General features: G+C 42.6%; 46 protein-coding genes (2 of these 46 running past the window's edge). 21 read left to right on the top strand and 25 right to left on the bottom strand.

What is annotated here, in order from left to right; genetic code table 11:
* The 3 genes from NSS76_RS02190 to NSS76_RS02180 form a co-directional block, all read right to left on the bottom strand.
* A protein-coding gene (locus NSS76_RS02190) for a mannitol-1-phosphate 5-dehydrogenase (RefSeq protein WP_341080455.1) crosses the window boundary here: on the bottom strand, nt 1–686 show its 5' portion. 436 nt of this gene lie to the left of the window's left edge; the window shows 686 of its 1,122 coding nt (coding positions 1–686); the start codon lies at nt 684–686; the stop codon falls past the left edge of the window.
* A 1-nt stretch (nt 687) separates the two neighbouring features.
* Nucleotides 688–1,122 (bottom strand): PTS sugar transporter subunit IIA, encoded by a 435-nt coding sequence (locus NSS76_RS02185; protein WP_012008933.1) that lies wholly within the window; start codon nt 1,120–1,122, stop codon nt 688–690.
* A 95-nt stretch (nt 1,123–1,217) separates the two neighbouring features.
* Nucleotides 1,218–2,660 (bottom strand): PTS mannitol transporter subunit IICB, encoded by a 1,443-nt coding sequence (locus tag NSS76_RS02180; protein ID WP_039176553.1) that lies wholly within the window; start codon nt 2,658–2,660, stop codon nt 1,218–1,220.
* A gap of 507 nt (nt 2,661–3,167) precedes the next feature.
* On the opposite strand from NSS76_RS02180, the gene NSS76_RS02175 reads away from it, so the two are divergent.
* The 3 genes from NSS76_RS02175 to NSS76_RS02165 all read left to right on the top strand — a co-directional run bounded on the left by NSS76_RS02175 (nt 3,168) and on the right by NSS76_RS02165 (nt 6,207).
* Nucleotides 3,168–4,802, top strand: a complete 1,635-nt coding sequence (locus NSS76_RS02175; RefSeq protein WP_341080454.1) for a copper resistance CopC/CopD family protein — start codon at nt 3,168–3,170, stop codon at nt 4,800–4,802.
* A 15-nt stretch (nt 4,803–4,817) separates the two neighbouring features.
* Complete coding sequence (locus NSS76_RS02170) at nt 4,818–5,432, top strand: YcnI family copper-binding membrane protein (RefSeq protein WP_341080452.1); 615 nt, start codon at nt 4,818–4,820, stop codon at nt 5,430–5,432.
* 178 nt (nt 5,433–5,610) lie between these two features.
* A complete protein-coding gene (locus tag NSS76_RS02165; RefSeq protein ID WP_341080449.1) occupies nt 5,611–6,207 on the top strand; it encodes an NAD(P)H-dependent oxidoreductase in 597 nt (198 codons plus the stop codon).
* A gap of 43 nt (nt 6,208–6,250) precedes the next feature.
* On the opposite strand, the gene NSS76_RS02160 is transcribed toward NSS76_RS02165, so the two are convergent.
* From NSS76_RS02160 to gabT, 3 genes are read right to left on the bottom strand one after another with little or no spacing between them, the layout of a single operon-like run.
* The gene (locus NSS76_RS02160; RefSeq protein WP_341080446.1) at nt 6,251–7,645 is read right to left on the bottom strand and encodes an NAD-dependent succinate-semialdehyde dehydrogenase; all 1,395 of its coding nucleotides are present in this window, start codon (nt 7,643–7,645) and stop codon (nt 6,251–6,253) included.
* Complete coding sequence (locus NSS76_RS02155; protein ID WP_341080443.1) at nt 7,620–9,008, bottom strand: APC family permease; 1,389 nt, start codon at nt 9,006–9,008, stop codon at nt 7,620–7,622. The genes NSS76_RS02160 and NSS76_RS02155 overlap by 26 nt, the downstream gene beginning before the upstream one ends.
* A gap of 21 nt (nt 9,009–9,029) precedes the next feature.
* The gene (gene gabT, locus NSS76_RS02150) at nt 9,030–10,346 is read right to left on the bottom strand and encodes a 4-aminobutyrate--2-oxoglutarate transaminase (protein ID WP_044335517.1); all 1,317 of its coding nucleotides are present in this window, start codon (nt 10,344–10,346) and stop codon (nt 9,030–9,032) included.
* A gap of 109 nt (nt 10,347–10,455) precedes the next feature.
* Here gabT and gabR point away from each other — a divergent pair, with 109 nt between their 5' ends.
* Nucleotides 10,456–11,880, top strand: a complete 1,425-nt coding sequence (gabR, locus tag NSS76_RS02145; RefSeq protein WP_341080438.1) for a MocR-like transcriptional regulator GabR — start codon at nt 10,456–10,458, stop codon at nt 11,878–11,880.
* Nucleotides 11,881–11,911: 31 nt separating this feature from the next.
* Here gabR and NSS76_RS02140 read toward each other — a convergent pair whose 3' ends face one another.
* The gene (locus NSS76_RS02140) at nt 11,912–12,223 is read right to left on the bottom strand and encodes an ArsR/SmtB family transcription factor (RefSeq protein ID WP_024425536.1); all 312 of its coding nucleotides are present in this window, start codon (nt 12,221–12,223) and stop codon (nt 11,912–11,914) included.
* A gap of 126 nt (nt 12,224–12,349) precedes the next feature.
* Here NSS76_RS02140 and NSS76_RS02135 point away from each other — a divergent pair, with 126 nt between their 5' ends.
* The 5 genes from NSS76_RS02135 to NSS76_RS02115 all read left to right on the top strand — a co-directional run bounded on the left by NSS76_RS02135 (nt 12,350) and on the right by NSS76_RS02115 (nt 17,741).
* Entirely contained in the window at nt 12,350–12,724 is a 375-nt protein-coding gene (locus NSS76_RS02135) for a hypothetical protein (RefSeq protein ID WP_341080434.1), read from the top strand.
* A gap of 139 nt (nt 12,725–12,863) precedes the next feature.
* Nucleotides 12,864–13,730: a TetR/AcrR family transcriptional regulator gene (locus NSS76_RS02130; RefSeq protein ID WP_225315557.1), complete on the top strand. Its 867-nt coding sequence runs from the start codon at nt 12,864–12,866 to the stop codon at nt 13,728–13,730.
* A 16-nt stretch (nt 13,731–13,746) separates the two neighbouring features.
* Nucleotides 13,747–15,180, top strand: coding sequence for an MDR family MFS transporter (locus NSS76_RS02125; protein WP_341080432.1), 1,434 nt, complete (start codon nt 13,747–13,749; stop codon nt 15,178–15,180).
* A gap of 174 nt (nt 15,181–15,354) precedes the next feature.
* A complete protein-coding gene (locus NSS76_RS02120) occupies nt 15,355–16,731 on the top strand; it encodes an aspartate kinase (RefSeq protein WP_073203806.1) in 1,377 nt (458 codons plus the stop codon).
* Nucleotides 16,732–16,895: 164 nt separating this feature from the next.
* A complete protein-coding gene (locus NSS76_RS02115) occupies nt 16,896–17,741 on the top strand; it encodes a GAF domain-containing protein (RefSeq protein ID WP_073203804.1) in 846 nt (281 codons plus the stop codon).
* A gap of 38 nt (nt 17,742–17,779) precedes the next feature.
* Here the strand turns inward: NSS76_RS02115 and NSS76_RS02110 are convergent, their stop codons facing one another.
* The 10 genes from NSS76_RS02110 to NSS76_RS02065 form a co-directional block, all read right to left on the bottom strand.
* The gene (locus NSS76_RS02110) at nt 17,780–19,207 is read right to left on the bottom strand and encodes a sensor histidine kinase (protein WP_041106553.1); all 1,428 of its coding nucleotides are present in this window, start codon (nt 19,205–19,207) and stop codon (nt 17,780–17,782) included.
* Nucleotides 19,197–19,889 carry a response regulator transcription factor gene (locus NSS76_RS02105; protein ID WP_073203801.1) on the bottom strand — a complete coding sequence of 231 codons (693 nt, stop codon included), beginning with the start codon at nt 19,887–19,889 and terminating at the stop codon, nt 19,197–19,199. The genes NSS76_RS02110 and NSS76_RS02105 overlap by 11 nt, the downstream gene beginning before the upstream one ends.
* 312 nt (nt 19,890–20,201) lie before the next feature.
* Nucleotides 20,202–21,536, bottom strand: a complete 1,335-nt coding sequence (locus tag NSS76_RS02100) for an MmgE/PrpD family protein (protein WP_073203800.1) — start codon at nt 21,534–21,536, stop codon at nt 20,202–20,204.
* Nucleotides 21,527–22,684, bottom strand: a complete 1,158-nt coding sequence (locus NSS76_RS02095; protein WP_073203797.1) for an amidohydrolase — start codon at nt 22,682–22,684, stop codon at nt 21,527–21,529. Before NSS76_RS02095 ends, NSS76_RS02100 begins: the two co-directional genes overlap by 10 nt.
* Nucleotides 22,685–22,718: 34 nt before the next feature.
* Entirely contained in the window at nt 22,719–23,465 is a 747-nt protein-coding gene (locus tag NSS76_RS02090; RefSeq protein WP_039176505.1) for an amino acid ABC transporter ATP-binding protein, read from the bottom strand.
* A gap of 12 nt (nt 23,466–23,477) precedes the next feature.
* Complete coding sequence (locus NSS76_RS02085) at nt 23,478–24,152, bottom strand: amino acid ABC transporter permease (protein ID WP_341080415.1); 675 nt, start codon at nt 24,150–24,152, stop codon at nt 23,478–23,480.
* A 24-nt stretch (nt 24,153–24,176) separates the two neighbouring features.
* Nucleotides 24,177–24,971, bottom strand: coding sequence for an amino acid ABC transporter substrate-binding protein (locus tag NSS76_RS02080; RefSeq protein WP_024427304.1), 795 nt, complete (start codon nt 24,969–24,971; stop codon nt 24,177–24,179).
* 21 nt (nt 24,972–24,992) lie between these two features.
* Complete coding sequence (locus NSS76_RS02075; RefSeq protein WP_024425523.1) at nt 24,993–25,496, bottom strand: GNAT family N-acetyltransferase; 504 nt, start codon at nt 25,494–25,496, stop codon at nt 24,993–24,995.
* Between the two features lie 17 nt (nt 25,497–25,513).
* Entirely contained in the window at nt 25,514–26,839 is a 1,326-nt protein-coding gene (locus NSS76_RS02070) for an LLM class flavin-dependent oxidoreductase (RefSeq protein ID WP_341080412.1), read from the bottom strand.
* A gap of 198 nt (nt 26,840–27,037) precedes the next feature.
* Complete coding sequence (locus NSS76_RS02065; RefSeq protein WP_341080410.1) at nt 27,038–28,825, bottom strand: right-handed parallel beta-helix repeat-containing protein; 1,788 nt, start codon at nt 28,823–28,825, stop codon at nt 27,038–27,040.
* Nucleotides 28,826–29,087: 262 nt separating this feature from the next.
* On the opposite strand from NSS76_RS02065, the gene NSS76_RS02060 reads away from it, so the two are divergent.
* On the top strand, nt 29,088–30,581 hold the full coding sequence (locus tag NSS76_RS02060) for a peptide MFS transporter (protein WP_056765124.1): 1,494 nt from the start codon (nt 29,088–29,090) through the stop codon (nt 30,579–30,581).
* Between the two features lie 71 nt (nt 30,582–30,652).
* Here the strand turns inward: NSS76_RS02060 and uxaC are convergent, their stop codons facing one another.
* From uxaC to NSS76_RS02045, 3 genes are all read right to left on the bottom strand, one after another.
* Nucleotides 30,653–32,104 carry a glucuronate isomerase gene (gene uxaC, locus NSS76_RS02055; protein ID WP_341080405.1) on the bottom strand — a complete coding sequence of 484 codons (1,452 nt, stop codon included), beginning with the start codon at nt 32,102–32,104 and terminating at the stop codon, nt 30,653–30,655.
* 80 nt (nt 32,105–32,184) lie between these two features.
* A complete protein-coding gene (locus tag NSS76_RS02050) occupies nt 32,185–33,282 on the bottom strand; it encodes a Gfo/Idh/MocA family protein (RefSeq protein ID WP_122631482.1) in 1,098 nt (365 codons plus the stop codon).
* A gap of 58 nt (nt 33,283–33,340) precedes the next feature.
* On the bottom strand, nt 33,341–34,507 hold the full coding sequence (locus NSS76_RS02045; RefSeq protein WP_122631483.1) for a Gfo/Idh/MocA family protein: 1,167 nt from the start codon (nt 34,505–34,507) through the stop codon (nt 33,341–33,343).
* A 349-nt stretch (nt 34,508–34,856) separates the two neighbouring features.
* On the opposite strand from NSS76_RS02045, the gene NSS76_RS02040 reads away from it, so the two are divergent.
* The 4 genes from NSS76_RS02040 (at nt 34,857) to NSS76_RS02025 (ending at nt 39,132) form a co-directional block, all read left to right on the top strand.
* Nucleotides 34,857–35,534 carry a GntR family transcriptional regulator gene (locus tag NSS76_RS02040; RefSeq protein ID WP_024425516.1) on the top strand — a complete coding sequence of 226 codons (678 nt, stop codon included), beginning with the start codon at nt 34,857–34,859 and terminating at the stop codon, nt 35,532–35,534.
* Nucleotides 35,535–35,552: 18 nt separating this feature from the next.
* Nucleotides 35,553–36,650 (top strand): mannonate dehydratase, encoded by a 1,098-nt coding sequence (gene uxuA, locus NSS76_RS02035; RefSeq protein ID WP_073203775.1) that lies wholly within the window; start codon nt 35,553–35,555, stop codon nt 36,648–36,650.
* Nucleotides 36,644–37,498 (top strand): SDR family oxidoreductase, encoded by an 855-nt coding sequence (locus tag NSS76_RS02030; protein WP_073203772.1) that lies wholly within the window; start codon nt 36,644–36,646, stop codon nt 37,496–37,498. Before uxuA ends, NSS76_RS02030 begins: the two co-directional genes overlap by 7 nt.
* Before the next feature lie 83 nt (nt 37,499–37,581).
* Nucleotides 37,582–39,132: an MFS transporter gene (locus NSS76_RS02025; RefSeq protein ID WP_073203769.1), complete on the top strand. Its 1,551-nt coding sequence runs from the start codon at nt 37,582–37,584 to the stop codon at nt 39,130–39,132.
* 89 nt (nt 39,133–39,221) lie between these two features.
* Here the strand turns inward: NSS76_RS02025 and NSS76_RS02020 are convergent, their stop codons facing one another.
* On the bottom strand, nt 39,222–40,655 hold the full coding sequence (locus tag NSS76_RS02020) for an amino acid permease (protein WP_081372049.1): 1,434 nt from the start codon (nt 40,653–40,655) through the stop codon (nt 39,222–39,224).
* A 545-nt stretch (nt 40,656–41,200) separates the two neighbouring features.
* Here NSS76_RS02020 and tcyA point away from each other — a divergent pair.
* The 6 genes from tcyA to NSS76_RS01990 all read left to right on the top strand — a co-directional run bounded on the left by tcyA (nt 41,201) and on the right by NSS76_RS01990 (nt 45,698).
* Nucleotides 41,201–42,016 carry a cystine ABC transporter substrate-binding lipoprotein TcyA gene (tcyA, locus tag NSS76_RS02015; RefSeq protein ID WP_024424285.1) on the top strand — a complete coding sequence of 272 codons (816 nt, stop codon included), beginning with the start codon at nt 41,201–41,203 and terminating at the stop codon, nt 42,014–42,016.
* Complete coding sequence (locus NSS76_RS02010; protein ID WP_024424286.1) at nt 42,003–42,695, top strand: amino acid ABC transporter permease; 693 nt, start codon at nt 42,003–42,005, stop codon at nt 42,693–42,695. The genes tcyA and NSS76_RS02010 overlap by 14 nt, the downstream gene beginning before the upstream one ends.
* A gap of 12 nt (nt 42,696–42,707) precedes the next feature.
* Entirely contained in the window at nt 42,708–43,451 is a 744-nt protein-coding gene (locus tag NSS76_RS02005) for an amino acid ABC transporter ATP-binding protein (protein ID WP_024424287.1), read from the top strand.
* Between the two features lie 144 nt (nt 43,452–43,595).
* Nucleotides 43,596–44,240 carry a YczE/YyaS/YitT family protein gene (locus tag NSS76_RS02000; RefSeq protein WP_024427289.1) on the top strand — a complete coding sequence of 215 codons (645 nt, stop codon included), beginning with the start codon at nt 43,596–43,598 and terminating at the stop codon, nt 44,238–44,240.
* A gap of 82 nt (nt 44,241–44,322) precedes the next feature.
* On the top strand, nt 44,323–44,913 hold the full coding sequence (locus NSS76_RS01995) for a hypothetical protein (protein WP_341080394.1): 591 nt from the start codon (nt 44,323–44,325) through the stop codon (nt 44,911–44,913).
* A 92-nt stretch (nt 44,914–45,005) separates the two neighbouring features.
* Complete coding sequence (locus tag NSS76_RS01990) at nt 45,006–45,698, top strand: 4'-phosphopantetheinyl transferase family protein (protein WP_073203763.1); 693 nt, start codon at nt 45,006–45,008, stop codon at nt 45,696–45,698.
* On the opposite strand, the gene NSS76_RS01985 is transcribed toward NSS76_RS01990, so the two are convergent.
* Nucleotides 45,695–47,032 carry an aminotransferase-like domain-containing protein gene (locus NSS76_RS01985; protein WP_073203760.1) on the bottom strand — a complete coding sequence of 446 codons (1,338 nt, stop codon included), beginning with the start codon at nt 47,030–47,032 and terminating at the stop codon, nt 45,695–45,697. The genes NSS76_RS01990 and NSS76_RS01985 overlap by 4 nt on opposite strands.
* 130 nt (nt 47,033–47,162) lie before the next feature.
* On the opposite strand from NSS76_RS01985, the gene NSS76_RS01980 reads away from it, so the two are divergent.
* Nucleotides 47,163–48,077, top strand: coding sequence for a DMT family transporter (locus NSS76_RS01980; RefSeq protein WP_044332660.1), 915 nt, complete (start codon nt 47,163–47,165; stop codon nt 48,075–48,077).
* A gap of 37 nt (nt 48,078–48,114) precedes the next feature.
* Here the strand turns inward: NSS76_RS01980 and NSS76_RS01975 are convergent, their stop codons facing one another.
* The 3 genes in view from NSS76_RS01975 to NSS76_RS01965 are tightly spaced (at most 13 nt apart) and all read right to left on the bottom strand, a layout consistent with a single transcriptional unit that may run on beyond the window.
* Nucleotides 48,115–48,855, bottom strand: a complete 741-nt coding sequence (locus NSS76_RS01975; protein WP_257802899.1) for a thioesterase II family protein — start codon at nt 48,853–48,855, stop codon at nt 48,115–48,117.
* 6 nt (nt 48,856–48,861) lie between these two features.
* On the bottom strand, nt 48,862–57,057 hold the full coding sequence (locus NSS76_RS01970; RefSeq protein WP_341080382.1) for an amino acid adenylation domain-containing protein: 8,196 nt from the start codon (nt 57,055–57,057) through the stop codon (nt 48,862–48,864).
* Between the two features lie 13 nt (nt 57,058–57,070).
* Nucleotides 57,071–57,671, bottom strand: partial view of a non-ribosomal peptide synthetase gene (locus NSS76_RS01965; RefSeq protein ID WP_341080380.1) — the final stretch only. The gene runs 9,533 nt beyond the window's last position; the window shows 601 of its 10,134 coding nt (coding positions 9,534–10,134); its start codon lies off the right edge, out of view — the gene reads right to left on this strand; it ends in the stop codon at nt 57,071–57,073.

The following is a 57,671-nucleotide window of genomic DNA, read 5'->3' as shown; positions in this document are numbered from 1 at the left end:
ACGCCTTTCTCGTACCCGACATAAGCAGCTAGTGCATGTCCTGTGTTGACAGTAAAGAGCTTACGCTCAATATAAGGCGTCAAATCTTGTACAAAGGTCGCTCCATCGATCTGAGGAACGTCTCCAATAAAGCCTGTCTCATCAATGACCCACTCGAAAAATGGTTCGACTGATACTTTCAAAATGTCCTCATGGTGCTGAATTGGGACAATGCGGTCAACCGCAGCGTTTGGAAAACCAACTGTGTGTGACAGCGCTTGTTGTTCATCAGCTGTTAAATGAGAGAAAACGGCTTCCTTTAAATGAGAGCTGCCGCCAATCATATTTTCACACGCCACAATGTTGATGATATGATCAGGCTTTTTCTGTTTTAAACCTTCAGCAATCGATGAAGCAATGATGTTCAAAACGGCTGGTCCAACAGCTGTTGTAATGAGGTCAGCTGTTGCTACCGCCTCAGTTAATGCAGCGGGATCTTTTGCGGAATTGATGGCTGACACAGGACCGACTACTTCTTGCTGCTGCCCTGGTGCTGCGAGTTCAACCGTGTATTCTCCTTTTTCATTCAGCTCGTTGATGACCGCTTCATTTACGTCGGTAAAAACGAGCTCAAAGCCTGATGCTTTTAACAAAGATCCGATAAACCCTCTGCCAATATTGCCTGCTCCAAAATGAAGTGCCTTCATGTTAGTTCACCTCGTTAAAGATAGCGATCAGTTCATCCTGATCCTTTGCATGAATGATACGCTCTACGTTTTCTTCCTCTGAACAGACGATCGCAATTTGAGAAAGAATATCGAGATGTTCATTGTTTTTACCAGCGATGCCAAATACGACTTTGGCAATATTTCCTTCACCATATTCAACGCCATCTGGAATTTGGATAATGGAAATTCCTGAATGAAGGACAGCCGCTTTCGCATCCTCTGTTCCATGAGGAATGGCAATTCCGTTGCCCATAAATGTAGAAGAAATATTTTCTCTTTCAAACATTTTGTCAACATAATCACTCGTGACATAGCCGTTTGCCACTAAGACTTCGCCTGCTTTTTTAATGGCTTCTTCTTTAGAGCCTGCTTGTTCGTTTAGAAAAATATTGTCTTTTGAAAGTACTTGTTTCATGAAAGATCACACACCTTTTTTAGAATGGAAAATCAGAAAACAACCAAAACGGGGAGTTCAATTAGGAAAAATTGGACTCAACCCGTTTCGTCATGTTATTTTTTCAATTTCTCAATCAGCTCATCGTATTTCGGGCTGTTTAAGAAATTATCAACTGAGATATGCACAGCTCCTGGCAATTTTGCCTTGGCTCTATCTGTTAAATCTTTATGAGTAAAGACCACATCGGCATCATCTGGGATGTTGCTGATGGATGTATTTGTTACATCAATATCAAGCTCTGCCTTTTTGACTTTATTCTTTAAAACGGATGCGCCCATCGCACTTGAGCCCATTCCTGCATCACAGGCAAAGATGATTTTGTTCACGTCATCTGGATTGATTTCATCTGGAGATGCTGCTTGCTCGCTTGCTTCAGCACCTTCTTTTTGTGCTGTAAGAGCAGCTGCTGCTGCACTTTTCTTGCCTTTCATGTCTTGCATTTTTTCTGTTGCTGCTGTTAAGTCTTCGTCCACTGCTTTAGACGCTTTCAAAATGACAGAAGCGACAAGGAACGATACGACCGCTGCCACGACAACACCTGCTAGAACGGCAAGGTGGCCGCCTTTTGGTGACATGAGCATAAGAGCGATAATACTTCCTGGTGACGGCACTGCTTTTAAGCCTGCATTTAACAGTGTAAAGGTCAGCACGCCGCTTGCTCCCCCAGCAATAACCGCCAAAATGAGCTTTGGCTTCATTAAGATGTATGGGAAGTAAATCTCATGGATTCCCCCTAAGAATTGAATGACAATCGCACCCGGTGCAGACTGCTTTGCAGTCCCTCTCCCAAAGAACATGTAGGCTAGAAGAACACCTAGACCTGGTCCTGGGTTTGTTTCAAGCAAGAACAGAACGGACTGGCCTGTCTTCGCTGCTTGCTCTACTCCTAATGGACCTAAAATCCCTTGGTTAATGGCATTGTTTAAGAACAATACTTTCGCTGGTTCAATGAAGATACTTGCCAGCGGAAGTAAATGTGCATTGACAATGATATCTACACCTGCCGCAAGGGCTTTATTTAAACCTAGTACCACTGGACCGATGGCGTAGAAAGCAATGGCGACTAAAATGGCACCTAGAATACCTGCACTAAAGTTATTAATCAGCATTTCAAAACCTGATCTGATTCGGTCTTTAAACAGCTGGTCGATTTTCTTAATGAGATAACCGCCAAGCGGTCCCATGATCATCGCACCTAAAAACATCGGGATGTCCGAACCGACAATAACCCCAATCGTAGCTGTTGCACCGAGTACCCCGCCTCGATGGTCATATACGAGCTTCCCGCCTGTGTAACCGATTAAGAGCGGCAGCAAGTAGTTGATCATTGGGCCAACTAGTGTATTTAATTGTTCATTCGGAAAATAACCACTTGGAATGAACAATGCTGTGATGAGTCCCCAAGCGATAAACGCTCCAATATTCGGCATGATCATACCGCTTAAATAGCTTCCAAAGCGCTGTACCTTTACGCGAAATCCGCTTTTTTCCTGCATCTATGAAAACTCCTTTCTTCTCTCCCTTTATTTAGGGCTTTATAGGTCAAAAGATATAAGAACAAGATTCAGTGAAGCCCTTATGCCTATCGTAAAACGCTTTCACTTTCTCTTCAATTGAAACTAAATGTCACTTTGTCGCTTAGTGTGTGACAAAATTGAAATATGACATGAACTCTCTGTCAGATCCCAACATATAATGGGTGAAAAGCTTGATCTGCCGTTGTTTTTACGCAAAATTCATTGGAATTTCACAACTTTCAAATGGTCTCTTCTTGTTTCCTCTTCTTAAATCGAATAGGCTTATAATTGATCAAATCTATTCAATCAAGAAATGTCTGCGCAGACATGACACAGAAAAAGTGAACCATCTTGCTGTTTGTTTCGTTTACCTTTTAGAGAGGGCGGTACAATAGGAGGAGCGGTTTTTTCTGTGACTCACAGTTTACTGCCGCTTTCTTTCTGATACATGAGACATTTTCAAAGGTAGAAAGGCGGTTATTCACCTTGTTTAAAAATAGTAAGTGGCTTCTGCTTCTTATGGTCATGTTCACTTTTTTCATTCCAAAGGAAGCATTTGCTCACGCATACGTCGTGAGCTCGAATCCAGAGACAAATGAAGAGCTGGATCAGCAGCCTCCTTCCGTCTCAATCACATTTAGTGAAGGGATTGAAAGCGGATTTCATGCCATTAAGGTGCTAAATGCAAAAGGGGATCGTGTGGATAAAGGAGATACGGTCATTAAAGATCAAAAGATCATGGAAGCGGCTTTAAAAAAGAATTTACCAAAAGGAATTTACACCATTCAGTGGAATGCGGTATCAGCGGACGGACACTCTGTCTCTGGCATGATTCCGTTTAGTATTGGAAAAGCGGATGGCGGTTTTGACCAATTAGAACAAGGTCAAACAGATGAATCCATTGATGTGGCCTCAACTATTGATAAAGCCTTTCTTTATACGTCATTCAGCTTATTCCTTGGGACCATTTTGTTTGGACTGCTTTGGTTTAAGACTGCGATTTCACCTGTATTGGCGAAACGAATGAAGCGGCTTTTGACCGTGTCATTGATTATGATGGGCGGAGCACTTGTGTTCCAGCTGCCGATTCAGACAAAATCAGCGGCAGACGTGTCCTTTTGGGGGGCTTTTCAGCCTTCGCTTTTACAAGAAACGATTGCGTCCACTTCTGGCGGCAGTCTGTGGATGATGCTTATGGCGTCATTTGTTCTTCTCACCATCTGGACGATTGTAGCGGTGAGAAAAGGGGACTTCTCTTCTTTTCGGGTTTGGCTGTTTCCACTGCTCCTATTCACAGTGCTCCTTTGGGTGAAAGCACAAATCGGACATCCAGCCGCAACAGACAATAAAATACTCACAACATCACTTGATTTCATCCATCTCGTCTCTGCTTCAATTTGGGTCGGTGGTTTAACAGCCATTGTCCTTCTATTGATGAAGAAACTGCCGAATGAAGATCAGCCGCTCATGCGGAGTACGCTAGCAGCATTTCATCCTTGGGCACTGCTCTCTGTTGGACTTATTGTGTTCTCAGGATTTGTGAATGCCATCTTTATTTTGCAATCGTTTGACGCTCTTTTCCAATCAGCATACGGACGCACCTTTTTAATCAAGCTTGGTTTATTTATCATCATGGGCCTTCTTGGACTTATGCATTACTTGATGCTGAGATGGGAAAAGACTCAGAAACGCAGTGTTTCCTTACGAGCTGAATGGATGATCGGGATTGCCATTTTGTTATTAACGGCTGTCTTTACCAATATTCCGAGCCCTCCTCCGCCTGCACCTGAGCCCTTCTTTGGCGCAAATCAGGTCGAGCATCGTGACATTGTGTCCTTGAGCATTACCCCGAATGCCCCGGGGAAAAACTCGTTCGAAGTGGCATTTACAAAGAAGAATGGAGAAACGATCACTGATATTCAATCTGTGACAGCCAAGATCCATAAGGTGGCTTTATTCGGTGATGAGACACCAAGTGAATTTCAACTGAAACGATTAAAAAATGGTCATTTCTCTGCTGAAAATCTCTTATTAAATGAAAAAGGCACATGGAAAATTGAAATCCATGCGTTAACTGGTTCTTTTAAGAATATCGATACTACATTTATTAGAAGAAACTAAAAAGGAGTTATCACTATGAAAAAATACGTTAAAGCTTTATTACCAATTCTTCTCGCTTCATTTTTATTGGCGATTCCTGTGAGTGCGCACGTGACAGTCAAGCCTGATACATCTGCGGCAAATGCTTGGGAGACCTATACATTAAAGGTTCCTTCTGAAAGTGACAGCCCGACGACAAAGGTTGTTCTGACAATACCTAAAGGTGTAGAATTCCAGCAATATGAGCCAGTACCTGGCTGGAAAACGTCAACTGAAGAGAAAGATGGCAAGGTGACAAGAGTGACTTGGGAAGCAACTGGTAAAGGTGTGCTTGCTGGACAATTCCAGCAATTCGTTTTTGTAGCGAAAAACCCTGAAAAAGCAGGTGAAGCTGCTTGGGATGCGTATCAATATTATAAGGATGGAACGGTCGTTGAATGGACTGGCGATAAAGATGCTGATAAACCTCATTCCATCACAAACATTGTGGCATCTAATACCGTAACAGATTCACATGGCCAGGAAAAACCAAAAGAAGAAAAGGCCTCTGAAACAGCCTCTGCTTCTTCCTCACCACTTGTCCTTGGCCTGTCCATTGCTGCCCTAGTCGTGGCGCTGATTGCACTTGGGCTTGCTTTTAGAAAGAAATAAAGAGATACATGAGCGATCGCTTTCTAGGAAACGATCGCTTTTTCTTGCACCACAGACTGTTTACTTTTATTAGAAATCAATTTTTTCCATTTTCCCAACTTATTATTTCCAATATAGGATTGAATAGGATAAAGCCGCATGCCATAATGAGACACATGACCACATAGGAGGCTATGAGATGAACCATGTAATCATTTTTGCTCATCCCCAGCAAAGCTTAAATCAAACCTTATTAGATCTTGTTGTGAGCACTCTTTTGAACAATGGTCATGAAGTGACTGTTCGTGATGTCTATACTCTAGGTTTTTCGCCAGAGCTCACCATTACAGAAAAGGCTGCCATCAAATGCGGTGATGTGCCCATTTCCATTCAAAGAGAGCAGAAACTGATTCAGCAGGCGGATGTGCTGACGTTTATTTTTCCAATATGGTGGACAGGCTTGCCAGCTATGCTAAAGGGTTATGTAGAGCGCGTCTTTTCTGAGGGTTTTGCTTATCAGATCAATGAGGATGGAGAGATTGAAAATCTGCTTCGGCACAAAAAAGGTGTCATTATCAACACGCATGATGCCCCGAGGACTTTTCTTGATTCCAATAAAATCTTCACCTCCTCTCATCACATGACAACTGATACTGAAGTCTTCAATTTTATTGGCGTTCAGCCAGTCGAACGGCTTTTGTTCAGCAGCATGGAGCAGGCATCTGCAGATTACATACACGAAATTCTGAAAGAAACGAAAGAAACGGTGGATCAGCTTTTTCCGCCGGCTGTTTAATAAAAAAAGACTGCCGAGATTTCTCGGACAGTCTTTTTCACGTTTATTCGTCTAACCCAATAGATACATATTTTGTTTCTAAATAAGGTTCGATCCCTTCGATGCCGCCTTCTCGGCCAATCCCACTCTCTTTCATACCGCCAAAAGGTGCTTGGACAGCCGATGGACCGCCATCATTCCAGCCAATAATCCCATAATCGAGGTTTTCTGAAATGTAGAGCCCGTTCCGATAATTTTCTGTAAAGAAATAAGCTGCAAGGCCAAAAGGTGTATCGTTGGCTAATTCAATTGCCTCGTCTAACGTTTTGAATGTCGTAATTGGTGCCACTGGACCAAAGGTCTCTTCATGCATGATGTTCATCGAATTATCCACATGTGTAAGGACCGTTGGCTGGACAAAATAATATGATTTGTCCTCGTCGAAATGCGTATCGCCGCCGACAAGAACTTTCGCTCCTTTATCCACTGCATCTTGAATTTGGTCGACAATTTTATCAAAGCCGCGTTTGTTGATAATTGGACCGATGGATGTGCCTTCTTCAAAGCCATTTCCCACTTTCAGCTTCTCTACCTCTTTGCTGAAGCTTTGAGCAAATGCTTCATGAATATCTTCATGCACAATTAAGCGGTTGGCACAGACACAGGTTTGTCCTGCGTTCCGAAACTTAGATGCTACGGCTTGTTTGACAGCTAATTCAAGGTTTGCATCCTTGTCTACGATGAGCGGGGCATGACCGCCAAGCTCCATTGATACGTGTTTGACTGTGCTGGCACTGTTTTTGATTAAATGCTTTCCGACAGGCGTTGAGCCTGTAAACGTGATTTTTCGAATCAATGGACTATCTGTGAAGATTTCACCCACTTCTTTGCCGTCTCCCACAACCCATTGCAGTGCATCCTCTGGAATGCCGGCTTCATGACCTAATTTTACTAGTTCAATGGCTGTCAGCGGTGTGTCTTCAGCAGGTTTTACAATAAACGTACAGCCTGCTGCAAGCGCAGGAGCTGCCTTTCTCGTAATCATCGCCGCAGGGAAATTCCACGGAGTAATGGCAGCAACAGGACCAACTGGCTGTTTTGTGACGAAAAGACGTTTGCTTGTCGTATGTGACGGGATGGTTCTGCCGTAGATTCGCTTTGCTTCTTCTGCGTACCATTCAATATAACCAGCCGCATAGACGATTTCTCCTAATGCTTCTTGATACGGCTTTCCGTTTTCTTCTGTGATGATTTTCGCAAGCCTTTCTTTATGCTCAATCATCAGATCAAACCACTTGCGAATGATATTGGCACGTTCATGCGCTGACGTTTTTGCCCATGATTTGAATGCTTTGTGTGAACGAGAAATTGCGTCTTCGATCTGTTCTTTTGTATGCTGGGCAACTGAAGCAATTTCTTCTCCTGTTGCAGGATTATACACTTTGAGTTCGTTTGTCATGCTCTACCGTCTCCTTCGTTCTTGGATTCATTACATATAGTATATACCCAATGAGTACCCAACCTAAAAGCAATATCCATTCAGCTGGCCACGATAAGGAAGCCGGCATTCCTGGAAAGTAAAATGAAAGGAAAAGAAGACTCAGTCCGATGGCTAAAACACCTGTCGTCCGCCAATATTTAATGCTGTATGGACGCTCCAGCTCAGGTTCTGTTTTGCGAAGTCTCATAAAGGCAATGGACACGATTAAGTACCCGACGATGATTCCGACACCGCCTGCATTGACAATCCATACGAGGGCAGGACGCCCTAATAATGGAGCGAAAAAAGCTAAACCTCCAAGAAATAAAATGGCATTTGTCGGTGTTTTATACTTTGGATGAATATACGCAAACCATTTGGAAATCATACCTCTTTCCGCCATAGCATATAGAATACGGCTTGCACCGATAATAAAAGCATTCCAGCTCGTCACAATTCCTGCTACACCGCCAATAACCAGCACTGTTCCAAACGCTTGATGACCGAGAAGCTGTACCATCGCATCTGCTGTTGCTAATGAAGAAGCTTCGAGCTGTCCTTTTGACAGCCCAGCTGCTACCCCAAAGACAATAAGCAGATAAAAAATGACCGCGCTCACGATGGAGATAATCAAGATTCTCCCAATGATTTTTTTTGGTGCGTTAATCTCCGCCGCTACTTGCGGAATGACATCAAACCCAACGAATAAAAAGGGAATCATGACTAACACCGCCATAAGACCGCCAACCCCGCCTTGAAACATCGGCTCAAGGTTTGCAAAATCTCCATTAAATGTTGCGCCGCCTAAAAGGAGAAAACCTGTCAGAATAATCGCCACTGTGAACACGGACTGAAAAATGGCAGCAGGCTTCGCTCCAATGTAATTCAGCGCAGTTAAAAACAATGCCCCGCCAGATCCAATCAATACCCATGTGAAATAAACGTCCCATCCTCCTATATTCCATAAGAAGCCAGCATGCTGTGTTGGAATCACATAATCAATGACGGTCGGCAAGGCGACAGCTTCAAACGTAATCACAGACACATAACCAAATAATACGCCCCATGCTGAGACGAACGCTGCTTTCATCCCAAATGCCCGCTGGACAAAAACAAGCCCTCCGCCTGTCTCTGGAATCGCAGACGAAAGCTCAGCATACGTAAGTCCAATAAAGATGACGAGAATACCGCCTATAACGAAAGCAATCACACTGCCTAAAAATCCAGCTGTTAAAATCCAATCTCCCGAAAGTACAACCCAGCCCCAGCCAAGCATTGCACCAATGGACAAAAACAGCACGTCAGACTGCGACATCGTTTTTGCCATTTGTTGTTTTTGCATACAACCATCCCCCTTTGTTGTTTAGCGTGCTTTGAAGGCGTCCTCGATAATCCCTAGTCCTTCGTGAAGCAGCTCATCTGTGATGACAAGTGGTGTTAAGAAGCGAATGATATTCCCATTAATCCCTGCCGTTAAAAGAAGCAGCCCGTGCTCATTTGCATATGCTGCAATCGCTGCGGCTGTTTTCTTATCCGGTGTACGCGTTGTTTGATCTTCCACAATTTCAATTGCCGCCATTGCCCCTAACCGGCGGACTTCCCCAATGAATGGATACGCCTGTCTCCATTCATTTGCTTTGTCCTCAATGACTTGCCCAATATGTTCAGATCGTTGATTCAGTTGTTCTGTTTCAATGATATCAAGGACAGCCAGTGCAGCTACACAGCCTAACGGACTTCCTGCATATGTTCCCCCAAGCTCCCCTGGATCTGCCGCATCAAGCAGTTCTTTTCTGCCGACGACTCCGCTCAGCGGTAAGCCCGCAGCAAGAGATTTTGACACAGTAATTAAGTCCGGTACCACATCAAAGTGCTCAATCGCAAAGTATTTCCCTGTTCTCGCAAAACCGGTTTGGATTTCATCTGCAACAAAGACAATCCCGTGCTGCTGACAGAAGGAAGCGACATGCTGAACGAAGCGCTTCGATGGCACAATGAATCCGCCCTCCCCTTGGACTGGTTCCATGACCACACAAGCAACGGTTTCTGGTGCAACGGCTGCGACGAAGAATTGATTGAATTGATCAATGATGTACTCGTCGTAAGCAGCATCGCTTAATCCTTCAGGTTTTTGATAGTAATAAGGGTACGGTGCTTGGTACACCTCAGATGCGAATGGCCCGAAGCCAAATTTATATGGCTTGACCTTGCTCGTCATGCTCATTGTCATATTCGTTCTGCCGTGAAAACCTCTTGTAAACGACACAACAGCCTGTCTTTTCGTATATTTACGTGCAATTTTCACCGCATTTTCAACAGCTTCTGCACCTGAATTAAGAAAAATGGCTTTCTTATCATGATCCCCTGGTGTGAGATGACACAGCTTCTCTGCCAATTCGATATACGATTCGTACATCATCACGTTGAATCCTGGGTGAATCAGGCTATCTGCCTGTGCTTTGACCGCTTCTACGACCTTTGGATGTGAATGTCCTACGTTTAATGTGCCAATGGCGCCTGCAAAATCGATAAATCGTTTCCCATCAATATCGAACAGCTCGGCTCCTTTCCCCTTCGCTGCAAGATGACGGTTGCCATTACTCACGCCTCTTGCGACGTATTGATCTCTTTTCCCCTGCCATTCTTCGGTTGAAAAACGGTTTGTTGTCGTTTGACTCATTGTCATCCATCCCCTTTATATCCTTTTTTATTATTCTGAATATTTTTTGGTATGATAGAAAGTACCAATATCATTTTTTTCATGGTACCAGAAAGGATGGAATGGTGAGATGCTGACAATTCAATTAGATCAAACAGGACAAAACGGATATATTTATCATCAAATTTATATGAAAATCAAAGAAGAAATCTTAAATCGCAACCTACAGCCGCATGATCAATTACCATCTAAACGAGAGTTAGCCGATACATTAAACGTCAGCGTTAATTCAGTGAATGGCGCCTATCAGCAGCTGCTTGCTGAGGGATATTTATATTCGGTTGAACGCAAAGGTTTTTTCGTGGAATCACTAGAAACATTTCATGAATCTGGTCAGCTGAAACCCTCTTCTCTTCCTGTAGATTTAAAGGAAGAACCGATTGCACGAGACGACTGGTATTCCTTTTCACATATCTCCGTCGATACAGCGAACTTTCCATTTAAAAGCTGGCTGAAAAGTGAACAAAAGGCGATCCATCTCCACCAAGAAGCCTTCGGTGAGCTTCCGCATCCACAAGGTGTGTATGAACTGCGGGAAACGATTGCCCGATTGATCGGACTTGCACGAGGGGTCAAATGCTACCCAGAACAGCTCATTTTAAGTGCAGGCACACAGTCACTGATCCATTCGTTATCAAGCATTCTTCCGGCCGATCAAATATATGGGTTAGAAAACCCTGGCTACCGCCGGCTCTATCAAATGCTGAAAAACAATCATCACCAAATTGAAACGATTGGCATTGACCAAAAAGGTGTGCGGATGAGCGACATTCAGAAGAAACAGCCAAATGTGTTGATCATTACCCCTTCACATCAATTTCCAACAGGGGTGATTATGCCGATTTCCCGGCGTATTCAACTTTTAAACTGGGCAGCTGATCAGCCAGACCGTTATATCATTGAGGATGATTATGACAGTGAATTTAAATATGGCACAGACAGCATTCCGGCGCTGCAAAGTCTTGACCGATATGACAAAGTTATTTATATGGGCACCTTTTCAAAATCATTGCTGCCCGGCTTGCGGCTAAGCTATATGGTGCTGCCTCAGCATTTATTGAGACGCTATAAGGAGGAACAGCATTTTTTCATTCAAACAGCTAATCTTTTTACACAATACACCCTTCTTCATTTTATAAAAGATGGGGCGTATCAACGGCATATTAAAAGAATGAATGGTTTATATGAGGAAAAACGGAAGCAGCTTATTGAAGAGCTCAATACGGTTTTTACTGACAATGTGCGGATTATTGGAGAAAATGCCGGTCTTCATTTTATTGCAGAGTTCCGCTCAAATCGAACGCAGCATGAGATTTTACAGCGAGCGAAAGAAAGAAAGCTGAAAATGTACGGAATGGATCGTTTTACCCTTGATGAGCAATTGCCGGGGCATCAGCCAGGCTTTGTTCCGCTCGTCCTCGGCTTCTCACATATGAAGCAAGAGGATATTCAGCCGGCAGTGAAACGGCTGTATGACGCCATTTTCGGGAAATAAAACAGCCAGCTGCTCTTCACAGACAGCTGGCTTACCACCGTTCTTTATCTATAGCTAGAATCGATGACATGAGTCCAGGAAAAGCGGTCTCGATGTCTTCTTTTCTTAAAGAATAGTAACGGTGCTTCCCGTCAATTCTCACTTTCACGACGCCTGCCTCCCTCAGCACTTTGAAGTGATGGGAAAGCGTGGATTTGGCAATATTCATCTCATACGTGCCGCATGTCCTCTCCCCCGCTTCCGCTAAGCAGCGGACAATTTCTAACCGGATTGGATCAGCCAATGCGTGCAGCACAGAAATCAATCTCATATCTTCTTTGTTTGGATGGTTTGGATTCGTCATACAATAAATGTATCGTATTTTGTGCCAACATACAATCTCATTCACCTGGAGCTGACTAGTCAAGTAACGATATGACTTCACAAACGTCTATTATTCATGAGACTGTCTGAAGGGAAAGAACCCATTTTGAAACATAATATATGGATGAGTTTATTGATGATGATTCTCGCGATCTTCCTCTGCGCCTGCCAGTCCGTCCAATATTCTCAGTCAAAACCACCTAGTGCGGAAGAGTTATTAGCTATCGATCAGCAGGCAGATTTATTTCAATGGGAAGGAACGGTCTATGAAACAAATGTAGATTGGACGACACCCTTACACGTCACAAAACATCAGCAAGTAGGTGTCATTCAGAAAACAGCCGCCAAAAATTTTGAACATGGTACAGCTTCTAGGCTGCAAAAAGGGACCGCTATTTACTCTGTGAAGGAGAGAGAAGACATGTTGGTCGTCGAACTTCACGGCAAAACAAAAATATATACCGCACATGCGGAAGGATAAAATACCTGTCATGCAGACGGGTATTTTTTTAAGTTCATTTTCTTGTCATGGGTCATTGGTTTTGTTATCATAGCAAAAGTGACCACTCGGTTTCCATTGTGACCATATGGTTTTGCCGATTCGGAAAGGACTTATGAAGATGAACGAAAAGCAAGAAGAGATTTTGCGGGTTTCAAAGAAATTATTTTCTCAAAAAGGCTATATGAGTGTCTCCATGCAGTCAATTGCCGATGCCTGTAAAATATCAAAAGCGTCTATTTATAAACTGTTTGATTCAAAGGAAGCTCTTCTACTAGAACTGATTAAATACAATCAGCGCAAAATGAGAGAGATTTCCCGCATCATTCATTCAGAAACGACGCTGTCCAAAAAGGAAAAATTCACAAAGAAGATCAAGCTTGAGCTTGAAGAGTTTAAAGAGAATCATAAATTTTTGAACATGCTGTCCTTTGAAGCTTTTTCTCAGCATTCGCCTATTGTCATTAAACACTTACGCGAGACACGCTCCATTATCATGCAGCGGCACAAAGACATTATTTTGAGCACCTATGGTGAATCTGTCGCTCCTTATGTCTGGGATCTCGTGATTGTTCTCAATGGATTAATGAGAGAATTCATCTTAATGCTGGCGATTGAGCACAAGAACATCAAATTAGAAAATGCTGCTGAGATGATTATCGGTGTGATGGACCGTGTATCGAAAAAGCCTTGCTCAATTGAGCCTGTGTTAACAGATCAGCTCATGGACTCTTATTTGTTTTCCTCACAGGACGGATATGATGAAGAAAAACTTGTCATCTCGTACTTAACGAAGATCAAACAAGAGCTTCACGCACTGTCAAACGGAGAAGAAAAAGACGATCTCCTCTCTGCTTATGAGCTGCTCAATCAAGAATTATCAAAGGATGAACCGAGAACCTTTTTAGTCAGCTCACTGCTCGATTATTTAGGCAAAAACAGCGTTTTATCACAAAACGTGTCACAGCTGAAAAACATCATTTTATAGATAAAGAAGGGATAACATGAACCAATCAACTACATCGTATAATCGATCTGTGATTGTTGGGATTTTCCTCGTTGGGGCATTCGTTGCGATTTTAAACCAAACGCTTCTCATTCCAGCGATCCCGCATATCATGGAAGATTTCAATATTGAGGTCAGCAAAGGACAGTGGCTTACAACAGCCTTTATGCTGACAAACGGGATTCTCATCCCCATTACGGCTTTCCTCATTGAGAAATTTTCAAGCCGTTCTTTAGTTTTAACGGCACTTAGCATCTTTACAGCCGGTACAATTCTTGCTTCATTTGCAACGAATTTCCCGGTGTTACTTGCAGCGCGTATCGTACAGGCAGCAGGCGCAGGGATTTTAATGCCGCTGATGCAAACGATCTTTTTAACCATTTTCCCGAAAGAAAAACGCGGGCAGGCAATGGGCATGGTCGGACTTGTCATCTCGTTCGCACCTGCGCTTGGACCAACACTTGGCGGCTGGATTGTTGATTCCTTCAGCTGGAAGTTCTTGTTCTATATTGTTCTGCCAATCGGTATCATTGATCTCATTCTTGCTTTCTTCTTAATGAAAAATGTGACGCAGCAAAGAGAAACACGTATTGATGTTTTATCTGTCATCTTGTCGTCGTTCGGTTTCGGCGGGCTGCTTTACGGATTTTCTAGTGTCGGCACGTATGGATGGACGAGTGCGACTGTTCTCATTTCGCTGATTGTCGGCGCCGTGAGCTTGTTCTTCTTTATCCTGCGCCAGTCGAACTTAACAAGACCGATGCTGGAGTTTGGCGTATTTAAATTTGCGATCTTTAGCTTAACAACCTTCCTCGGCATGCTTGTCTTTGCTTTATTAATTGGGACAGAGACGATTCTGCCGCTTTATACGCAGAATGTCAGAGGACTGTCTGCACTTGATACAGGGCTTATCTTATTGCCAGGTGCTCTCTTCATGGGACTCCTGTCACCGATTATTGGACGAATTTTTGATAAAGTCGGCGGAAAAGGGCTGGCATTAGGCGGATTTACGATACTCACCATTACCACACTGCCATTTATGCTGCTCACCCTTGATTCATCAATCGCCCTTATTACGGTCGCCTACACGCTTCGCTTAATCGGGGTTGGGATGATCATGATGCCGCTGACAACCGCAGGTATTAACTCTTTACCGGCCCATTTGATCCCTCATGGGACAGCAATGAATAACACAATGAGACAAATAGGCGGTTCCATTGGAACGGCTGTGCTTGTCTCCATCATGAGCAGCTCTGCTGCAAATGCAGGATTGGCCAATCCATTAAAATCAGCCGTTCACGGAATGAATACAGCATTCTTCATTTCTGGTCTGATTGCCGTTATTGGTCTCTTCCTCTCATTTTTCTTAAAGGGAAAACGTGAGAATAAAGTGATGAAGCAGGAGCTATCTTCCTCCTCATCTTCTTCATAAGAAAAAGAGCTCGGCATATGGCCGGCTCTTTTTTCATATACTCACACAATACCGTCCTCTCTGTAAACACATTTGTATTTCTAGTGAAGAAAAACCTTGATAATTTAAAGAAAAGAGTTGATAATAGGAACTATTCAATTTGTGAGAAAATTTTTACTATAGGAGATGTATGCATTGAAGGTCGTTAAATTTGGTGGCAGTTCACTTGCATCTGGCAAGCAGCTGCAAAAGGTATTTGACATTGTAACAGCAGATCCAACTCGAAAAGCAGTCGTTGTTTCCGCACCAGGAAAACGGCATTCAACGGATACAAAGGTCACCGATCTATTAATTAGCTGCGGTGAACAATATTTACGTTTAGGCGAAGCACATGATTTAAAGGAAGCAGTCATTGAGAGGTATGCCTCAATAGCGGATGAACTCGGATTAGGTCAAGACATTATCGATACCATCAGGCAAGATCTAGACACATTATTACAGGCTGATTCATCCCGCCCTGAGTGCTATCTTGATGCCATTAAAGCAAGCGGTGAAGACAATAACGCTAAGCTCATTGCCGCCTATTTCCGCCACCAAGGTGTGGAAGCTCATTATGTGAATCCAAAGGAAGCTGGTTTGTTTGTGAGCGATGAGCCTGGCCAAGCGCAAGTTCTGCCAGAGTCTTATGATCATTTGTACAAATTAAGAGAGCGCTCTGGCATTATTATATTCCCTGGCTTTTTTGGCTTTAGTCTCGCGGGAGACATCGTCACCTTTTCGCGAAGCGGCTCCGATATTACCGGCTCCATTTTGGCGAACGGTTTGAAGGCAGATGTATATGAAAACTTTACAGATGTCGATGCTGTTTATGCCGTCAATCCAACGATCGTTCATGAACCAAAAGAGATTACAGAGCTGACATACCGGGAAATGCGCGAGCTGTCCTATGCTGGTTTTTCTGTGTTCCATGATGAAGCACTTATTCCAGCCTTCCGTGCAGGCATTCCGGTTCAGATTAAAAACACCAACAACCCGTCAGCAAAAGGGACAAAAATCGTAAATCAGCGGGACCATACAAATGGACCTGTTGTTGGAATCGCCTCAGACAATGGATTTTGCAGTATTTACATTAGTAAATATTTGATGAACAGAGAAGTCGGTTTTGGACGAAAGGTGCTGCAAACACTAGAAGAGTATGGGCTTACGTATGAGCATGTTCCTTCTGGCATTGATGATATGACCATTATTTTACGTCAGGATCAGCTGGAGGAGCAGCATATTGAAGAGGAGCTGCTAGACCGCTTGAAGGTCGTGCTTGATGCAGATGAGGTCGTTTTAGAGCGAAATCTCTCGCTGATTATGGTTGTGGGAGAAGCGATGCGTCATAATGTTGGCACAACGGCAAGAGCGGCAAAGGCGCTGTCAAAAGCGAAGGTCAATATTGAAATGATCAATCAAGGCTCTTCAGAGGTCAGCATGATGTTTGGCGTTAAAGCGGCGCAAGAAAAAGAAGCTGTTCATGCCTTGTATGAGGAATTTTTCTCTATGTCTACTGTCCCTGTCTCTCTTTAATCAGAAGGCTGCCAGATCTTTGGATCGGCAGTCTTTTTTCATCTCGACGATCAGAGTGTTTTTGCGCATTAAAGTGTATCTATTTCTTGTTTGATTTTGTATGATAGAGACAAATCAACTATCCGTTCCGGCCTAAGTTCGGAGCTACAAGGAGTCCTAAAACAATGCCTCGTCAACAACTATTAAAACAGTTTCGCAATTTTCATGATGCTTCTACTAGTATTTTAAACATGATGAGTCAATTCATTGATGTGAATACACTGTTTATTGCTAAAAATGATCAAAACACCAATCAAATTGTAAAGGTGCTAAATCATGACGAGCAGCTTCTTGAAGAAGGAGAAGAACTTCCTTACGAAAAGACATTTTGCAAGCTTGCGGTCGATCATCGGGATACACTTGTGATTCCTGACATTTCGAAGGATGACCGTTTTAAATACTTAGAGGTTACGAAAAATCTTCAAGGCGGCTCGTTTATTGGAGTTCCCATTGATTTCACAGATGGGACGAACTACGGAACGATTTGCGGACTTGATTTGAGGCCGAAGCAGTTCACAGAAGAGCATGTGTATATGTTTGAAACGATGGCTTCATTATTAAGCTATGTACTCGAACTAGACCGTGCCAACCGGCAAATTCGGCAATTGTCTGTACCGATCGTACCAGTTGTTGACGGTGTCGCTGTGCTTCCTCTGCTTGGTGATATCGAAGAGACACGTGCTCAGCATATTTTGGAAACCATTTTACAGGAAAGCTACAGGCTGTCGCTCTCTCATTTGGTTATTGATGTATCGGGAACAAAAAGCCTGAATGAACAAAGCATTCAATATTTGGTCAGCTACGCACAAACGCTGAGACTTTTAGGAATTTCGGCAGTTTTAACAGGTATTAAGCAAGACCTTGCTTTAAGTGCGATTCAATCCAATATATCGTTTAAAGACATCACCATCCGGAAAGACTTGCCGCAGGCACTTGCTCATATTGGGTTGACGTTTACCAAAAATGAATAAGTAGTGATTCACCAAAAAGGGCTAAAATGAATTTCATTTTAGCCCTTTTCTTCTGGAAACGGCAGTCGTATGGTAAATGTCGTTCCATTGTTTTTTTCACTTTTCATATCAATATGCCCTTCATGCAGGTCCACAAGCTGCTTCACGATAGACAAGCCCAATCCGTATTCTCCATACGGTGTATTCGTTCTTGAGATATCCGCTTTATAAAAACGTTCCCATATGTGTTTGACTTCGTCTGGCGCAATGCCAATGCCTGTGTCTTCCACTTCGATGATCGTCTCTTGATTTTCTTGTTTTCCTCTTAAGTAAATACGGCCGTCTTCTGTGAATTGAATCGCGTTCTTTGTGATATTGACAAGTATTTGAATGAGCCTGTCATAATCTGCATAAACCTTTAGCTCGGGATCAACGTCCACGATCAGCTGATTGTTTTTCTCTTCGGCGATTCGGCTCAGCTGCTCTTTCATCACTTCAAATGTGTCAATGAGTGGATAGTGAAATTTCTGAAGGGTAATTTGATTCGATCTAATTTTCTCATAATCCATATTTTCATTGACGAGTCGCAGCATACGTTTTGTCTCGTCAGTGATTAAGGCATAGCATTTCTCTTTCTCTTCTGCTGACACATCCGCAGTGTTCAGCCATTCCACCAGTCCTCGAATGGTGGTCAGCGGTGTTTTCAATTCGTGAGACACATCTGCGATGAATTGACGTCTGCGCTTTTCGAGCCGGTCAATTTCCTCTCTTGATTGCTGAAGACGCTTGGCCATCATATTAAAATCCTCACCAAGTGTGCCAATTTCATCAAGGTGTTTGTTTTCAAGCTTGATGTTGTAATCACCTTGCGCAATTTTTTCAGTCGCCTCTCTCAGCTTTTTGATGCGGTTCACATGAAATTTAGACAGGAACAGGCTGAGAATAAAGGTGATCGTCAGCGCCACAAATACGATGATATACAGATAACGATTCATTTGGGCGATGAGCTGTTCAGCGCCTTGAATCGGGGCAATAAGGACAACTCCGCCCTTTAGCTTTCCATCCTCCATGACAGGGAGCGCCACAAGTGATGCCTCTTGATCAAGGCGGCGTGAATCACTTCGTTTCACAATGATTTGCTCTCCTTTTGAGAGTTTGGCCCATAAATCCTTTGTCAGTAATACTTCATGCGGCGGCATCTCTTGCTGCTGAGACAGAATATCTCCTTTTTCATCAAACACGAAAAAACGAATTTGCCTTGTCGAAAGAATATCTTCAAATGGACGCAGACGAAAGGTCATCTCGCTTTTAGGGAGTCGTTTATAATCTTGCAAGATTTCATTCCCATAGGAGCTCATTTCATTCACTCTGTTTTGATAGGCAATATCTTTCACAAAATGAGATAAAAGGGTGCTGATAATGACAATGGCAATGAGCAATAACCCAAGGTGGCTGATCAGCAGCTGATAAAAATATTTAATCTTCATCGAACTTATACCCTACGCCCCATACTGTATACAAAAAGGGCTTAGGCCCGTCCCCAATTTTTTGACGCAGCCGTTTAATATGAACATCTACCGTTCGTTCATCTCCATAAAATTGGTATCCCCAAATTTGCTCAAGCAATTGTTCTCGTGAAAATACTTGCCGAGGATGCTGAATAAAAAAGCACAGCAGATCGTATTCTTTCGGTGTGAGGTTCTCTATTCGCTCTCCATCCAGGAAAACTTCCCTCGTTTTTTTATCCAACTGAAAATGTGCTGTCTCCAGCCGATCGCCCTCATTCACCTTTTCTTGAGTCGTTGTATGAGCAAAGCGTCGTTTCACCGCTTTAATTCTTGCCATCAAGGTTAGTGGACTAAAGGGCTTGGTCACATAATCATCTGCTCCAAGATCAAAACCAAGTACCTGATCAGATTCGGTTTCCTTGGCTGTCAGCATGATAATCGGAATGTCACTGATCTGGCGCACTTTTTGACAAATGGTCAGACCATCCATCGAAGGAAGCATGACATCTAAAATGAGCAGATCCCAATCCTCCTCTTGCTTAAAGCGATTCAATCCTTCTAATCCATCATGAACGAATTCCGCTTGAAATCCCTCTCGTTGAAAAAACATATCCGTCATTGTACAAACGCTCTGATTATCTTCAATCATTAATATTTTCATGATCAGCCTCCGCTGCTACCATTGTTTTTCTTTATGTAGCTTTATTTTACCTGTTCCCTTTCAAATCTCAATTGGATTCCACTGTTTTTATGAACTTATCATCGTTTGGTCATCTTTTATTCATACTTTTTGAAAGAACTAATACTGCAGTGAATCACATGAGGTTTTTTTATGATGGCATTGCAGAAGATGATAAAGATATTAGTTGAAATAGGACAGCGTCATTTACATATATTTATAGAAAGAACTTCCTGACAGTTATATGATAGATCTATTTAAAAAAGCTCATCACTATATCGATGAGCTTTTTTATCATGTCAGCAACTTCAAATAAGCAGTGTCGTTTTCCTCTTCAACCGCCTGTAAAATCTGCTGTGCCTGTGATGCGCTTGTGACGCTGCTTAACTTTTGTATGATGTCTTCTTTCGATAACGCACAGCCTGGTGCTCCCTGAGGAATATCAACCCGCTTGCTCATGGTGGTGCCGTCAGTTAAGGTGAGCTTCACAATCGTAAAGCGTCCTTTTGGAACAGCATCGGGATGGGGTACTGTCGTTTGATCATATCCTCTGCTTACCCGCTTCATCCATGTCCGCATGTCTGATGGAATGTTTTTTTTCGTAAAGGCATCCAGCGTAAGCGTTCGTCCAAACACTGAAAGTGCGATGACGTATTCGACACTGAATCGTCCTTCTTCCCCGGTTAAAGGTGTCCGCTCAATAAGCGCTGCATCTCCGCCTGGCGGGAATATGACATCGACCTGTTTTACCTGCTCCGGCAAGAAAGACCGCTCTTTTATTAAGGATTGGATCGCATCTGCTGCATGGTGGGCTGCTGAGCAGAATGGATATACTTTGAACCACAGCCCCGGCGAAACGATACGCCATGTAGAACCATAGCCCTCTAGCAAACGGCTTTTCGCAAGTTCCAGATCTCCATAGAGTGAAAAGAAACCAAGCGCGCCATCAAGAACCGAGTCATTCCCGCCAAAACCTAAACAAGCTAAATCAATAGACCAAACGGCTGTTTTAGCAGCTAAGCCGGCTTGTAATGGTTTCATATCAGAACCAAACTGCTTTCGCATTCCGGCTGATTGTGCTCCGGCAAAGCCGATTGCTTTCGTCAGTTCTTCCTGCGAGACTTGTTTCAAATAGCCAATCGCACACACTGCCGCAATGGCTCCGAGTGTTCCTGTATTATGCCAGCCCCGCTCATAATGCGCCTTGCCGATGGATTCGCCAAGTCTTGCCATCACTTCAACACCTGTGATGTAGGCACCTAAAAACCGCTCGCCATACCCTTTGCCTTCTGTCAGCTGTGATAGCAGCGCTGGAATGATGACCGCGCTCGGATGTCCTCTCACATCTGAGTGCACATCATCATAATCCAGGGCATGGATGAGGTAGCCGTTCAGCATCGCTGCGGATTGGCGGCTCACCTTCTTTCCTTGTCCAATGACAGGAATCTGAGCGGCTCCGCCTTCCTGTTCAATAAGCTGCATCAGCTGCTGAATTCCTTCATCCTCTTTCGCAGCAAACGCTGATGCCGCAGCGTCTAACAGGCCATTTCTAGCCATTTGAATGGCCCGCTCATCCTGCATTGGATCAGCAGAAAGCACTGCTTCTGCCAGATGTTTTGTTAATTCCATGATCGAGACTCCAATGCCCGAACGGCAAGCTCAGCAAAGAAGGCAGCGGAAACTGGAAGTGCGTCTTCATTTAATGTAAACGCAGGGTGATGCCACTCCTTCGTACCACTAGTCCCCATCCATACAAAAAAGCCTGGAATGCGTTCTTGATAAAGAGCAAAATCTTCTCCGCCCGGTGACTGCTCTGCCTGCACGACATGTAAGTCAAGTGAGCCAGCCGTTTCTTCTACTACCTTTGTCAGACGCTCATCATTCATGACAGATGGCAAATAAGGATGCCATCTTACTTCAGTCTCTGCTCCAAATCCTTCTGCAATTCCGCTGACGATTTGTTTCATAAGCTCTGGAATCATCGCTCTTACTTCAGGCTCAAACGTCCGAACGGTTCCTTCCATCTCAACACGGTCGGGAATCACATTCCATGACGTACCGCCTTGAATGCGTGTGATACTGACAACCGCATGATGCAAGGAGCTGATGCGGCGACTGACGATTTGCTGAAGGGCGCTTATGATCTGCCCGCTGATGGCTATGGGGTCTACCGTGTGATTTGGAATACCGGCGTGGCCACCCGTTCCTTTAATATCGATTTCAAACCGGTCCACACTCGCCATCAATGCTTTTTCTCTAATGCCAATCGTGCCAACTGACAGGTCAGGCTTGTTGTGCATACCGAAAATCGCATCGACTCCATCTAAAACGCCTGCCTCTATGACGTGTTTCGCCCCTTGAGCAACTTCCTCAGCCGGCTGGAACAAAATACGGACCGTTCCTTTGATCTCGTGTTTCCGCTCTTTTAATAAAAGAGCCGCACCAAAAATAGAAGCTGTATGGAAATCATGACCGCATGCATGCATTTTACCCGGCACCTTTGAAGAAAATGGTTCACCAGATGCTTCTTCAATCGGAAGTGCATCAATATCGGCTCTCAGAGCAATCGTCGGTCCCTCTTGTTCTCCCTTGATTTCACAAACAACACCTGTTTGAAGGGCCGGGATATCAAGCACAGTGATCCCTTCCTCTTCTAACCAGCGGCGCAGTTTCTTTGTCGTTTCATATTCTTCAAACGCCAGCTCTGGATGCTCATGAAGCGCTCGGCGAATGTTGATCAAACGTTTGTTTAAAGCTTCATTTCCTATTGATTTCACTAGACACTCACCCCTCTAAAGAATAAAAAGCAGCTTATGCTTCTTCAGCCGCTGCTTCTTTTTGGATAAATCGTTTCGTCCGTTCATTCTTTGTTTCATCAAATAACTCAGTTGGCGTCCCCTGCTCGATAATATGACCATCCGCCATGAAAATCACATGGTCTGCCACTTCTCTTGCAAACGCCATTTCATGTGTGACGATGATCATCGTTGTTTCTTGGATCGCAATAGATTTAATGACTTGAAGCACACCTGAGACAAGCTCTGGATCAAGTGCTGACGTTGGTTCATCCAGCAAAATCGCATGTGGATCAACCGCTAACGCGCGGGCAATCCCAATCCGCTGCTGCTGTCCGCCAGATAATGTGACTGGATAGCTGTCAGCCTTTTGCTCTAACCCTACCTGCTTCAGCAGTTTCATACCGATTTCATTCGCCTGCTGCTTCGTCATTTTTTTCGTTACTAGCAATGATTCTGTAATGTTTTGCAGTGCTGTCTTGTTTTTAAACAAATTATAGTTTTGAAACACCATGGCCGTTTGTTGACGCAGGTGATGGGCTTCTTTACGTGAATATTTGGACGCATCGAGCTTCGCATCGCCAATTTCAATCGTGCCTTCATCAGGTGTTTCTAATAAATTTAAACAGCGCAGCAAGGTGGATTTACCGGAGCCAGAAGGTCCGATAATGGCCACAACCTGCCCTTTTTGTACATCAAGATTAATTCCGTCTAAGACGACAAGGTCGCCGAATGATTTCTTCAAATTGGTGAGCTTGATCATGTCCACACCTCCTTAATTCCGGTAAGGTTTGCTGAGTTTTCGTTCAAATAGGTCTTGCAGAAAGCTATAAATGATCGTCAGCACCCAATACACAATTCCTACGGCTAAATAGGTTTCAAAGTATTTATAGTTCGCCGATGCAATCATCTTCCCTTGTGCAAACATTTCTGCCACTCCAATCGTAAAGGCAAGAGATGTTTCTTTTAAAAGACCGATAAAGGTATTCCCCGTCGCTGGGATTGCATTTCTGACGGCCTGCGGGAAAATAATTCTAACGTAAGACTGCCATCTTGTCATACCGACAGATAAGCACGCCTCAAGCTGTCCTTCATCCACTGAGTTCAGAGCCGCTCTGAAAATTTCTGCTAAGTATGCTGAGTTTTTAATACTTAATCCGATAATGACCGCTGTTAAAGCATCCATTGAGGTCATCGCAGGGAATAGCTGCGGGAGACCAAAATAAATGAGAAAGAGCTGAACCAAGGTTGGAACCGCTCTGAAGAAAGAAATATACAGCTTGGCAAATTGGTATAAAACAGGTATCCGGTTTTTCGTAATGAGAGCGAATACCACACCAATGATAATGGCAAATACCATGGAGACAATCGCCATGAAGATCGTTATCGGCAAGTATTGAAGCAATGTCGGAAACACCGTCACCATATACTGCCAATCAATTTTGTTCATATCTGCTCTTCACCGCCGCTGTCGTTATTTTTTAATTGGCACTGTCACATCGTCTTTGAAATATTTCTCAGACAATTTCTTAAGTGTCCCGTCTTCTCTTAATTCTTTGATGGCTTTGTTAAATTCTTCTCTTAGTTTGTCATGCTTTTTATCTTTCGCAAATGGATAGCCTACTTCTTCATACACAATTGGGTTGCCTACGATTTTCAGCGGCAGACCTGTTTTTTCAATTTGAGCAAGTAATACACTGCGTCCGTTGACATAAGCATCTACGCGGCCATTTGCCACTTCATTTAATACGCCGTCTTGCGTTTCATATGTTTTGATCTTAATTTTCTTGTCAGGGTCTTTGCTCTCTAAGTTTTTAGCATGGTTAGAGCCAAGAACCGCCGCCACTGTTTTTCCTTTTAAATCGTCAAGACCTTTGATGTCGTTGTTGTCTTTTTTCACGATGATTTGTGTTCCTGCGTAAGCGTACGTATCTGTAAAGTTAAATGTTTGTTTACGCTCGTCTGTGATGGCAACTTGGTTTGACACTGTATCGAGCTTACCAGATGTCAGCTGTCCCATTAGTCCGCTGAATTCACTCAGCTGCCAGTCTAGTTTGTAGCCAAGCTTTTTCGCAATGGCTTCTGTTACTTCAACATCGAATCCGACAAGCTTGCCATTGTCTTTATAAGCAAACGGATAGCTTTGTCCTGTAGCGCCTACTTTTAACACCTTTTCGTCTTTGCCTTCACTCTGATTGTTGCCGCCGCAAGCTGCTAAAACTGCCAGCATTGCTGCAAATAGAACGACTAGCCACTTTTTGTTTTTCATGTTTGTAAACCCTTCTTCCTCTTATGGTTGTGTGATATCTGATCTTAATTGTTTTTTGAAATAAACCGTGATATGACCTTTGCCTAAATCCTTTTCACCTGCTCTGACATAGCCTTTACGCTCATACATCTCTATGAGCCATGGATGCTTATCAGCTGTACCGAGCGACACGTACGGCACCTTCAGTGTATCCCTTAGCACTTCGGTTTCAACCCATTCCAGCAAGGCTGAGCCTGTGCCTTTTTTGGCGGCTGGTTCTGAGGCAAACCACCAGATATGAGGGACGCCGAATGGTCCTGGCTGCTCTCCCCAAGGCATACGGAGTGATAAGGTGGATAGAAGCTCTCCGTTTTCTTCCATCACATAGCAAAGATTCTTTTGTACATTATTCTGAACGAGAGCGAAATCAGCATGTGCTGCTTGGAACTGGATGCCTAGCTCACGAATTGGCTCGTAGGCTCTTGTTGTCAGTTCAAGCAGCGCCTCTATATCTGCCTCTGTTGCCAGACGAAACGTGTATCCCAACGTTAGTCACCTCACCCTTATGTCGTGTAGCGATTTTTTGGCTCTGTTAATCCAAGATTTTCTCGTAAGGTTTGTCCTGTGTAATCGGTTTTGAATAAGCCTCGTTCCTGAAGGATTGGGACGACGCGGTCTACGAACACATCCAGCCCTTCTGGCAAGAGCGGCGGCATGACATTAAAGCCGTCTGCTGCTTCTTCACGAAGCCATGTTTCCATCACGTCTGCCAGCTGCTGCGGCGTTCCAATGAAAATATTATGACCGCGTGAGCCGGCAACCGATTGATAAAGCTGGCGAATGGTCAGGTTATCCTTTCTCGCCATATTCATCACGAGATCAAAACGGCTTTTCACCGCATTTGACGTGCTCGGATCAATCTCTGGAAGCGGCCCGTCTAAAGGATACTGAGACAGATCAATCCCGCCTAAGTAATTTTGCAGAATGCTCAGTCCAATCTCAGGAACAATCAGCTCCTGTAATTCTTCATATTTCGCTTGGGCTTCTTCCTCTGTATCAGCAATGATCGGGAAGATACCCGGCATGATGCTGACGTCCTCTCTAGCACGGCCAGCAGCCTCTACTTTCCCCTTCAAGCTTTGATAAAATTCCTTCGCTTTATCGAGATCGTTTTGTGCAGTGAAAATGAGTTCTGCTGTTTTTGCTGCAAGCTTTTGGCCATCTTCAGAAGATCCTGCTTGAATGATCACGGGCTGCCCTTGCGGCGTACGTGATACGTTGAGAGGACCTCTTACTGAGAAGAACTCCCCTTTGTGCTGGAGCTCATGAAGCTTACTAGATTCGAAGAATTCTCCCGTTTCCTTGTTTCTGACAAGGGCGTCTTCTTCCCAAGAATCCCAGAGACCTTTGACGACTTCGACGAACTCTTCTGCCCGCTCATATCGTTTATGGTGTGCTAAATGCTCTTCTCCGCTAAAATTTTTCGCTGTTTCTTCAATAGAAGATGTGACCACATTCCATGCCGCTCTTCCGCCTGATAAATGATCAAGGGAGGCAAACTGCCTTGCAATATGGAAAGGCTCACTGTATGTAGTGGAAGCTGTTGCTGCTAAACCAATGGTTGAAGTAGACTCAGCAATGGATGAAAGCAGCGTGAGCGGTTCAAATCTCGTTAATACGTTCGGATGAGAGGTTTGATTAATGGATAAACTGTCGGCTAAAAAGAGCAAATCCAGCTTTCCTTCCTCTGCCTTTTTCGCTAATTGTTTAAAATAATCTAGGTTCATGGCTGCATCTAGTACTGCATTCGGATGTCTCCAAGAGGCAACGTGATGTCCAGTTCCTGCGATGAATACGCCTAGCTTGAGCTTCCTTTTCGGCTGTGACACTTGTTCTTCATCCTTTCTATATCCTAAATGTATCAAACCGAAGTCCTTAGAAGATACATTTTTCTGATTGAATTAATCGGTTTTATTAATAAAAAAAGGGCAAATGTTGCGAAAAATGAAAAATAATTATTACTATATGCCCTTTTTACAGGATTGTCAACCGCCTTCTGAACCTCCAAAATAAGGGATTTCAAACGCTCATGACGGTGTATCAATCTCAATATTTCCGATGAGCCGGTCTGTGGTATGTGTCACCAACTGACTACGCTCCAGCATGTTGTGAGCGATGACAGAATGAGTGGAATTTGCGGTGCGGACGGCAATCGCTTTTTGAGGAGATAGATTGATGATGTTATTGCGCAGCACACGGGCTGAGGCGGCCTGGTCAATAAAGATCGCCGTCGGCTGTCCGATCGATCGATTTAAATAGAAGCGGTTATCTCCAATTTGTGGTGAACCATTTTTAATATACATCACCACATATAAGGATGTTTCTTCAAAGGAATTATCTTTAATTTCCAATGCCCCCGTCGTGCTGCTGTATACAGCGTAGTTTTGATAGTGCTTAAAGCGATTATGCCAGATGAAAGCCCTTGCATTTCCAGTGACACTGATCGTATACGAAGAATCTAGCTCCGGGTGTCCTTCTTGAATAAAGTGGTTGCCGTTGATTCCTGCTTCCCCTTCCTGCACCCAGATTCCTCTGCTGAATTCTTTGAATTGATTGTGCTGGATGAGAATATTCGTTCCTCTCACCACGGCCGCATCGATAACAGAGTAGACCGTATTGTTTGAAAAGACGACACTATCCGATTGATAGATACGCAACGAGGCGCTTCTTTTTCCGGTATTCGTTCCTGATTCAATATGGTTTCCTTCTATTAGAATACGATTCGCCATATAAACGGACACAGCCGCATCTTCAAAAAGACTAATCTTATTGCCTGTAATGTGAACACTGTCTCCCCTCACATCAATTCCTTTTTCAAACCCCTCAATCATATTGCCAATAATCATCACATTGTTTTCCGTTTGGCCAAGTGAGACGCCTAAACTCGTAATCCCTGCTTTTGTCACACCTCCTCCCACTGCACGAATCATATTGTTGGCAATGATCGTTTCGGTGGAGAAGCCATAGGAGATACTGCTATCTGTATGATTGCCTTCAATGATCACACCATAACCGTTAAAGTTATAGATGGAGCTCGCTGCACCTCCTCTGACGATGTTGTTGCGAATCTGAATATTTAGAGGCTCCTCCATATTAACGGCATTTTCTCCATAGCCTTCAATATCAATGCCCATTCTTGGCTCGACCCCATTTACTCCTGCTCTTTCCAAGAGACAGTCCTCCACAATAACCCCATCACAGCCTGTAATCGAAATATTGTTGCGTCTCGAATCTGTGATGGTGCAGCCAGAAATATCAATAGATGCAGCAGGCGAGTATGGTTCACCCTCTGTCAACAAACCGTGAGGACTGACAATGATGCCGTCTCCCGTACAATTTTTTATTTGGACATGATTGACCTCTACATGGGAGGCACCTTCAATACATATCCCAAAGCCCCATTCATGGGTTCTTCGTTCAGCTGGGAGCGGCTTGTATACATGCTCATGTCGATCCCCTTCAATACGCCCGCCTCGAATGGTCACATGCTCTACCTTTCCTATATAAAAAGCTGCATACCCCCATGAATCATTTGGTTTCACCTTTATTACAGCGTCTGACGCCATCTCAATGCATATATGACTTGGCACCCGTATACCTGCACCTCGGAAAGGAAAAAATGGATCACCTCTGTACACCGCATCAATTAAATACGTGCCGCTCGGCAGCCAGATATGGGAATACCCCTGTGCTTTTGTCCACTCTAAACATTCATTGAGCTTAGCTGTGCAATCCGTTTTCCCATCAGCAATTACGCCAAAATCTAGTACATTGACAACTGGTTTTTTCAGATCAGCTTCATTCAATTCCCCCAACCTAATCACTCCTTTTCACACATGTTCTCTCGTCATCCTATGCATGTGGTAAAGGTTTGCTTGTACATTGCTTCAAATTTTAAATAAATTCTTTTGAAATAACTTTTCGATAATTTTCACTTCAATGAATTTTTCATCTTTTTGAGTCTTTACGCCTATTGAACTAACATTTTCCTGTTTTAGAATAGTTTTATATTGACACAAGAACTATACAAGAATATCATTTTTCTCATATCTCTTTTTTTAAGAAAGGATCTATGCCATGTCTACAATTGACCACGATAAAATTGTTAAAAGTGTTCCTCAAAAAGGGTTTTTTGGACATCCTAAAGGACTTTACACACTGTTTTTCACTGAATTTTGGGAGCGTTTCTCCTATTATGGCATGCGTGCACTGCTTATTTATTATATGTACACAGAGGTGACAAAAGGCGGTCTAGGCTTTGACCAGACAACAGCCAATTCGATCATGTCTGTCTATGGTGCACTTGTTTATATGTCAGGCGTTATTGGCGGATGGCTCGCTGACCGGGTATTTGGATCATCCAGTACGGTCTTTTATGGCGGAGTTTTCATTATGCTTGGCCACGTGATTTTGGCTTTGCCAAGCGGAGCAACAGCGCTCTTTATTAGTATGGGACTGATTATTATCGGGACAGGTCTTCTCAAGCCAAACGTTTCAAACATTGTTGGCGACCTGTATACAAAAACAGACCCGCGCAGGGACTCTGGATTTAGTATTTTCTACATGGGGATCAACATGGGTGGCTTTATTTCCCCATTAATTGTCGGAACACTCGGTCAAAAAGTGAATTTCCACCTCGGGTTCTCACTCGCTGCCGTGGGGATGCTTGTTGGACTTATTACATTTGTGGTCACAAAAAAACCGAACCTTGGTCTTGCCGGCACGTATGTGACAAATCCATTATCAGCTGCCGAACGTAAGAACTTTAAAATTTACGGATCATTGGTTGTGATTTTGCTTGCAGTTTTTGCTGTCATTGGCATTCAAACAGGCGCACTCACAATTAATCTATTCACTTGGTTTGTTAGTGCCCTTGGTGTACTCATTCCGATTGTTTATTTCATTGTCATGTATTTCAGTAAAAAGACGAGCGCAGTGGAGCAATCCAGGGTTCTCGCTTATATTCCATTGTTCCTTGCTGCCGTGATGTTCTGGGCGATTCAAGAGCAGGGCTCAAACATTTTAGCGACATATGCAGATCAACGAACAAACTTGAATTTCCTTGGGATGACACTAGCGTCTTCATGGTTCCAATCATTGAACCCAATCTTTATTGTGCTGCTGTCTCCAGTGTTTGCTTGGTTATGGGTCAGACTTGGGAAGAAACAGCCGTCTACCCCGATTAAATTCTCACTCGGTCTTCTGTTTGCAGGGTTATCCTTCATCATCATGATCATTCCTGCATACATGTCCGGTCCGAACACACTTGTGAGCCCGTTATGGCTCGTTCTGAGCTTCTTCCTCGTCGTGATCGGAGAGCTCTGCTTATCACCAGTTGGACTGTCAGCGACAACAAAGCTGGCCCCTGCTGCCTTCTCAGCTCAAACGATGAGCCTTTGGTTCCTTTCAAATGCAATGGCACAGGCGATCAATGCGCAAGTAGTCAAACTGTTTGATAAAGTGCCGGAAACCGTCTATTTCGGTATCATCGGATTCCTTGCCATCGTTTTATGCGTTGTGATGCTATTACTGACACCAGTGATTAAGAAAGCGATGAAAGGCGTTCATTAATAAAAAACTGGACATGAGTACATCATGTCCAGTTTTTCACTTTATTGATGATCATCCTCCATATAGAAATTTTATATCTTACTGCATGATTCATTCGTTTTCATTGGTACTGTCTCATTTATTTCAATATTAAAATAATTCACGGCATTGTGATAACAAATATCTTTGACTATTTTTCCTATAAATTCGTAATCCCTTGGAAGCTCACCATTTTCTATCCAAGTCCCAAATAAATCACATAAGATTCTTCTGAAATATTCATGGCGAGGGAACGATAAAAAGCTTCTTGAGTCTGTTAGCATCCCTACGAAAGTGCTAAGCAAACCTATATTAGATAATGTTTTCATTTGATCTAGCATGCCGTCTTTTTGATCATTAAACCACCACCCAGACCCAAATTGAATTTTTGCTCTGGCATCAGAAGACTGAAAATTCCCTATAGTAGAGGCCACAATCGCATTATGAGCGGGATTTAAATTATAGATGATGGTTTTAGGTAAAAGGTTGTCTTTGTCTAATTCATTCAAAAAACCATTTAAATGTCTTGCTAGGTGGAAATCAGACATAGAGTCGTACCCACTATCTTTCCCCGTTAACTTGAACATTCGTGTGTTATTATTCCTTAAAGCACCTATGTGTAATTGCATGGTCCAATGAAGAGAATGATATTTTTTACTCAGGTGAAGAAGAGTGTTTGTTTTAAATTTATTGATATCCTCTTGGGATAGTGTTTTTCCTTGAAGCGCACGTACAAATATAGAAGACACTTCTTGTTCTGTAGCTGGTGAAAATGGAAATATTCCAAAACCATGATCAGAAATTCTGCATCCATTCGCGTGAAAATAATCAATTCGTGAATGTAATGAAGCGATAAAGTTTTCATATGTTAAAACAGCGCCGTTGATTGAATCACCTAATTTTTCTATATAGTTCACAAAATTGGATTGTTCAATATTTAAAGCATGATCCGGTCTAAATGTAGGTAGGACCCTAGTTTTAATTCCTACATCTTTACGTATGATTTGATGAATTTCTAAAGTATCGATTGGATCATCAGTCGTGCATACAACTTTTACATTAAATTTTTCTAAAATTCCATTTGTGGACATGTTCCTTTCATTTAATCTCTCATTACAGATATCCCAAACTTGATGTGCATTTTTTTCTGAGAACAACTCATTTATATTGAAATAACGACTTAATTCTAAATGTGACCAATGATAAAGAGGGTTTCCTATTGTATATGGAACCGTTTGCGCCCAAGCTAAGAATTTTTCCTTGTCACTTGCATTACCCGTGATCAATCTTTCTTCTACGCCTAACCATCGCATCGCCCTCCATTTATAGTGATCACCATTAAGCCAAATATCAGTCATATTTTCATATTTTTTGTTAGTAGCAATGTCATCAGCCATTAAATGCGTATGAAAATCATAGATTGGCATATTTTTCGCGTAATCATGATAAAGAACTTTTGAACTTTCGTGATGAAGCATCATATCTTCGCTTAGGAATGTAGACAATATCGTCACCTCTATACTTATGTTTAGAAAATCAATGAAATGAAATAAGGTGTTATTAACAAAAATAACACCTCACTTTTTTAGATCTTACTTAATTCAAACTCCGTATTTACGTAGATTGCGTCTCGTTGTGCAATTAAGCATAGTTCTGCAGCTTTAAAAGTATGTTCTTGAGTCATAGCATTTTCAGTATCGTTTAAACAATCTAAAATAAGTTCACCAAAGTAAGGGAATCCTACTTCACCATTTAGAGAAAAATGCTGCTCTGTCTGTTGATTTACTAAGTATAAATGGTCTCCTGTTTTATCCCTTGCGATGTCTACGTATTTGCGAATTTCAATATACCCATCTGTTCCGAGAATGAATGTGCGCCCATCCCCCCAAGTGCTAAGGCCATCAGGAGTCAGCCAGTCTACTCTAAAGTAGTTTGTAGCCCCATTATCAGCAATTAAAGTAGCATCACCAAAGTCTTCTAATTCTGGATATTGGTGATGCTTATAATTGCCCACTTTACTATGTACAACTTTTGCATCTTTTGCGCCAGAATAGTAAAGGAATTGTTCAATTTGGTGACTGCCAATATCACATAGAATACCTCCATAATATTCCTTTTCGAAAAACCAGCTTGGTCTGCTTTCTACATTACTACGATGTGGGCCAGTTCCAAGAACTTGTACCACTTTTCCAATTGCTCCTTGTTCAATCAATTGACCAGCAAATACGGCACTCTCCACGTGCAAACGTTCACTATAATAAACAGCCCATTTAAGTCCCGTTTCAGCTGTTTTTTTACGAGCAAGCTCCAATTGTTCTAGCGTTGTAAAGGGTGATTTATCCGTAAAGTAATGCTTACCATGATCTAAAACACGCAGCCCTAAATCACAGCGTTTAGATGTAATGGCTGCGCCTGCCACGAGCCTGACATCTGGATCTTCGAGAATTTCTTTCTCACTTTTGGCTGCCTGTACCTCCGGATATGCTTTACAAAATTCTTGTACTTTTTTCTGATCATGATCATAAACCCATTTTAATGTAGCCCCAGCCTCAGTTAATCCATTGCACATTGCATAGATGTGTCCATGATCAAGACCTATAGCCGCCATGACGAATTGTCCTTCTGTAACGACAGGGGCACTTTTTCCCTTAGGAGCATAATTCATTCCATCACTTTTCTGCATAATTGTTCCTCCTCTAGCTAGCTTCCAGTTTATTTTTAATAATTTAATAACGTTAGACTCATAGTTTCTCGTAATTTCCTCCAACGGTTATCGTATCGTCTGAAAAATTTTCTACACTGCTTTGTTTTTCATAAAAATACTTAACGTTCGCGAGCATTCCTTCACGTGTATAAAAAGGATCGTCTGCTGAAAGAGGAAGCTTCACATGAACACCTTGGTTTGCAGATTTATAGATGGCTGTAATAAGTTCTAGTGTTTTTCTTCCTTCTGTTCCATCAATTAAAAGCTTCTGGTTACCCTTGATAGACATTAAAAAATTATTTATTTGTCCTTTATGCCCTTCAAATAGTAATTCCGGATATTGATGAAAAGCTTCCTGAATACGATTTTCTAAATCCTCATCATTTTTCTCTTGAGGAAACCCATTTTCTTTAGCTATTTGAGCATTTACTTTCCATGGGACAGATACTCTAGCTTTTTCACCTTGAAAAATCAATTGTTGTTCTTCTCCATGATGAACAACAGAACTAGTTACTTGTGCTAAGCTGCCATTTCCATAGCGAAGTACAGCAATAGAAAGGTCTTCAACCTCCGCATTATCATGCAAGGTATTACTAGTTGCTGCAAAAATGTCAACCGGCAATCCTAACATCCATTGCAGCATATCAATATGGTGGACAGCATGATTAAGTGTACAACCTCCACCTTCTTTTTCCCATGTACCGCGCCACCATAAATCATAATAACTATGACCACGCCACCAAAAAGAATCAACTTGAGTATGAGCGATTTTTCCAATGAGGTTTTGATCAAGGACATGTTTTAATCTCATAATGGGCGTCATAAACCTGTTTTGAGCAACAACGGATAAAAGCTTCTGGCTTTCAATAGATGCTTTTATCATTTCGTCACATTCTTTTAGAGAAGAAGCCATAGGTTTTTCTACTAAAACATGTTTGCCTGCTTTAAGAAAATCGATGGCAATGGTTGCGTGCATATAAGGAGGTGTACAAATGGAAACGGCATCAATCGTAGGATCATTCAATAATTCTTGGTAGTTAGCGACAACTCGTGCTTCCAGGTTATATTTTGTTGCTGCAGACATTGCTTTTTCAGGATAAATATCAGCTAAAGCTACAATTTTACTGATTTCAGGCATTGCAAGATAAGCCTCGATATGGGCAGTTGCAATAGATCCAGTTCCTATAATGGCGATGTTGGACATATCAATCTTTCCCTTCTGCAATAAGATAAATTTTCACTTCTAATAATGAGATAGCGCTTTCAAAAAACTGAATGCTTCACCTAACTGATAGACCAGAGTACCGTTCATTTTATTAATATTCTAGTTATACTAGTATGGTAGATCAAAAACATTATAACTTAATCTTTTTGAATTTTGTATAGTTTTTTGAATTTTCTTTTTAATATCCCACACTTTTATGGTTGATCATGGCTTACATAGTGGAATCATCAAGAGATGCTCACAGTAAAAGTATTCAGAAAAATGAAATTAATATCTACCATTCTAATCTACTTGTATGGTAGTATGTTAGAGAAAGGAGATTAGAATAATGAATATTGATTTTAAAAACCAAAACCTCTCTACGAGGGAACAAGTTTACAATATGCTAAAAGATCAAATATTAAGCCTGAAGCTTCCACCTGGGACAAATATTTCTGAAAAAGAAATATCCGTTCAATTTAATGTTAGTCGAACTCCTGTAAGAGAAAGCTTTTTAAAATTATCTCAAGAAGGATTATTAAGTATCTATCCTCAACGAGGTACTTTTGTTTCTTTAATTGATTTAAACCTTGTGGAGGAAGCACGGTTTATGCGAGAACATCTCGAGAAGGCAGTGATTAAACTAGCCTGTCAGGAATTTTCGGAAGAGCTGATTAATGATTTAGATATGAATTTAAGTATGCAAAAAATTTGCGTTAAGAAAAAAGACTATAAAAAAATGTTTGAATTAGATGAGGAGTTTCATAGAACGATTTTCAAACGGTGTAAAAAAGAAAAAACATGGTTAGTTATTCAACAGATGAATGTACACTTTAATAGGAGTCGCATGTTAAGGCTTGTAACAGATTATAATTGGGATAATATTCTTTCCCAACATGTGGATATATTCAAAGCTATACAAGATCAAGATGCTGATAAAGCTGAAAAAATCATGGAAGAGCATTTGAAAATTGCACTTGTTGATAAAGAATTATTGAAGAAAGAATATCCAAATTATTTCAAATAACATTAGGGGTGATGGTAGATGAGGATGACATTCAGATGGTTTGGAGATGGAAACGACACGATCACACTGGAACAAATAAAGCAGATTCCAGGAGTGGAAGGAATTGTTTGGGCACTGCATGATGTGCCCGTAGGAGAAGAGTGGCCAATAGAAAGAATGTTAGAAATGAAAAAATTAGCTGATAAACATAACCTTCATATTGAAGTAGTTGAAAGCGTGAATGTTCATGAAGACATTAAGCTCGGACTTCCAACTAGAGATCGATACATAGAAAATTATAAGAAAACAATTCAGAAGCTAGCAAAGGTGGGTGTTAAAGTCATATGTTATAACTTTATGCCTGTCTTTGATTGGATCCGTACAGACTTAAATAAAACACTTTCTGATGGATCTACAGCTCTATTTTATGAACATAGTCGAATTAAAGATATTGATCCGAAAGAATTAGTAAATAAAATTAGTGAGAACTCCAGTTTAACCATGCCAGGTTGGGAACCAGAGCGGTTAAATCACCTCCACCAACTTTTTGAAGCCTACAAAAATATAACAGAAGATGATTTATGGGCCAACTTGAAATATTTTTTAGATCAGATTATTCCAATTGCAGAACTTCATGATATTAAGATGGCTATTCATCCTGACGATCCACCTTGGCCTGTCTTTGGTCTACCGCGAATAGTAACTAACCAAAAAAACATCAGAAAAATTTTACAACTAAATAGCAGCCCATATCATTGTATAACGCTCTGTACAGGATCTTTAGGAGCAAACTTAGAGAATGATTTAGTTTCTATGATTCACGAATTTATTGATAGAATACCATTTACTCATATAAGAAATGTACGTGTATATGATAACGGGGACTTTGTTGAAACATCGCATCGATCAAAAGATGGATCAGTAGACGTTTCAGCCATTATACAAGCTTATTATGAAAGCGGATTCAAAGGTTATTGCAGACCCGATCATGGAAGACACATTTGGGATGAACAATGTAGGCCTGGATATGGTCTTTATGATAGAGCACTTGGAATTATGTATTTGTGGGGAGCTTGGGATGCTTTAAAAAATAAACAGTCTGTACGAAAAGAAGCAAAGGAGGAAGCTACATGGTAAACATACAAGAAAATAAACATTTAGCTGGTAAAGTAGCTGTCATCACAGGAGGAAGTGGCGTACTTTGCAGCGCTATGGCAAAGGAACTTGCTAGACATGGCGTGTCTGTGGCTATTTTAAATAGAACAGTCGAAAAGGGCGAAAAGGTAGCCGAAGAAATTAACCTTATGGGCGGGAAAGCGATTGCGATTAAATGTGATGTGATGAATAAAGATAGTATGGAACAAGCCGAGAAGATTGTAACAGAGGAATTAGGCAATTGTACAATATTGATAAATGGAGCTGGTGGTAACCACTCCAGTGCAAATACAACCAACGAAATATTTCAAACAGAAGATCTTACTAATCCTAAGGTAAATACTTTTTTTCATTTAAGTACAGATAGTGTGCAGAATGTATTTGATTTAAATTTTATGGGGACGTTCATTCCTACACAAATTTTCACTAAACATATGGTTCATCAAAAGGGAGCAGTCGTCATCAACATGTCATCTATGAGTGCCCCTTCTCCAATGACCAAAGTGCCTGCTTATAGTGCGGCAAAAGCAGCAATTGAAAATTTCACCAAATGGTTAGCTGTGCATATGGCCGAGGCAGGAATTAGAGTAAATGCTATTGCACCGGGCTTCTTTTTAACCTCACAAAATAAAAACCTTCTCCTAAATGAAGATGGAGATTATACAGAAAGGTCCCATAAGATTATTTCGAACACACCAATGAGAAGGTTTGGTACGCCAGAAGATCTTCTTGGTACCCTATTATGGCTTGTTGATGATCATATGTCAGCATTTGTTACCGGCGTGACAATTCCTGTTGATGGAGGTTTTATGGCGTATTCAGGTGTTTAATATTTTTATTTTTTCCTTGTCATACATCTTTATTTTATATGTTTTTTTAAATTTATAAGTAGGCTTGGAAAGGAGACATAAGAATGCAGACTGAGAACAGGAAACTAACACTCAAAAATTATATTGGTTATGGAACAATGGATTTATTTGGAGGGGGAGCATTCGCTATAATAGGCGCATGGATGTTATATTTTTTCATTACATACTGCGGTCTTACCCCTGTTGAAGCAGGATCTATTATTGCAATTGCTCGTATTATTGATGCGATAGCAAGCCCAATTATGGGCCATATCACTGATAATTTCGGTCGTACAAAACTTGGGAAAAAGTTTGGAAGACGCAGGTTCTTTTTGCTAGTTGGAAGCCCTTTGATGATTATTTATTCCCTTCTTTGGATTTCTGATATGAATTACTGGTACTATTTAACGGTTTATATTTTGTTAGAATTCCTTGCAGCAATGGTATTAATTCCATTTGAAACACTTGGAGCTGAAATGACGAATGATTTTAATGCACGGACCAAGCTCTCAACTATAAGATTAATCTATTCAGGACTAGGAACATTTTTAGCTACCTTTATTCCAGGCAGATTATTCGAAATATTCGGAAAAGATTCACCTCAAGTTTTTCTTTACAATGGGATTATCTTCACCTTTATTTTTATGGCTGCATTATTAATTACACATAGAACAACATGGGAACGTAAAATAGAAGAAGACATGATAGAACCTGATGGTGTAGAAAAAGTACCTGCTATAGAATCCATCAAAAAAGTCATCATTGACTTAACATCTACTTTTAGAATAAGAAGTTTCCGGCAGCACCTCACGATGTATATTTGTTCGTTTACGGCCATGGATATTTTAAACGCTGTCTTTGTCTACTTTGTTGTGTTTTCTTTAAATAAAGATGCAGTGCTGGCAGCCGATTTATTATCTATTGGTTCATTACTTCAAATGGTATGTACAATATTGTTTGGTTGGCTCGTGATTAAAATAGGTCCTGCGCCATCTTTGAAAATATCTTATATTGCGATTATTACATGTATCAGCGGTTATATATTTTTATACTTCACACAACCAACTTATATGATTATAGCGCTGTATGCTTTCTCTGTTATCTTAGGTATCGGAAAGAGTGGATTATATTATATACCATGGAATATTTACACTTTCATTCCTGATGTAGATGAAATGGTCACTCGTAAAAGAAGAGAAGGAATATTTGCAGGTATTATGACGTTTACACGCAAAAGTACTACAGCTTTAGCCACATTTTTGGTAGGAGTTATTTTACAGGAAAGTGGATTCGTTGCAAGCGCGACGACACAGTCTACGACAGCAATAAATGGGATTGTAGGTATTCTGTTTTTCGGAACTGTAGGGCTAGTCGGGATTAGTTTAGTTATTTCATTTAAATTTAAATTATCTAAGAAAACTCATTCCATTATGATTAATGAAATTAATAGGTTAAAGAATAATGGTTCAATGGAACAGGCTGATGATGAAACAAGAAGTGTTTTGAAAGCGCTAACAGGATGGGATTACGAGAAGCTTTGGGGTCATAATAACGTAGGATATCAGAATAAACTCCAAAATTTTGAACAACAAGATTTTAAGCAGGATATGAACTAGCTTTTGTTGTTAGTTGCACTTCAAAAAAAACACCTTCAGATTGATATCAGAGGTGTTTTTAAATATCTTACATTTAGTGTTTTTTGATTTTAAAACCGGATCTCATCATCTCCATGAATTTGCAGCTTCAGCGGTTCACTTTTCGCCTGATGCTTTTTCACATAGCGGTGATAGACAATATACCCAATGATCATGAGCGGTACACCAACATATAGCCCGATGCGCTGCTCTTGATCAAAGGCAAGGCTGACCAATACGATGGTATTCAGTGTGATCGCAATGATCGGCAGCACCGGATAAAGAGGCGTTTTAAATTTTAAGTTTTCCAGCTTTCCGCCTGCTTTCAAATATTTTCTACGGAAAAGCAGCTGTGATAATGTAATCGTGATCCAGCCTGTCTGTGCACTCATGCCGGCAATGGACACGATCCAGGCAAATACCGTTTTCTCTGCAAAGAAGCCGGATAACAGCGAAATCCCTGTAAATAGGAAGGTGAGCAGTAAGGCATTCATCGGAATACCGCGCTGATTGACGCGTCTAAATGCTTTTCCTGCCATTCCTTCCTTCGATAAGGAATACAGCATTCTCGTTGATGCATACAAGCCAGAGTTCGCAACAGATAATAAAGCAATGATAATGACAAAGTTCATGATGTCTGCCGCAAAAGGAATACCCGTTCTCTCAAACACAGTAACAAATGGGCTTTGCAGCACACTAGCTTCCTTCCAAGGCACCATACCTGCTAAGACGAAAATAGATAAGACGAAAAAGACAAGTGTACGCCATACGGTTTGATGTATCGAACGGGGAACGGTTTTCTCAGGGTTTTCACTTTCTCCTGCCGCAATCCCGATCAGCTCTGTTCCTTGAAACGAAAAATTCACCGTGATCATCGTGACCACAACGGCAAGCAGTCCATTTGGAAACAGCCCGTCATTCACAAAATGGCTGAAGTAAGGGGCGGGTTCACCGCTCGTTGTTTCAATAAACCCAAACATCGCCGCTCCGCCTACGCCAATAAAGAGTAAAATTGCAATAATCTTAATGGTGGAAAAGAAAAACTCCGACTCCCCGAACGCTTTCGCTGACCGGGCATTTAATAAGAAAAGACAGAGTCCGAATATGAGACACCAAATCCACACATCCACTTGCGGGAGCCAGCGCCTCATCAGCTGCCCTGCTGATAAGAACTCAAGGGCGACCGTTGCTGCCCAGCCGAGCCAATAAATCCAGCCGACAGCAAAACCTGCTGCCGGGCTGACAAATTTCGTCGCATACGTATGAAACGACCCCGACACAGGAAGTGCAACCGACAGCTCACCAAGACACAGCATGGTTAAATACATGATCAATCCGCCCACAATATATGAAAGAACAGCTCCGACTGGCCCTGCTTGTCCAATCGTATAGCCCGTTCCTAAGAAAAAGCCTGTCCCAATGACACCGCCAAGTGAAATCATAAATAAATGGCGGGAGGTCATCGCCCTTTTCAATTGTTCGGGCTGATTTTGTCCAACATCCACAATGATGCCCTCCTTCTTCTAAGATGCTCTGTTATCAAAACATGTCTCCATGTGATTCATTCCATTTTCAAAACAACCTACTAATTATACATCTTTTATAATAAATATGCTTCCTTCTATGGTCACTGTCTCAAAGTCTTTATTTTAGTAATGTTCGCACAACTATGTGGTGGATCTGGTCATTTGATAGGATGCGATATATCTAAAATATTGCACAAAAAAACCAGCTTGAAACTTTATCGTTGCACACTGGTTTCGCTTCATTCTTTTCAAGTCTCATTTTAGACAGTTCTTATGATCACTTTTGTCACAAGTCATTCTGCTTTTAGCACGTTCCACCAATCAAATTATCTTAATCATCTTGAACTTGTGTTTGGTTTTATTCACCTTTTAACTTGGGTATAGTTCTATCGTTTGTCCGTTCGACCGTTTGAGGGCATAAAGTTGGTGAGATTCGCTCAAGCTAGTTTCAAATGCTTTACTTTTAGGTTGCTTCTCTGTAAGATCATATGTTGTAAATACCAACAAGAAAAGTGGGGAATAAAATGAAAAAAATGTTCTTTGCCATTATTTTAGGCGTTTGTGTTGCATTGATCACGGCATGTGGATCTGGTGCAAGCGACAACGCGAATAAACAATCTGGGTCTAAGGAATCAGGCGACCTTTGGAAATCCATTCAGGATAAAGGTGTATTAACCATCGGAACAGAGGGAACTTATGCTCCTTTCACCTTCCATGACAAAAAGACAGATAAATTGACTGGCTACGATGTAGAAGTCATCACTGAAGTAGCAAAACGCCTTGACTTAAAACCTGAATTCAAAGAAACACAATGGGACAGTATGTTTGCTGGACTGAATGCAAAACGTTTTGACGTGGTAGCGAACCAAGTTGGGAAAACTGGACGTGAAAATCAATACGATTTCTCTGATAAATACACGACATCTCAAGCTATTGTTGTGACAAAATCAGATAACAACGACATCAAGAAACTATCTGATGTCAAAGGCAAAAAAGCAGCACAATCGTTAACAAGTAACTACAATAAACTAGCAACAGATGCTGGCGCTAAGATTGAAGGCGTTGAAGGTCTTGCACAATCCATTCAATTGATTCAGCAAGGACGTGCTGATCTAACGTTCAATGACAAATTGGCTGTATTGAATTACTTGAAAACAAGCGGTAACAAAAACCTAAAAGTTGCATTTGAAACAGGAGATCCTCAAGAAACGTATTTCGCATTCAGAAAAGGCAGCGGTGAAGTCGTTGACAAAGTGAATGGCGCATTAAAAGAAATGAAGAAAGACGGTACACTCGCTAAGATTTCTAAGAAATGGTTTGGTGAAGATGTTACAAAATAATATCCTAGGAGTCGTCATTCCTTGGGATCTTCTTCAGCAATCTTTTTGGCCAATGGTGATGCAGGGGATTTATTATACAATTCCCCTCGCCATCATTGCCTTTATTATTGGTATTTTTATCGCGCTTGTGACAGCTCTTGCTAGAATGTCTAAGATTAAAGCCCTCAGATGGATTTTCTCCATCTATGTGTCGGCCGTTCGCGGAACGCCGCTTTTTGTGCAATTGTTTATTATTTTCTATTTCTTTCCGACATTTAATATCACACTTGATCCATATCCAAGTGCCATTATTGCTTTTTCTTTAAACGTAGGTGCGTATGCGTCTGAAATTATCCGTGCATCTGTCCTGTCTGTTCCAAAAGGACAATGGGAAGCAGGTTATTCCATTGGGATGACACATCGCAAAACGCTCGTCCGCGTGATTTTACCGCAGGCTGTGCGTGTATCGATTCCACCGCTCTCTAATTCATTTATTAGTTTGGTGAAGGATACATCCCTTGCCTCCCAAATTCTCGTGGCAGAGATGTTCCGTAAATCACAGGAAATTGCTGCGGCGAACTTGGATCAAATCTTGTTTATTTATATGGAAGCAGCCCTCATCTATTGGGTATTCTGCTTCATTCTATCGCTCGTTCAGCATCAAATTGAAAAACGACTTGATCGATATGTCGCAAGGTAAGGAGGGAACGACATGCTAACAGTCAAAGGTCTCAAGAAATCCTTTGGTGAAAATGAGATTTTAAAGTCGATTGATTTTTCGATCAACAAAGGGCAGGTTGTGGCCATTCTCGGTCCATCTGGTTCAGGAAAAACAACGATGCTTCGCTGTTTAAATGCACTTGAAATACCAAATGGCGGCTCCTTTACCTTCGATGATTTCTCGATTGATTTTTCGAAAAAAAATAAATCAGCTGATCTCCTGAAGTTACGCCGGAAATCAGGAATGGTGTTTCAGGATTATCACCTGTTTCCTCACCGTACAGTGCTTGAAAATGTGATGGAAGGTCCTGTTCAGGTGCAGCGCCGTCCAAAGGAAACGGTTCGAAAGGAAGCCATTCAGCTCTTGCAAAAGGTCGGTCTGGAAGATAAAAAAGACCTGTATCCTTTCCAGCTCTCAGGCGGTCAAAAGCAGCGTGTCGGGATTGCCCGTGCACTTGCCATTCAGCCAGAGCTCATGCTTTTTGATGAACCAACCTCTGCGCTTGACCCTGAGCTTGTCGGGGAAGTCTTAAAGGTCATGAAGGATCTAGCGAAGGAAGGCTGGACCATGGCAGTTGTCACACATGAAATCAAGTTTGCCCAAGAAGTAGCAGACGAAGTGATTTTTATTGATGGCGGTGTCATCGTCGAACAAGGTCCTCCAGAAGAAATCTTCAAACGACCAAAGGAAGAACGAACAAAACAATTCTTAAACCGGATTTTGAATCCAGTATGATGAAAAAAGGCTGTTCTCACGTGGTGAGGACAGCCTTTTTTTATCTTTTTAAAAGTAAGCGATTACAATTGAACAAAGCCATTTAAAGGGGCGCGGTAGTATGTTACGATGGAACTCGAGTGTTTAAGAAAGAAGGGAATGCTTTTGAAGCGGGAACATCTTTTACGTTGGTTTTTTTATTTTGTTGGGTTGATCGTACTAGCTTTTGGACTATCGCTGACAGTGAAAGGGAAGATCCTTGGGATTGGTCCTTGGGACGCTTTCCACTACGGACTGTTTCAGCATTTTGGACTCACAATTGGACAATGGTCCATTATTATTGGTGCACTTATTGTGACACTGACTTCTATTTTTACGAAATCATTTCCAAAGATCGGCGCTTTACTGAATATGGTGCTGATTGGGGTGTTTATTGATTTCTTTAATGCGATATTACCTGCGCCACACGGATATTTACCGGCCTTATATGTATTTATTACAGGTGTTGTTGTTTCTGGATATGGCGTTGGCATTTATGTTTCAGCTAATCTTGGCGCTGGGCCACGGGACTCATTAATGCTGCTCATCTCAGCGAAAACGGGACTGAACGTACAGTGGGTTCGAAATGGCATTGAGTTAACAGTGCTTTTGTTTGCATGGATGCTCGGTGGACCGATTGGCATTGGAACGATTTTGACTGCGATCTTCACAGGTCTTGTCCTTCGTTTCTCCTTGCCGCAATCAACACGGCTTCTGGAGCTGCTCATTACAAAAACAGCCGAAAAACCTGTTCAAACCCTGACTAGATGAGAACAAGCCATTCTATAATTAGAATGGCTTTTCTTGTGCTAAAGTAAATAAACAGAATATTCACGCACAGGAGATGGAGACTATGCAGCTTTTCCACTATCATTACTGGACACCATTTGTTGAAGAGACAGAACAAGCGTATCGTTCGCTAGGCTTTGAGGTAAAAGGTCGTTTCACAAAAGATGGCTCCTTTCATCCCCCGCTCACTTGGGAAGATTTTAGAGAAGAGCAGCCGACCTTTCGAATCATCGAAATGAGAAAAGGCCAGATCAATATCACATTTGGCTATAGCAAAAAAGTCCTTTTTGATCACATCGGCTTTCTTGTCTCAGAGGAAGAATATGATCAACTGCTTGCACAAGCTAAAGAACTAAACTGGCCAATCCAAGCTGGGGAACGAAGAACGTTTCTTTCGACACCTCTTCGTTTAAGGCTTGAGTTACAGCGGCGTACAGATGTCATTGAAACGGGAACCGATGCGCTGCACGCTATGACAATTGCTGTTCCTGATTTGTCACAGACACCTAAAGTAGATCAGCTGCTATCACCTTTGCATCAGCCCATTCACTGGCAAAAAGGAGAACGGCTTTCCCTGCTTGACGTGAACATGACGAATGTTGATGAAATGAATACAATTGATCCGAATGGTGTCCACATCGTGAAACAGACGTAAAGCAGCGAGGCTCGCTGCCTTTTTACGTTAATGGACTCTTTTGCACGGCGCTCTCCAATGGTACAATCAATGTAAAAAATTAGAGGTTCGTTATGAAGATATTTGCTATCCAATTACAACACTTAGATGAAATCAATGCACGACAACAAATAGAGCGTCTGAAACCCTTTGTGTCATCTGAAAAGCGAGCTGCCGCTGAACGCTTTCGTTTTTTGATCGATGCAAGAAGAACCTTATTAGGTGAAGTGCTGGTTCGTCAAACGATCCATGATATGTACGAGCTGCCTATGGATCAGATCGTTTTTGAAACAGAGGGCAATGGAAAGCCTGTCGTCCGGCATCTTCCTTCTTTTCATTTTAATCTTTCTCATTCTGGCAATTGGGTCGTTTGTGCAGTAGATGATGCACCTGTGGGCATTGATATTGAGGAGATCAAACCTATTGATCTGGCGATTGCCAAACGATTTTTTTCAGCGGATGAATATCAGGATTTACTCTCACAGCCAGCAGAACGACAGGAAGCCTATTTCTTTCATTTATGGTCAATGAAGGAGGCCTTTATCAAGCTGACTGGAAAAGGATTATCCTATGGGCTTTCGTCCTTTACAGCCCGTCTGTCAAAGGATGGACAGGCTGCGTTGACATTACCTGATCATGAAGCGCCTTGCCTTGTTCAAACATATTCACTTGACCCTGCCTACCAAATGGCGGTATGCACACGAAAGTCTGCTGCGGCTGAAAGCGTTGAGAGACTTACTTGCAGTGATATACTGTCCCGCCTTTAATAACGCGTACTTTGCTGAATTACCGTCTTTAATAGATCGACTCCCCGTGTGATCTGCTCTTCTTTCACCTGCCAGATATTCAGCTGAAGAATGGGATCCTTTTGATAGGCCTGCAGATAATTACGGTCAATTGGCTGAATGGAAACAGATGCCTTTTTCAGCTGCTGAATCAGCTGGTTCACAGGAATCGATCGATCGACTCGTACATGTGTATGGGTAGCCGGCTCCTGTTCTCCCAGCTGATAAGCGCTCTGATCATTTTTTAAACTTGCCACGAGCTGCTTGGAGCGGTTTCGATAGCTCGCCCGCACCCTGTCTCTATGCCGCTCAAACATCCCGCTTTTTAAATAGATTTCTAAAGCTGCCTGGGACAGCATGGAGCTGTCGATATCAATCAGCCGTTTGTGTTCGCTAAAAGGTGTAATCAGTTCTTCAGGTAAAACGACAGCTCCTGTTCGTAGCCCCGGAAAGATGATTTTAGAAAAGCTTTTCAAATAAATAACCTTTCCTGCCTGATCGTATGAATAGATCGGGTCTCTTTTTGTATCGAATTCTAAATCTGCTAGATAATCATCCTCAACAATGTAGACATCATATTTCTCAGCAAGGGCTGCAATCGCTCTTTTTTCTCGTTTTGATAAACTCGTTCCAAGCGGGTTTTGAAATCTTGGCATCGTATAGAAAAAACGAATCTCCTCTTCTCGAAAGATACGTTCTAATTCGATCAGATCGATCCCTTTTTCCGTCCGTTGAATTCCACGCACAGGCAATTGGTTTTTCTCTAAATATTGGAGATATAAGTGATACCCCGGCTGTTCGACTAGTATGGTTTGTTTTCCATTCGGAAAAGGGATGGTGCTTAAAATGGATAAAGCGAGCTGAATACCAGAGGTCATGACGATCTGTTCTGGATGAGCAAACACTTGATAATCCATTAATCGCTTTGAAATGACTGGCAGCAGGGATGGTAAACCGTTGGATGTGCCATAAATAAATAAGTCATTTTGATACAAATCGATCGCTTGGTTGATACAGTGCTGGAAATCGACATATGGAAACACAACGGGATCAGGTGCAGATGAAGCAAAATCAATCCATGTGCTGTCCTGCTTACCTGCTGATTGCTTCGTTTTCACGACATAATAGCCGCTCCTTTCTACAGAATACAGCAGATGTTCACGCTCCAATGTGTCTAGCGCTTTGATGACAGTGCTTTTACTCACTGCATATTGAGCCGCTAAGTGACGAATGGATGGAATTTTCATCCCAGCACTGTACTCACCAGAATCCATTTTTTCTTTTAAGCTCAAGACAAGCTGATCATATTTCCTCACGCCATTTCCTCCTTGTACCGGTACAGATATCATGTTCTCTTATTGTACACGTTAGATGATCCGATTACGATAGAAGAACAGAACCGGTCAATTCATTTGAAGCATGCATGCTCATGTAAGGAGGCACGTTATGAATATGTCAAAACAAAAAGCGTATGCTGCCGCGATCGCATACGCCTCTATCATTGGTTTTTCCTTTTTGTTTGTCAAAATCGCATTAGAATCAGCAAATCCAATCGATTTATTGGCACACCGCTTTACCGTTTCTTTTGCAGCCGCTCTATTGCTGTATCCGTTTCTACGAAAAAAGTATCGCATATCCATTCAATGGCGTGATCTCATTTATATCGTACCGTTTTCCTTGCTTTACCCTGTTTTGTTCTTTGCTTTTCAAGTGTGGGGATTGATGTATACATCTTCTTCAGAGGCTGGCATCATTCAAGCGACGATTCCCATTTTAACGATGCTGCTGGCAGCCTGGTTTTTAAAGGAACGTGCGACATGGATACAAGTGCTGTTTACCTTCCTTTCTGTGTGCGGGGTAATGCTTCTCTTTGTCATGAAAGGAATTGATGTCCAGCATTCTCACTTCATCGGCTATGTGCTGATTTTACTTTCAGCCTTGTCATCCAGTGCATATAGTGTGTTTGCCAGAGTGATTACAAAACGATTCCATGTGATCGAACTCACCTTTGTGATGACCTTCTTTGGCTTTGTCTTTTTCAATGCCGCCGCGCTTATCCGGCATTCGATCAATGGATCATTGCCTCAGTTTTTCAGTCCATTTACAGAAGCATCCTTTGTATGGTCGATGCTCTTTTTAGGTATTCTTTCATCTCTTCTTACCGCATATTTATCAAACTATGCACTCTCGCAGCTAGAAGCGGCAAAGGTCAGCATCTTTAACAATTTATCCGCGTTTATCACGGTCGCCGCCGGAGTTCTCATTTTACACGAAACGATTGATTGGTACCATCTCCTCGGAGGGGTGCTAGTCATTGGCGGGGTGATTGGCGGGAATGTGGTGAAGAAACAGCATTCATAAGAAAAAGCGGCCTCTTTATAGAGAGCCGCTTTCTTTTTTAATGTCTGATCAATTGCTGCTTGGCTGTAAGCTCAATCACCTGTCTCATCTGCTCTGCAAATGGCTCAAGGTGTGTGTTGATGTACATGTGGCCTCCATCGAAATTGGTGCGTTCGATCGTTTTTGCCCATTTTAACCAGCCGCTTGCATCCTGCATGCATTTCTCATCTTGCTTTCCATTGAATAAATGAACAGGTGTGTCGATAATCGATTGATCTGTGTGCTGGAAGGTTTCTAGTGCCTTGTAGTCTGCACGCAATGACGGCGTAAAGTAATCCATCATTGGTTTGTTCTCTAGTAATTCCTTTGGAATCCCGCCCATTTCGGCAATATGCTGTACAAATGCTTCATTGGATAAATGTGTCAGCATCTGCCGTTTTGTTTGCGGAGGCTGAATGGCTGAGATCACCACTGCTGCAGGATAAATTCCTTCCTTTTCTAGCAGCTGGGTTAGTCTGTATACCACAAGCCCTCCCATTGAATGTCCAAACAGAATAAATGAGCGGTTCAATTTGTCCGTAAGTCCTTCTTTATACAGCTCTGCCAGCCGGTCAATGCTTGATTCAAGCGGCATGAGATTGGTGCCGTGCCCTGGGGGCTCTGCTGCTGTGACTTCGGCCACGTCTTTTAGCTGTTCAAAGAGCGGACGGTATGAGGCGGAATATCCGCCGGCAAAAGGAAAACATATAAGTTGAATGAGATCTGATTTTTTTTCAAAGGTTTTCAATAACTGATTCATACGTCTTTACCCCTTTATAATCGTTTGAAGAATCCGTGCCAGTTCATCTGCCTGCGGTCTTTTCATCATGGTGACATGATCGCCTTTGATGTGGTAATACGAGCACGACTCTTTCGTATAAGCCTCCCAATCTGCGAACTTCTTCTGGAAATCGCTTGCGTGATCACTGCTTTGGACAATATAAAATGGCACAGGAAATGGTTCTTTTTCTAATTCAATGGCTTGTGACATGATCGTATTATGCGTTTGCATTTGCAAATATTTATCTAAATATTGATCATTCATGAATTGATGAACAACTTCATCCTTTTCTGCCTCTTTGAGAATTTTCTGCTTCACTTCTTGGAAGCTCAATCCTTGTAAAGCTTCTGGCTGAATGCCGACCAGGTTCCCCATTCCAAGGACAAGTGCGAGCATTTTCACTTCTTCTTCGTTCATATCGGCATGAAGTGCCTGATCTGCCTCATCTCTTAGCACTGGCACCGTATCTAAAATGATGAGTCCTTTCGGTGCTTTTCCTGCATGAGAGAGCCGCTGATTCATTCCGTAGGCAAGATGCCCGCCCATTGAATGCCCTGCAAGATAGTCAATGCCCGGACGGTAGAACGTCTCAATAGCTTCAATAAAAAGGGTCACAAGCTCCGTGTAATGGAGAAATTGCGGCTCTTCATCCTCATATAGGCCAGGAGACTGCAAGGCGTACACAGCACCTTGATGTGTCATGAGCTTAGCAACATCAATATAGCCCATCACCGTTCCACCAGCAGGCGGTGCAAAGAATATTCTTGGTTCGGCTGGATCACCTTTTTTCAGCTCGATCACGTAGTCCTTCGGAGACCTTTCGACGTTCTCAGCGGCTTCTGGTACTGCGTCCAAATGTGCGGCTAATTGCGCAGGCGCAGGGTGCATAAAAATCCATTTTGGATCAACACGAACACCTTTTTCTTTTAATTTGGCGACAGCCTGAATACTCATGATGGAATCGCCGCCCAGATCAAAGAAAGAGTCATGCATACCTACTTGCTTCACACCAAGCACTTCCTTGAAAGCTGCGACAATCCGCTCCTCCGTTTCGGTGACCGGTTTGTCGTCATCATGGGAAAGAGAGATTGCTTCTGTTGGCTCTGGCAGTGCTTTTTGATCAACCTTCCCGTTCGTTGTCACCGGCATTTCATCCAGTACGACAAAGTAACTTGGAATCATATAGCCTGGCAGGCTTTCCTGCAAAAAGGCTTTCCAGCCCGGAACAGGATTGTCTCCGTTTGTCACAAGGTAGGCTGCCAGCCGTTTTGAGCTGCCATACGTTTTGGCGATGACTGTACATTCTTTGACTTGTGGATGCTTGAGCAGTGCTGTCTCAATTTCTCCGCATTCAATTCGGTAGCCTCTAATTTTCACTAGATGATCTTTTCGGCCGAGGTATTCAATGGTGCCATCTGACCGCCATGTACCAAGGTCGCCTGAACGATACAGCTTGTCTCCCTTTAGTTCAGGAAAAGGATTGTCAATAAACCGCTCCTTTGTCCGCTCTGGATCATGAAGGTAGCCTTTAGCAAGGCCAGTTCCACCGATATAAATTTCTCCTTTGACTCCTGCTGGTACTGGGTTGAGCGCATCGTCCAGTATGACAACAGTTGAGTTCGACACCGGCACACCAATTGGAACTGATTTTGCACCTGCTGGCACGTGTGTGACTTGATGTGTTGTGGCTAATGTCGTATTTTCTGTTGGACCGTAAGCATTGACGAGCACACCTTCCATATGCGGCAGTGCCTTTCGTGCATGCTCACTAGACATGGCTTCCCCGCCAACGAGTAATGTGCGGTAGCCTGCCACACTTTTTGGATCATGCTCCACCAATCGATTAAATAAAGCGGTTGGCAGACAGTTGGCTGTGACTTGATGCGTTTTGATGAACTGCGTTAATTCGTCCATATTCAGTGCTGCATATTTTGGGAGCAGAATCAGCTGACCGCCATTCAGCAGCATTCCCCATAATTCAAATGTAAAGGCATCAAAAGCATAGTTTGAGAGCTGAAGCATTTTATCATCTGGACCGAGCTTGATATAATTTGTTTCTCTAACCAAGCGGACAACTCCTGCATGAGGGAGCATCACGCCTTTTGGTGTACCTGTTGAGCCTGATGTGTAGTTGACATAGGCGATCTGGTCTTCCCCTATGATCGATGCTTCTCTTTGATACACTGCATTTGTTTCTGGTATTGGCTTGTCCATGACAATCTTTGTACCTGTAAAGTCTACTAGACGATCTGCAAGATGAGACTGGGTGATGATCACATCGCTTTGCGTATCACGAACGATGAGACGGATGCGTGCATCAGGATATTCAGGTGACATCGGAACATACGCAGCACCAGATTTGACGATTCCTAGGACCGACACAATCATGTCAAAGGAGCGATCAAATAGCATCGGTACAAGGGAGCCTGGTCCAATTCCTTTTGACTGCAAGTAAGCAGCAAGCTTTGTCGCTTTCTCATCCAAGGCTTCATACGTCATGTGCTCATCCATATAGGACAAGGCAATACGATGCGGATCACGCTGCACCTGCTCTTCAAACAGTTCTTGAAGCGTACGCTTTGGATATGGCGTATCTGTTTGATTTTTCCCTAGAATCATCGCCGCCTGTTCCGCTTTGTCCATTAAGCAATAATCAGCAAATGCACGCTCAGGCTGAGCCGTCATGCCATCTAACAAATGGAGATAATAATTCATATAACGTTGGATGGTCTCTTGTTCAAATAAATCCGTATTGTATTCCACATGAATTGACAGCTGCTCTTCCTGTTCAAATATGTGCAGGGTGAGATCAAATTTAGATACTGTATGATGGACCATCACATGTTCACTGGTCAGCCCTTTAAGGTTTACATCGAGCGAATCGGTGACATACCCCATGGCCGCCTGAAAAATAGGTGACCGGCTTAAATCTCTATCTAACGAAAGATCATCGACAAGCTTGTCAAATGGGTAATGCTGATGCTCAAAGGCTTTTAACGTCATCTCTTTCACATTTTCCAAGAGATCAGTGAACGTCTCTGCTGTTGAGACGTCCTGTCTCAGCGCAAGTGTATTCACAAACATCCCAACAAGCTGCTCTGATTGCTTGGCATCCCGCCCTGCAATAGGCGATCCAATGATAATATCTGTCTGTCCGGACAGCTTGTGAAGCAGGACGTAGTATGCGGACAGCATCGTCATGAACAGCGTCGTGCCCTGCTGCTTGGACAAGGCCTGCAAGCGGCGAATAAGCGGTTCATTCAGTACGATTTGCTCTGTAGCACCGTTAAATGTTTGAACCGGCGGACGAGGACGGTCAAACGGCAGCTCCAGAACTGGAAGTTCATCTTGTAACGTATTGAGCCAATAGGTTTGATCTTCTTGATGATGCTTTAATTGTTCATTTTCCCAATGTACATAGTCTGTCCATTCGATTTCTAAGGCTGGGAGCTGCGGCGTTTCATCTGCAAGCAGCGCTTCATATGCCACTTCTAATTCCTGAATGAGCAGGCTGAGGGACCATGCATCTGAAATGATGTGGTGCTGCGCGCAAAGGAGATAATACTCCTCCTTGCCCATATCTACTATCGTCCACTGCGCAAGAGGTCCTCTTTCTAAATCATAGACGCGTTCTGCCTCTTGCTGAATGAGCTGCTTGAGCCTTCTCGCTCTTGTTTTTTCATTAAATAACGAGAAATTTGCCACTGTCACAGATGGCGGAAGGTCTTCACGAATGAGTTGAACCGGCTTGCCGCCAAGTGATTTAAATACTGCCCGAAGTGCTTCATGCCGCTTTGTTAAAAGACCAATCGCTTTTGTTAATGCTTGAATGTGTAATGGTCCTGTCAGCTTCCAAGCACCTAATATATTGTAATGATGGCTCTTTTCTAATGTGGATAAGAACCAAATACGCTTCTGGGCATGTGACAGCTCATAGCTTGTTTGCTTTTCAAGCTTTGGAATTTTAGCTTCCTGAACGGCTGGCGCCCCTTTGATGTCATCAACCATTTTCGCCAGATGTGCCAGATGTTTGCTTTCAAATAATATTTTTAAAGGCGCCTTCATTGAAAATTCATGATTGATCCGGGAAATGGTTTGAGTCGCCTTTAGTGAATGTCCGCCAAGGTCGAAGAATTGATCCTCTTTATACACGCGATCTACATCTAAAATGTCCTCCCATATGGCGGCAAGAAGCTGCTCTGTCTTCGTTTCTGGCAATTGCTTTTCAAGGCTTTGTCCGTTTTTGTCATGATTCAATTTGAGTGCTTCATGATCAATAGAGCCATCTTGCTTTTTCGGTATTTCCTGTACTTGTTGAATCTCCCATTTGCCTTCTGCGACGCTCTTAATCTCTTCAACATGCACTTCTTTGCCAGGCTGAATGGTGTAAAAAAGCTTTTTCTCAAAGACCGGTATTGGAGCTGGCTGAAGATACCCGGCGATGTCTGGATTTGCTCCGTCCAGACCAATAAATAGATGCGCTTCATTGAGCCGGACACCTAAACATAATGAATGGAGACCTTGTTTCTTTCCAATCAATTGAAATCCCTTGCGAACGGTGAGAGCTGCTCCGGTATGCCCCTTAGACAAACCGAGATTATCCCACATACTGAAGTTCAAAGAGATTGCTCGTCTTCCTTCTTGAAAGGTGAGAGCGTGCGCGAGTCCATCTAAAAAGCTGTTGGCCGCAGAATATGCCCCAAATGTTGTGCCGCCAAAAAAGCCATTGACCGATCCAAAAAAGACAAGCGGTACTGTCGGATCATACTTAAAGGCTTCCTGCAGGACCCATGCTCCGTCTGCTTTCCCTGACATTTCTTTTGTGAAATCCTCTTCTGACGTATGAGCCAGTGTATACTTGTCCGCCTGCTGAAAATGCTCAGACACATGACCAGCACCGGCCAAATGCAGCACACCCCGGATCGATTGTCCAAAATGCTTTTCTGCTTCATAAATCGCCTGTTCAACGTCACGTAAATCGGTCACATCCGCTTGGATATAAATGACGTCACCAGCATCTTTTAGCTGTGACAAGGCTTCTTTCTTTTCCAAGCTGTCTTCTAGAGATGTCCGTCCGATCAAGACGAGCTTTAAGCCAAATTGGAGCATCTGCTTAGACAGCTCAAACCCAATCCCGCCAAGTCCTCCAGTTAATAAATAAAGACCTTCATATTCTAAAAAACCTTCTGTTTGAGGTGCTTCGATCATATCGACTTTTTCCAGCTTTGGTACAAACCTGTCCCCATTTCGGTAGGACACCTCTGCTTTTATATGAATCGCAGACAATTCTTCCGCAATATGCTTGGCATCCTGTTCTACATTCTCCGCTTCAATATCAAGATGAGACACCTCTGCTCCTTCCCATTCTTGCGGAATGGTTTTTAGCAGACCTACAAGCGGCGTTTTCTCCACATGAAGATCGTCTTCAGGCTTCACAAATTGACCACCTTTTGTCACAACGACAAGACGGATGGGCTCTTTATTTGCTTGTCTCAAGGCTTGATACAAGTACAAAATGGATTGATTGGTACTGGCATGCAGCTCTTTGAACTGCGCAGGATCAACGATGTCTTCTTTGTCTGACACATTCCAAAGATGGAGAATACGCCCGATCTTTAGTTCATCTGCTTCAAGTGCAGCAACGAGCCTGACGTAATCCCCCTTGATTCTCGGATTTATCTGGTACATCCCTTTGGACAGACGCAAAAATTCATGCCCTTTTCTCACAGAAATATATGGCTGTTTCTTTTGCTCAAATTGGGCGTAAAGCGATTGATACAGCCCTTTTTCATCCTCGAAAACGAGTGCATGATCAGTAAAAGGCTGAGTTGGACCGATATGCTCCTTAGCCCACATGCGTTTGAAAAACCAGTCTGGGAGTGTTTGTTCATTTTCAGAAGCAAGATCCAGTGCTTGTTCAATGTCACGGAAGGCTCCATCTTTTAGTGCTGCGCCTAACTGGGCACGCTGGATTTTCCCACTCTCCGTTTTTGGAAATTGGTCTTTTTTCACCGGAATGATGTGATCAGGCTCTATGCCGATTTTTCGAATGATAGCCTCTCTAATCTGTTGAATCATCGCGATTTGTTCCTCTATTGAATCCCTTTGTGAGACAAAAAAGACGGCAAGCGTGTCATTGCTTGATTCGGGATTATAAATGCCGTACGCAGCGGCAAAAGTGACTTCGACCCCGTCCACCTCTTCTACAACCGCTTCAATTTCGTAATTCAAATAGTTAGCGCCGTTGATCACAATGATGTCTTTTTCTCGACCTGTCAGAACGAGACGCCCTTCATGAATAAAACCTAAATCCCCTGTGTGAAACCAGCCGTTTTCCGCAAATACTTCTTGATTGGCTTCCTCATTTTGATAGTAGCCCATCATAATTGTTGGACTCTTCACCTGCAAGCGCCCAACCTGATCTTCTGGCAGCACCTCGTGATGCTCATCTACAATTCGAATCCATACAGACGGAATCGGCGTGCCGACTTCTGTAAACGTCATCTTGTTCGGATGATCGTGCGTCACATATTCAATCTCACTTGTTAACGAGGTCTGATCAATCGTCAGCTGTCCATCCTGTTCACTGTTCCGCATAAATTTCTTTGACTGAACAATGGCTGAGGATGTTTCTGACATACCGTAAGCAGGTACCATCGCATGACGGCTTAATCCGTGCTGCCCCATCATGTGCATGAAGCGCTGCGTGACTTTCGGAACAATTGCTTCGGCTGCATTCATGATATAAGTCAGAGTGGACAGGTCCCAGTTTCCCTTACGAATGTCGTCTTCATATTCATTCATCATGGAAAAGGCAAAGTTTGGTGCCCATGTCCTTGTGACACCGTATGTTTCTACCCAATCCAGCCACACCATCGGCCGCTCGATAAATTGATCGATGGATGGACTTATCTGCTGGCAGCCAAGGTAGACGTCATGTACATGAAACATGACAATTCCACCAACATGATCAAGCGGCATCCAGTTAAGTGACACATCCTCATGTGTAAAGCCGTTTACCTGCTCAAAGGCCATAATTCTAGATAAAATGCTTTGATGATGATGACGGATACACTTTGGTACACCCGTACTTCCTGAAGACAGCAGCTGCAGCACAGGCTCATCCGGCTCTGGCTCATAATGCTGTTCATCTGGTTCATACGCCAGCAATGCTTCAATTGTTAAGATAGGCACGACCTTTGCTTCAAATGTCTCACGCAGCCCAGCAATGTCCTCAGCACTTGCTTCATTCGTAATAATGAAAGGTTCATTTTGCAGCTGAAACACGCCCTTCAGCTTATTCACACCTTGATTCACTTCATCATAAACAGGCGGCACAGAGACTGGGGTCGGAATGATTCCTCCGAGAATACAGCCCCAGAACACCGTGATAAAATCTTGATGGTCTTTCAATTGAAGTAACACTTGATCACCGTTTGTCAGTCCTGCTGCCCTTAAGCCGGACAGAACCCGTTCAGCGCTTGTTAGTAATTCAGGATATGTTTGGGTCAACGTACGCCCGCCTTCTTTCAAATAAGTCACCCCGCGGTCTGGTGACATAAAGGCTGATCGAATCAGCACCTCTGTCAGTGTGACAGGTGTGCCTGGTTTTTTGATCACATCTCCGCCATACACAAGTGCGGGCGGCTTCTCATGTAGAGATGATGGTTTTGCTTCGCCCGCTTCACTTTTCGAAATCGGTTCGTTCCCTTGAGTACGCTGTCGATCAGGAAACAGGTCATCTAGATGATAGGGCATGCGTTTTTCTGACTGACTTTCAATGAAAGCGGCCGCTTCCTCTACTCCATCTATAGCTTTGGTGCGCTCTTCTATCTTTCTTAATTCCTCTTGATCTATGATTTCAATTGAAAACAGTGCCTCTTTGTCGACTGCTCCACTTTCTGTCTTTGGCAAAGAAGGTAATAAGACGAGAGCGGCCGGCACTTCATGAGGATGAAGCGGACCTTTCTTCAGATCCTCTCTTGTCAACGAAGCGTCCTTCGCCTGTGCAAATAGCACAAGCGATAGACTGCCTTCTTGATTTTTCTTCGGAATGATTGCACATTCCTTTAGCGGAAAATGAAGCATCATGACTTGCTCTAATGCTTTGAGATCTATCCGTTTCCCGTTGATTCTGACGATATGATTTGCTGCATGTCCTTTTCGTCTACTCACTAGCATCGTTCTTCTCCTCCTACATCCAATCCAAAATCTTAATCTTGTTTTCTTCAGTCCAAACGCCGACATCCCCTGTCGGATAGAGGTATTCGCCAGTTTGATGTTTGAATGGATGCGGAATTTTATGCGTCTCCATCCAATCGGCAAGCTCCCCGCAAATTGCTTTGATATCCTTTGCACCGATAAAAATATCTCCAGAAAATCCTACCGGCATGAGCTGATGCTCTTCGCTCAGGACATATATTTCCGTCTCACAGGAAGGATCATGCACACCTGAATAGACCTCTTCTTGATCTGGGTACAGCACGTTGACTTGTGCATTTTTCGCCCAATCGGTGATCATCCGCTCTTTTTCTTCATTCGTCACGATCGTGAAGGAAGAGAGGGGTGTCTCCATTTGTTCTGTCATCGCTTCAAGTGTGTGGATCAGCTGCTGCATCAGCGCTTGTATTTGCTTTTCTGTATATTGATTGAAGCGATATGTGACCCGAAGCTCCAGCGTATCTCCCGGAACTGCCACAAGGGTCAGGTCATAGTTCGTTTCTTCATGACTCGCAATGTCTAAAATGCGTACCCCGTATGGCTCGATAGATTCAATCGGATAGTTTTCAAACACG

It is taken from the genome of Bacillus sp. FSL R5-0654 (assembly GCF_038008745.1).
GTDB classification, from domain to species: domain Bacteria; phylum Bacillota; class Bacilli; order Bacillales; family Bacillaceae; genus Bacillus; species Bacillus safensis.
The sequence above is the reverse complement of the archived record's forward strand: the minus strand, read 5'-3'. Positions and strand labels throughout refer to the sequence as shown.

Excerpts from the sequence above, each read along its gene's own strand:
- NSS76_RS02185 (WP_012008933.1), bottom strand. The coding sequence starts at position 1,122 with ATGAAACAAGTACTTTCAAAAGACAATATTTTTCTAAACGAACAAGCA.
- NSS76_RS02180 (WP_039176553.1), bottom strand. The coding sequence starts at position 2,660 with ATGCAGGAAAAAAGCGGATTTCGCGTAAAGGTACAGCGCTTTGGAAGC.
- NSS76_RS02170 (WP_341080452.1), top strand. The coding sequence starts at position 4,818 with ATGAAAAAATACGTTAAAGCTTTATTACCAATTCTTCTCGCTTCATTT.
- NSS76_RS02165 (WP_341080449.1), top strand. The coding sequence starts at position 5,611 with ATGAACCATGTAATCATTTTTGCTCATCCCCAGCAAAGCTTAAATCAA.
- NSS76_RS02160 (WP_341080446.1), bottom strand. The coding sequence starts at position 7,645 with ATGACAAACGAACTCAAAGTGTATAATCCTGCAACAGGAGAAGAAATT.
- NSS76_RS02155 (WP_341080443.1), bottom strand. The coding sequence starts at position 9,008 with ATGCAAAAACAACAAATGGCAAAAACGATGTCGCAGTCTGACGTGCTG.
- gabT (WP_044335517.1), bottom strand. The coding sequence starts at position 10,346 with ATGAGTCAAACGACAACAAACCGTTTTTCAACCGAAGAATGGCAGGGG.
- gabR (WP_341080438.1), top strand. The coding sequence starts at position 10,456 with ATGCTGACAATTCAATTAGATCAAACAGGACAAAACGGATATATTTAT.
- NSS76_RS02140 (WP_024425536.1), bottom strand. The coding sequence starts at position 12,223 with ATGACGAATCCAAACCATCCAAACAAAGAAGATATGAGATTGATTTCT.
- NSS76_RS02130 (WP_225315557.1), top strand. The coding sequence starts at position 12,864 with ATGAACGAAAAGCAAGAAGAGATTTTGCGGGTTTCAAAGAAATTATTT.
- NSS76_RS02125 (WP_341080432.1), top strand. The coding sequence starts at position 13,747 with ATGAACCAATCAACTACATCGTATAATCGATCTGTGATTGTTGGGATT.
- NSS76_RS02115 (WP_073203804.1), top strand. The coding sequence starts at position 16,896 with ATGCCTCGTCAACAACTATTAAAACAGTTTCGCAATTTTCATGATGCT.
- NSS76_RS02110 (WP_041106553.1), bottom strand. The coding sequence starts at position 19,207 with ATGAAGATTAAATATTTTTATCAGCTGCTGATCAGCCACCTTGGGTTA.
- NSS76_RS02105 (WP_073203801.1), bottom strand. The coding sequence starts at position 19,889 with ATGAAAATATTAATGATTGAAGATAATCAGAGCGTTTGTACAATGACG.
- NSS76_RS02100 (WP_073203800.1), bottom strand. The coding sequence starts at position 21,536 with ATGGAATTAACAAAACATCTGGCAGAAGCAGTGCTTTCTGCTGATCCA.
- NSS76_RS02090 (WP_039176505.1), bottom strand. The coding sequence starts at position 23,465 with ATGATCAAGCTCACCAATTTGAAGAAATCATTCGGCGACCTTGTCGTC.
- NSS76_RS02085 (WP_341080415.1), bottom strand. The coding sequence starts at position 24,152 with ATGAACAAAATTGATTGGCAGTATATGGTGACGGTGTTTCCGACATTG.
- NSS76_RS02080 (WP_024427304.1), bottom strand. The coding sequence starts at position 24,971 with ATGAAAAACAAAAAGTGGCTAGTCGTTCTATTTGCAGCAATGCTGGCA.
- NSS76_RS02060 (WP_056765124.1), top strand. The coding sequence starts at position 29,088 with ATGTCTACAATTGACCACGATAAAATTGTTAAAAGTGTTCCTCAAAAA.
- NSS76_RS02050 (WP_122631482.1), bottom strand. The coding sequence starts at position 33,282 with ATGCAGAAAAGTGATGGAATGAATTATGCTCCTAAGGGAAAAAGTGCC.
- NSS76_RS02045 (WP_122631483.1), bottom strand. The coding sequence starts at position 34,507 with ATGTCCAACATCGCCATTATAGGAACTGGATCTATTGCAACTGCCCAT.
- NSS76_RS02040 (WP_024425516.1), top strand. The coding sequence starts at position 34,857 with ATGAATATTGATTTTAAAAACCAAAACCTCTCTACGAGGGAACAAGTT.
- uxuA (WP_073203775.1), top strand. The coding sequence starts at position 35,553 with ATGAGGATGACATTCAGATGGTTTGGAGATGGAAACGACACGATCACA.
- NSS76_RS02030 (WP_073203772.1), top strand. The coding sequence starts at position 36,644 with ATGGTAAACATACAAGAAAATAAACATTTAGCTGGTAAAGTAGCTGTC.
- NSS76_RS02025 (WP_073203769.1), top strand. The coding sequence starts at position 37,582 with ATGCAGACTGAGAACAGGAAACTAACACTCAAAAATTATATTGGTTAT.
- tcyA (WP_024424285.1), top strand. The coding sequence starts at position 41,201 with ATGAAAAAAATGTTCTTTGCCATTATTTTAGGCGTTTGTGTTGCATTG.
- NSS76_RS02010 (WP_024424286.1), top strand. The coding sequence starts at position 42,003 with ATGTTACAAAATAATATCCTAGGAGTCGTCATTCCTTGGGATCTTCTT.
- NSS76_RS02005 (WP_024424287.1), top strand. The coding sequence starts at position 42,708 with ATGCTAACAGTCAAAGGTCTCAAGAAATCCTTTGGTGAAAATGAGATT.
- NSS76_RS01995 (WP_341080394.1), top strand. The coding sequence starts at position 44,323 with ATGCAGCTTTTCCACTATCATTACTGGACACCATTTGTTGAAGAGACA.
- NSS76_RS01990 (WP_073203763.1), top strand. The coding sequence starts at position 45,006 with ATGAAGATATTTGCTATCCAATTACAACACTTAGATGAAATCAATGCA.
- NSS76_RS01980 (WP_044332660.1), top strand. The coding sequence starts at position 47,163 with ATGAATATGTCAAAACAAAAAGCGTATGCTGCCGCGATCGCATACGCC.
- NSS76_RS01975 (WP_257802899.1), bottom strand. The coding sequence starts at position 48,855 with ATGAATCAGTTATTGAAAACCTTTGAAAAAAAATCAGATCTCATTCAA.
- NSS76_RS01970 (WP_341080382.1), bottom strand. The coding sequence starts at position 57,057 with ATGCTAGTGAGTAGACGAAAAGGACATGCAGCAAATCATATCGTCAGA.